The sequence below is a fragment of the Nocardioides sp. AX2bis genome, from assembly GCF_902506435.1.
GTDB lineage: Bacteria > Actinomycetota > Actinomycetes > Propionibacteriales > Nocardioidaceae > Nocardioides.
The window spans coordinates 2,728,234-2,785,904 of sequence record NZ_LR733215.1; the positions used below are offsets into that span (position 1 = coordinate 2,728,234).

The 57,671-nt window shown below is 74.3% G+C and carries 48 protein-coding genes (1 of these 48 running past the window's edge); 12 read left to right on the plus strand and 36 right to left on the minus strand.

Annotated elements, in window-relative coordinates; translation table 11 throughout:
- Both GV155_RS13040 and GV155_RS13045 read left to right on the plus strand, forming a co-directional pair.
- Positions 1 to 1,118: LCP family protein (locus GV155_RS13040; protein WP_160008565.1), on the plus strand; the 1,118-nt coding region annotated here is incomplete at its 5' end.
- Positions 1,115 to 2,008, plus strand: coding sequence for a crotonase/enoyl-CoA hydratase family protein (locus GV155_RS13045; RefSeq protein ID WP_160008567.1), 894 nt, complete (start codon positions 1,115 to 1,117; stop codon positions 2,006 to 2,008). The genes GV155_RS13040 and GV155_RS13045, both read left to right, overlap by 4 nt.
- A 149-nt stretch (positions 2,009 to 2,157) precedes the next feature.
- On the opposite strand, the gene GV155_RS13050 is transcribed toward GV155_RS13045, so the two are convergent.
- The 8 genes from GV155_RS13050 to gatC all read right to left on the minus strand — a co-directional run bounded on the left by GV155_RS13050 (position 2,158) and on the right by gatC (position 11,372).
- Entirely contained in the window at positions 2,158 to 2,976 is an 819-nt protein-coding gene (locus tag GV155_RS13050; RefSeq protein WP_236554309.1) for an ECF transporter S component, read from the minus strand.
- Positions 2,973 to 4,586, minus strand: a complete 1,614-nt coding sequence (locus tag GV155_RS13055; RefSeq protein WP_160008569.1) for an ABC transporter ATP-binding protein — start codon at positions 4,584 to 4,586, stop codon at positions 2,973 to 2,975. The genes GV155_RS13050 and GV155_RS13055 overlap by 4 nt, the downstream gene beginning before the upstream one ends.
- Entirely contained in the window at positions 4,583 to 5,758 is a 1,176-nt protein-coding gene (locus GV155_RS13060) for an energy-coupling factor transporter transmembrane component T (RefSeq protein ID WP_160008571.1), read from the minus strand. The genes GV155_RS13055 and GV155_RS13060 overlap by 4 nt, the downstream gene beginning before the upstream one ends.
- Positions 5,755 to 6,765 carry a hypothetical protein gene (locus tag GV155_RS13065; protein WP_160008573.1) on the minus strand — a complete coding sequence of 337 codons (1,011 nt, stop codon included), beginning with the start codon at positions 6,763 to 6,765 and terminating at the stop codon, positions 5,755 to 5,757. The genes GV155_RS13060 and GV155_RS13065 overlap by 4 nt, the downstream gene beginning before the upstream one ends.
- Positions 6,762 to 7,802: a hypothetical protein gene (locus GV155_RS13070; RefSeq protein WP_160008575.1), complete on the minus strand. Its 1,041-nt coding sequence runs from the start codon at positions 7,800 to 7,802 to the stop codon at positions 6,762 to 6,764. The genes GV155_RS13065 and GV155_RS13070 overlap by 4 nt, the downstream gene beginning before the upstream one ends.
- 230 nt (positions 7,803 to 8,032) lie before the next feature.
- A complete protein-coding gene (gene gatB / locus GV155_RS13075) occupies positions 8,033 to 9,541 on the minus strand; it encodes an Asp-tRNA(Asn)/Glu-tRNA(Gln) amidotransferase subunit GatB (RefSeq protein ID WP_236554310.1) in 1,509 nt (502 codons plus the stop codon).
- Complete coding sequence (gatA, locus tag GV155_RS13080) at positions 9,538 to 11,070, minus strand: Asp-tRNA(Asn)/Glu-tRNA(Gln) amidotransferase subunit GatA (RefSeq protein ID WP_160008577.1); 1,533 nt, start codon at positions 11,068 to 11,070, stop codon at positions 9,538 to 9,540. Before gatA ends, gatB begins: the two co-directional genes overlap by 4 nt.
- On the minus strand, positions 11,067 to 11,372 hold the full coding sequence (gene gatC / locus GV155_RS13085; protein ID WP_160008579.1) for an Asp-tRNA(Asn)/Glu-tRNA(Gln) amidotransferase subunit GatC: 306 nt from the start codon (positions 11,370 to 11,372) through the stop codon (positions 11,067 to 11,069). Before gatC ends, gatA begins: the two co-directional genes overlap by 4 nt.
- Positions 11,373 to 11,470: 98 nt before the next feature.
- Between gatC and wrbA the strand changes: the two genes are divergently transcribed.
- From wrbA to GV155_RS13100, 3 genes are all read left to right on the plus strand, one after another.
- Positions 11,471 to 12,070 (plus strand): NAD(P)H:quinone oxidoreductase, encoded by a 600-nt coding sequence (wrbA, locus tag GV155_RS13090; protein WP_160008581.1) that lies wholly within the window; start codon positions 11,471 to 11,473, stop codon positions 12,068 to 12,070.
- 120 nt (positions 12,071 to 12,190) lie between these two features.
- Positions 12,191 to 12,712 (plus strand): SigE family RNA polymerase sigma factor, encoded by a 522-nt coding sequence (locus GV155_RS13095; protein ID WP_160008583.1) that lies wholly within the window; start codon positions 12,191 to 12,193, stop codon positions 12,710 to 12,712.
- On the plus strand, positions 12,705 to 13,868 hold the full coding sequence (locus tag GV155_RS13100) for a hypothetical protein (RefSeq protein WP_160008585.1): 1,164 nt from the start codon (positions 12,705 to 12,707) through the stop codon (positions 13,866 to 13,868). Before GV155_RS13095 ends, GV155_RS13100 begins: the two co-directional genes overlap by 8 nt.
- Here the strand turns inward: GV155_RS13100 and ligA are convergent.
- Positions 13,856 to 15,991 carry an NAD-dependent DNA ligase LigA gene (ligA, locus tag GV155_RS13105; RefSeq protein WP_160008587.1) on the minus strand — a complete coding sequence of 712 codons (2,136 nt, stop codon included), beginning with the start codon at positions 15,989 to 15,991 and terminating at the stop codon, positions 13,856 to 13,858. The genes GV155_RS13100 and ligA overlap by 13 nt on opposite strands.
- 85 nt (positions 15,992 to 16,076) lie before the next feature.
- Between ligA and GV155_RS13110 the strand changes: the two genes are divergently transcribed.
- Positions 16,077 to 16,709 (plus strand): alpha/beta hydrolase, encoded by a 633-nt coding sequence (locus GV155_RS13110; protein WP_236554311.1) that lies wholly within the window; start codon positions 16,077 to 16,079, stop codon positions 16,707 to 16,709.
- Between the two features lie 65 nt (positions 16,710 to 16,774).
- On the opposite strand, the gene betT is transcribed toward GV155_RS13110, so the two are convergent.
- The 5 genes from betT to GV155_RS13135 form a co-directional block, all read right to left on the minus strand.
- Complete coding sequence (gene betT / locus GV155_RS13115; RefSeq protein WP_160008591.1) at positions 16,775 to 18,838, minus strand: choline BCCT transporter BetT; 2,064 nt, start codon at positions 18,836 to 18,838, stop codon at positions 16,775 to 16,777.
- Between the two features lie 43 nt (positions 18,839 to 18,881).
- A complete protein-coding gene (betA, locus tag GV155_RS13120) occupies positions 18,882 to 20,615 on the minus strand; it encodes a choline dehydrogenase (protein WP_160008593.1) in 1,734 nt (577 codons plus the stop codon).
- The gene (locus GV155_RS13125; protein ID WP_160008595.1) at positions 20,612 to 22,120 is read right to left on the minus strand and encodes an aldehyde dehydrogenase family protein; all 1,509 of its coding nucleotides are present in this window, start codon (positions 22,118 to 22,120) and stop codon (positions 20,612 to 20,614) included. The genes betA and GV155_RS13125 overlap by 4 nt, the downstream gene beginning before the upstream one ends.
- Positions 22,121 to 22,177: 57 nt before the next feature.
- Positions 22,178 to 22,546, minus strand: coding sequence for a hypothetical protein (locus GV155_RS13130; protein WP_160008597.1), 369 nt, complete (start codon positions 22,544 to 22,546; stop codon positions 22,178 to 22,180).
- A gap of 230 nt (positions 22,547 to 22,776) precedes the next feature.
- Positions 22,777 to 23,322 carry a hypothetical protein gene (locus tag GV155_RS13135; RefSeq protein WP_160008599.1) on the minus strand — a complete coding sequence of 182 codons (546 nt, stop codon included), beginning with the start codon at positions 23,320 to 23,322 and terminating at the stop codon, positions 22,777 to 22,779.
- Between the two features lie 55 nt (positions 23,323 to 23,377).
- Between GV155_RS13135 and GV155_RS13140 the strand changes: the two genes are divergently transcribed.
- From GV155_RS13140 to GV155_RS21005, 3 genes are all read left to right on the plus strand, one after another.
- The gene (locus GV155_RS13140; RefSeq protein WP_160008601.1) at positions 23,378 to 24,427 is read left to right on the plus strand and encodes an aldo/keto reductase; all 1,050 of its coding nucleotides are present in this window, start codon (positions 23,378 to 23,380) and stop codon (positions 24,425 to 24,427) included.
- A 250-nt stretch (positions 24,428 to 24,677) separates the two neighbouring features.
- The gene (locus GV155_RS13145) at positions 24,678 to 25,688 is read left to right on the plus strand and encodes an HNH endonuclease signature motif containing protein (RefSeq protein WP_160008603.1); all 1,011 of its coding nucleotides are present in this window, start codon (positions 24,678 to 24,680) and stop codon (positions 25,686 to 25,688) included.
- Between the two features lie 270 nt (positions 25,689 to 25,958).
- Positions 25,959 to 26,984 carry a DUF4349 domain-containing protein gene (locus GV155_RS21005; protein WP_160008605.1) on the plus strand — a complete coding sequence of 342 codons (1,026 nt, stop codon included), beginning with the start codon at positions 25,959 to 25,961 and terminating at the stop codon, positions 26,982 to 26,984.
- Here the strand turns inward: GV155_RS21005 and GV155_RS13155 are convergent.
- From GV155_RS13155 to GV155_RS13210, 12 genes are all read right to left on the minus strand, one after another.
- Positions 26,974 to 27,978, minus strand: a complete 1,005-nt coding sequence (locus GV155_RS13155) for a methionine synthase (protein WP_160008607.1) — start codon at positions 27,976 to 27,978, stop codon at positions 26,974 to 26,976. The two genes, GV155_RS21005 and GV155_RS13155, sit on opposite strands and share 11 nt — an antisense overlap.
- Complete coding sequence (mnmA, locus tag GV155_RS13160; protein ID WP_201300322.1) at positions 27,975 to 29,105, minus strand: tRNA 2-thiouridine(34) synthase MnmA; 1,131 nt, start codon at positions 29,103 to 29,105, stop codon at positions 27,975 to 27,977. The genes GV155_RS13155 and mnmA overlap by 4 nt, the downstream gene beginning before the upstream one ends.
- A gap of 23 nt (positions 29,106 to 29,128) precedes the next feature.
- The gene (locus GV155_RS13165; RefSeq protein ID WP_160008609.1) at positions 29,129 to 30,331 is read right to left on the minus strand and encodes a cysteine desulfurase family protein; all 1,203 of its coding nucleotides are present in this window, start codon (positions 30,329 to 30,331) and stop codon (positions 29,129 to 29,131) included.
- A 46-nt stretch (positions 30,332 to 30,377) separates the two neighbouring features.
- Positions 30,378 to 31,382, minus strand: a complete 1,005-nt coding sequence (locus tag GV155_RS13170) for an endonuclease/exonuclease/phosphatase family protein (protein WP_160008611.1) — start codon at positions 31,380 to 31,382, stop codon at positions 30,378 to 30,380.
- Positions 31,383 to 31,467: 85 nt separating this feature from the next.
- The gene (gene proB, locus GV155_RS13175) at positions 31,468 to 32,598 is read right to left on the minus strand and encodes a glutamate 5-kinase (protein ID WP_160008613.1); all 1,131 of its coding nucleotides are present in this window, start codon (positions 32,596 to 32,598) and stop codon (positions 31,468 to 31,470) included.
- On the minus strand, positions 32,595 to 34,136 hold the full coding sequence (obgE, locus tag GV155_RS13180) for a GTPase ObgE (RefSeq protein ID WP_160008615.1): 1,542 nt from the start codon (positions 34,134 to 34,136) through the stop codon (positions 32,595 to 32,597). Before obgE ends, proB begins: the two co-directional genes overlap by 4 nt.
- A 112-nt stretch (positions 34,137 to 34,248) precedes the next feature.
- Complete coding sequence (gene rpmA / locus GV155_RS13185) at positions 34,249 to 34,503, minus strand: 50S ribosomal protein L27 (protein WP_160008617.1); 255 nt, start codon at positions 34,501 to 34,503, stop codon at positions 34,249 to 34,251.
- Between the two features lie 43 nt (positions 34,504 to 34,546).
- Positions 34,547 to 34,849, minus strand: a complete 303-nt coding sequence (gene rplU, locus GV155_RS13190) for a 50S ribosomal protein L21 (RefSeq protein WP_160008619.1) — start codon at positions 34,847 to 34,849, stop codon at positions 34,547 to 34,549.
- A 186-nt stretch (positions 34,850 to 35,035) separates the two neighbouring features.
- Positions 35,036 to 38,470 carry an Rne/Rng family ribonuclease gene (locus tag GV155_RS13195; protein ID WP_160008621.1) on the minus strand — a complete coding sequence of 1,145 codons (3,435 nt, stop codon included), beginning with the start codon at positions 38,468 to 38,470 and terminating at the stop codon, positions 35,036 to 35,038.
- 351 nt (positions 38,471 to 38,821) lie between these two features.
- Positions 38,822 to 39,577, minus strand: coding sequence for a TIGR03936 family radical SAM-associated protein (locus GV155_RS13200; RefSeq protein ID WP_236554312.1), 756 nt, complete (start codon positions 39,575 to 39,577; stop codon positions 38,822 to 38,824).
- Positions 39,574 to 40,725, minus strand: a complete 1,152-nt coding sequence (locus tag GV155_RS13205; protein ID WP_160008623.1) for a winged helix DNA-binding domain-containing protein — start codon at positions 40,723 to 40,725, stop codon at positions 39,574 to 39,576. Before GV155_RS13205 ends, GV155_RS13200 begins: the two co-directional genes overlap by 4 nt.
- 8 nt (positions 40,726 to 40,733) lie before the next feature.
- The gene (locus GV155_RS13210; protein WP_160008625.1) at positions 40,734 to 42,692 is read right to left on the minus strand and encodes a TIGR03960 family B12-binding radical SAM protein; all 1,959 of its coding nucleotides are present in this window, start codon (positions 42,690 to 42,692) and stop codon (positions 40,734 to 40,736) included.
- Positions 42,693 to 42,848: 156 nt separating this feature from the next.
- Between GV155_RS13210 and GV155_RS13215 the strand changes: the two genes are divergently transcribed.
- Together GV155_RS13215 and GV155_RS13220 are read left to right on the plus strand one after the other, a co-directional pair.
- Positions 42,849 to 44,792 carry an adenylyl cyclase gene (locus GV155_RS13215; RefSeq protein WP_160008627.1) on the plus strand — a complete coding sequence of 648 codons (1,944 nt, stop codon included), beginning with the start codon at positions 42,849 to 42,851 and terminating at the stop codon, positions 44,790 to 44,792.
- Positions 44,793 to 44,823: 31 nt separating this feature from the next.
- Positions 44,824 to 46,044: an alpha/beta fold hydrolase gene (locus GV155_RS13220; protein ID WP_160008629.1), complete on the plus strand. Its 1,221-nt coding sequence runs from the start codon at positions 44,824 to 44,826 to the stop codon at positions 46,042 to 46,044.
- 2 nt (positions 46,045 to 46,046) lie between these two features.
- On the opposite strand, the gene rodA is transcribed toward GV155_RS13220, so the two are convergent.
- From rodA to GV155_RS13270, 10 genes are all read right to left on the minus strand, one after another.
- A complete protein-coding gene (gene rodA, locus GV155_RS13225) occupies positions 46,047 to 47,222 on the minus strand; it encodes a rod shape-determining protein RodA (protein ID WP_160008631.1) in 1,176 nt (391 codons plus the stop codon).
- On the minus strand, positions 47,219 to 49,336 hold the full coding sequence (mrdA, locus tag GV155_RS13230) for a penicillin-binding protein 2 (RefSeq protein WP_160008633.1): 2,118 nt from the start codon (positions 49,334 to 49,336) through the stop codon (positions 47,219 to 47,221). Before mrdA ends, rodA begins: the two co-directional genes overlap by 4 nt.
- The gene (gene mreD, locus GV155_RS13235) at positions 49,333 to 49,854 is read right to left on the minus strand and encodes a rod shape-determining protein MreD (protein WP_160008635.1); all 522 of its coding nucleotides are present in this window, start codon (positions 49,852 to 49,854) and stop codon (positions 49,333 to 49,335) included. Before mreD ends, mrdA begins: the two co-directional genes overlap by 4 nt.
- On the minus strand, positions 49,851 to 50,828 hold the full coding sequence (gene mreC / locus GV155_RS13240; protein ID WP_160008637.1) for a rod shape-determining protein MreC: 978 nt from the start codon (positions 50,826 to 50,828) through the stop codon (positions 49,851 to 49,853). Before mreC ends, mreD begins: the two co-directional genes overlap by 4 nt.
- A complete protein-coding gene (locus tag GV155_RS13245; RefSeq protein ID WP_160008639.1) occupies positions 50,828 to 51,856 on the minus strand; it encodes a rod shape-determining protein in 1,029 nt (342 codons plus the stop codon). Before GV155_RS13245 ends, mreC begins: the two co-directional genes overlap by 1 nt.
- 142 nt (positions 51,857 to 51,998) lie before the next feature.
- Complete coding sequence (gene ndk / locus GV155_RS13250; protein ID WP_160008641.1) at positions 51,999 to 52,406, minus strand: nucleoside-diphosphate kinase; 408 nt, start codon at positions 52,404 to 52,406, stop codon at positions 51,999 to 52,001.
- Between the two features lie 10 nt (positions 52,407 to 52,416).
- Complete coding sequence (locus GV155_RS13255) at positions 52,417 to 53,115, minus strand: pyridoxamine 5'-phosphate oxidase family protein (protein WP_160008643.1); 699 nt, start codon at positions 53,113 to 53,115, stop codon at positions 52,417 to 52,419.
- Positions 53,116 to 53,197: 82 nt separating this feature from the next.
- Positions 53,198 to 53,620: a DUF4233 domain-containing protein gene (locus GV155_RS13260; protein ID WP_236554313.1), complete on the minus strand. Its 423-nt coding sequence runs from the start codon at positions 53,618 to 53,620 to the stop codon at positions 53,198 to 53,200.
- Positions 53,617 to 55,005: a bifunctional folylpolyglutamate synthase/dihydrofolate synthase gene (locus tag GV155_RS13265; protein WP_160008645.1), complete on the minus strand. Its 1,389-nt coding sequence runs from the start codon at positions 55,003 to 55,005 to the stop codon at positions 53,617 to 53,619. Before GV155_RS13265 ends, GV155_RS13260 begins: the two co-directional genes overlap by 4 nt.
- 49 nt (positions 55,006 to 55,054) lie before the next feature.
- Positions 55,055 to 55,948, minus strand: a complete 894-nt coding sequence (locus GV155_RS13270; RefSeq protein WP_160008647.1) for a GNAT family N-acetyltransferase — start codon at positions 55,946 to 55,948, stop codon at positions 55,055 to 55,057.
- A 64-nt stretch (positions 55,949 to 56,012) separates the two neighbouring features.
- Here GV155_RS13270 and valS point away from each other — a divergent pair, with 64 nt between their 5' ends.
- Positions 56,013 to 57,671, plus strand: the 5' portion of a protein-coding gene (gene valS / locus GV155_RS13275; RefSeq protein WP_160008649.1) for a valine--tRNA ligase. The gene runs 969 nt beyond the window's last position; only the first 1,659 of its 2,628 coding nucleotides appear in the window; it begins with the start codon at positions 56,013 to 56,015; its stop codon lies off the right edge, out of view.

Genomic DNA, 57,671 nt, shown 5'->3' on the forward strand with positions numbered 1-57,671 from the left:
CCCGCCAGCCGCGCCAGCAGCCGCCGCCCCCGCCCGGGAACGACGACCGCACGCAGGTGATGGGGGCGCAGCAGCGCCCGTACCAGGCGCCGCGGCGCCCGGAGCCGGCGCCGGTGCGACCCGCTCCCCCGCCGTCCGGGTCGTCCCCGCGACGGTCGCGCTCGGGACGCCGCTGGCGCCCCCGCGTCCGGCACCTGCTGCTCCTGCTCGTGGCCTGGCTGGTCTTCCTGGTCGGGGTCCCGATCTATGCGTGGTCGCAGGTCGAGGAGGTGCCGTTCACCCCCGACGGGGACCGCCCCGACGACCAGCCCGGCACCACCTACCTCCTGGTCGGCAGCGACTCCCGCGGCGACCTCAGCGAGGAGGAGCGCAGGGCGCTCGGCACCGGCGACGCCGCCGGCCAGCGCACCGACACCATCCTGCTGCTGCACACCGGCTCCGGCCCGAACCTGCTGATGTCGATCCCCCGCGACTCCGTGGTGGACGTCCCCGGCTACGGCACCACCAAGATCAACGCCGCCTTCGCCTTCGGCGGCGCGCCCCTGCTGACGCAGACCATCGAGAACGAGACCGGGATCCGGGTCGACGAGTACGTCGAGATCGGCTTCGGCGGGTTCGTCGACGTCGTCGACGCCGTCGGCGGGGTGGAGATCTGCCCCCGCGAGGCCATGCAGGACCCGCTGGCCAAGCTGGACGTGGAGAAGGGCTGCCAGGAGGCCGACGGCGCGACCGCGCTCGGCTACGCCCGCTCCCGCAAGATCTCGGCGCTCGGCGACATCGACCGGGCCCGCCGCCAGCGCGAGGTGATCTCCGCGATCGGCGCGGAGGCGGTCTCGCCGTGGACCGTGGTCAACCCGTGGCGCTACTGGCGGCTGAACAACGCCGGCGCCGACGCCGTCGCGGTCGGCGAGGGCATGGGCCCGGTCCGCGCGGCGATGTGGGCCAGCGCGATGACCAACGTCAACGGCGACTCCGGCCTGACCTGCGGCGTCCCGATCGCCAACCTGAACGTCGACTGGGACCCCGAGCGGGCCCCGCAGATGTTCCAGGCCATCATCGAGGACGACACCGAGAGCATCACCCCCGAGCTCTGCAGCCCGACCGGAGGACTCCAGTGACCAGCCCGACCACCGCAGCCACCACCTACGAGACGTTGAGCGTGAGCGTCGACGACGACGGGGTCGCCACCCTGACCCTCGACCGTCCCGACGCGATGAACTCCTTCACCGTCACCATGGCCCGCGAGCTGCTGCACTTCTTCACCGTCGACGCCCACGACGACGCCGTCCGCGCCGTCGTGGTGACGGGTGCCGGCCGGGCGTTCTGCGCCGGGATGGACCTGTCGGCCGAGGGCAACGTCTTCGGGCTCGACGAGTCGCTCGACCCGACCCCGGAGGACCTGCGCGCGCACCTGACCGACGAGCCGTACCAGGACGGCGTGCGCGACACCGGCGGCAAGGTGACGCTGGCGATCCACGCGCTGCCCAAGCCGGTGATCGCGGCGATCAACGGCGCCGCCGTCGGGATCGGCGCCACGATGACGCTGGCGATGGACCTGCGACTGGCGTCCACCAAGGCCCGGATCGGCTTCGTCTTCGGCCGCCTGGGCATCGTGCCCGAGGCCGCGTCGAGCTGGTTCCTGCCCCGCATCGTCGGCATCAGCCAGGCCCTCGAGTGGGTCTACTCCGCCGACGTGCTCACCGCGCAGCAGGCCCACGAGGGCCGGCTGCTCCGCTCGCTGCACGAGCCCGAGGACCTGCTCGGCGCCGCCCAGGAGCTGGCCCGCTCCTTCGTGAAGGACCGCTCCCCCGTCGCGCTGGGCCTGGCCAAGCAGCTGATGTACCGCAACAGCGCCGCCGCCGACCCGCTCGAGGCGCACCTGTCGGACTCGTTGGCGATGTTCCACGCCTCGATCACCGACGGCAAGGAGGGGGTGGCCGCCTTCCGTGAGAAGCGCACCCCCCGCTTCACCGGCCGGGCCTCCGACCTGCCGCGCGTCTTCGACTGACCACCGGGCCGGCTCCCGACGACGGAAGAACGTACACAAGCCTCACCGTCGCGGTCGGGCTCTGGATCACTGCAGGTCAGGAGGGTGCGGTGCGGTGCGCCCGTCCCGAAACGGACTGACTGTACGTTCTTCCGTCGCGACGGCCCGCGTCACGGAGGTCCGGCGACGGTCCCGACCACCGTGGCGCGGCGCGCGGTGCGCCGCAGCGTGGCCAGCACGGCCGGCCCGAGCAGCGCGATCGCCACCGCGTTGGTGATCGCCCGACCGGTGTCGAAGCTGCCGGTCGAGGTGATCAGCGTGTAGCGCAGGAACGTCACCAGGTTCTCCCCCAGCGGCGCACCGGGCACGTAGGTCAGGTCGCCGGAGACGCCGGGCACGCCGATGCCGAGCACGAACGGCCAGTCCGAGAGGTTCAGCAGCAGACCGTAGGCGTAGGCCGCCAGCACGCCGTAGGCCGCCAGCATCACGATCTCGCCGCGACCGCGGACCCGCTGCGGCAGCAGGCCGGCGCCCATCCCGACCCAGGCGGAGACGAGCATCTGGAAGGGCAGCCACGGGCCGACCCCGGCGGTCATCAGGGCGGAGGCGAACAGCGCGGTGCACCCCAGCGCGAAGCCGAAGCCGGGTCCGAGCACCCGGCCGGCGAGGATCAGCAGGAAGAAGACCAGCTCGATCCCGCCGGTCCCCGCCGAGACGCCGCGCAGCACCGCGACCAGGGCGCTGAGCACCCCGAGCACCGCCAGCACCCGCGGGTCGAGGCCACCCTCGGAGATCTCGGCGAGCACGACCACGAGCACCAGCGGCACGAGGGCCAGGAAGAGGAACGGCGGGTCGACGCGGTCGCCCGCCGCGGGCTGGAGCAGCAGCGGCCAGCCGAGCATCATCAACCCACCGACCGAGGCCAGCGCGAGCACGGCGGCGGTACGACGGGTGACCGGGACCGCGGCCGGGCGGGCCGGGGCGCTCACGACCGGGCCCCGATCGCGGCGGCGACCTCGTCGACGCGCAGCCACGGGGCACCGAGCACCTTGGTGACCTGGGGCGCGAAGGCCGGGGACTCCGCGACGACCCGGCGTACCGGGCCCGAGGAGACCACCTCGCCCTCCGACATCACCACGACCCGGTCCGCGCAGAGCGCGACGAACTCGACGTCGTGCGTGGCCACGAGAGCCGTCCGCCCGTGGCCGGCGAGACGGCGCAGCAGCACGGCCAGGCGGGCCTTGGCGGCGTAGTCCAGGCCGCGGGTGGGCTCGTCGAGCAGCAGCACCGGCGGGGTGGCGCTGAGCACCACGGCCAGGGACAGCGCCATCCGCTGGCCCTCGGACAGGTCGCGTGGGTGCTGCTCGTCGGGGATGCCCGGGGCCAGCTGGTCGAGGACCTCGCGCGCGCCGGGACCTGCGGTCGCGCACTCGGCCGCGACCGTCTCGAGGTAGAGCAGGTCGGCGGGGTTCTGCGGCAGCAGCCCCACCAGCGCGCGCCGCCGCTCGGCGTCGGCGTCCGCGGTGTCGGTGCCCTCGACGCGGACCTTCCCGGCGCGGCGGTCGCCGGAGCCCTGGAGCGTCCACATCAGGGAGGACTTGCCGCAGCCGTTGCGGCCCATCAGGGCGGTCACCACCCCGGCCGACAGGCTCAGGTCCAGGTCGCGCACCGCGACGGTCGGTCCGTGCACGACGGTCACGCCGGTCGCGGTCAGGACGTCGTGGCCGGTGGGCGGCGAGTCGTCGTACGCCGGGGGGTCGCCCAGGGCGAGGCCGCGGGCGCGGCGCCGCGCGTCGCGGACGTCGAGCGGGAGCGGGGACCAGCCGGCCAGCCGGCCCAGCTCGACGATCGGCGGGACGACCGGGGAGCCGGCGAGCACCTCGGCGGTCTCCCCCACCCGGACCCGGCCGTCGCCGGTCATCAGGCACGTCCGGTCGGCGAACGGCACGACCCGCTCGAGGCGGTGCTCGGCGAGCAGCACCGAGACGCCGAGGTCGCGCACCAGCCGGGTCAGGGTGGCCAGCACCTCCTCGGCCGCGGTCGGGTCGAGGGCCGAGGTCGGCTCGTCCAGGACCAGCAGCCGGGGGTGCATCGTCAGCACCGAGCCCAGCGCCACCCGCTGCTGCTGCCCGCCGGACAGCGTGCGCAGGTCGCGGGAACGGAGGTCGGCCACGCCGAGCAGGTCGAGGGTCTCCTCGACCCGGCGCCGCATCGTGGTGGGCGGCAGGCCGAGCTGCTCCATGCCGTACGCCAGCTCCTCCTCGACCGTGTCGGTGACGAACCCGGCCGCGGGGTCCTGGCCGACGTAGCCGATGGCGTGCGCCCGCTCGCGCGGGGGCGTGCGGACGATGCTGGTGCCGTCGAGCAGGACGTCGCCCTCGAGGCGGCCTCCGGAGAAGCGCGGGACCAGGCCGGTGACCACGCCGAGCAGGGTGGACTTGCCGACCCCGGTCGGCCCGGAGACGAGGACCAGCTCGCCCTCCTCGACGCTCAGGTCGACGCCGTCCAGGACCGGCGCCGGCGCGGACCGGAGGGGTCCGTCGTGGTCGGACGGGTCGGCGGGGTCGTAGCGCAGCGCGACGCCGCGGAGCTCGATCACGCGGCCACCGCCGGTTCGCGGCGTCGCAGCGCGACGGGGTCGGGCCGGGCGGCCAGGACCGGCGGGGGCGCGGCGAGCGCGGCCAGCAGGCCGACGAGCGGGCCGACGAGCGCCAGCAGGGTGACCGGCGGGACGGCGGAGAGGTCGGGGTAGGCCACTGCCACCTGGGGCGCGAGGAGGAACCGGCCATCCATCTCGATCCCCCGGGCGAGGGCGACGCCGGCCACGGCCACCGTCGCCCCGCTGACCGCGACGACGAGCTCGGGCCACCGCCACCGGTCGGCCCGGTAGCGGGTGCGCTCGACGCGGCGTCCGGCGCTGACCAGGCCGCCGGCGGCGAGCAGCAGCCCGCCGAGCAGGAACCCGCGCCCGATGTCTCGCGACACGGCCCCGGTCTGGTCGAGCAGCGCGTACGTCCCGACGCAGACACCGAGCAGGCCGGCGAGCATCAGCGCACCGGTGGTGCGGCGCTGGCCCGGCGTGGCCGAGCCGGCGCGGCCGTACCCCCGGGTGTCCATGCCGGCGGCCAGGGCCAGGGACCGCTCGAAGGCGTCCTCGAGGACCGGGACCACGATCCGTCGCAGGCCGCGCACGCGACCACGGCTCCCGGGGTCGCCGGCGCGCAGCGCCTGGGCGGCGCGGACCCGGCGCACGCTGTCGGCCAGCTGCGGCAGGACGCTGACCGCGACCACGAGGGCGGTGCCGATCTCGTAGAGCGCGGGCGGGACCGAGCGGAGCAGCCGCTTGGGGTTGGCGAGCGCGTTGGCCGCGCCGACGCAGACGAGGATCGCGGCCAGCCGCATCCCGTCGTACAGCCCGCCGAGCAGCGACTCGAGGGTCACCGGGCCGAGGAAGGTGATGGCGAGGACCGGTTCGGGCAGCGGCAGGGAGAACGACGGCAGGTCGAGCACGACGGTGCCCGGGTACCCGCTGCCGACGAGCACCCGGAAGACCACCCGGACCACCACGACGACCAGCCCGAGCCACAGGTAGAGCCGGAAGGACCGGCTCCACGGCTGGTCACCGCGGCGGGCCAGGACGGTCAGCGTCGCGGTGCCGACGAGCAGGAGCAGGAGGTACGGGTTGGTGGTGAGCGACGCCGCCACCGCGAGACCGATCGCCCACAGCCACCAGGCCACGGGGTGCAGGTCGCGGGGCAGGCGCGCGCTCACGGGCGGCCCGGGGCTCCCCGGAACCGTCGGACGCCGGCCACGGCGCCACCGACCAGCAGGAGCCCCGCCACCAGCGCCGGGGCGACCCAGACGGGCAGGCCGTCGGCGGCCGCGCTCTGGGAGGCCTGGGGGTCGACCGGGTCGTCGACCAGGGTGGTCTCCTGCTCGGTCTCCGGCTCGGCCGCCGGGGTCGGCGACGTGTCGCGACGGTCCCGCGCGTCCTTCCGGTCATCGTCGGGCTCGGTCTTCCGGTCGGCACGGTCGCGGTCGAGCCCGCCGCCCGGCGCCGCCCGTCGACGGTCACCGCGGTCGTCCTGCGCCCCGGGAGCGGCCGAGGCCGTGGGGGTCGGCGTCGGGGTCACCGCGGTCGCGCTCGAGGACGGCGTGGCCGTGGGGGTGGACGGTGCGGGGCGAGGCGGTGTGGCGCCTCCGCCCGCGGATCCCGAGCCGCTCGAGGTTCCGCCGCCGCCGCCCGTGGTGCCGCCGCCCGAGGTGCCGCCGCCCGAGCCGCTGCTGGCGGCCTTGACGGGCGGGGCCACCGACGGCGGGGTCCTGTCGCCGTCGTTGAAGCGGAACGCCACCGAGCCGCCGGCGGGGACCGTGAGGCTCCCGACGCCGACGCTGCTGTACCGCCACGTGCCGGACGTGCCGTCGGACCACCACAGGCCCCAGTAGGCGTCCGCCGGTGAGGTGTTCACGCACGGGTCGCTGGCGGGGGCACCTCCCACCCGGCAGACGAACCCGGGATCCCGCTGGGCGTACGTCAGGCCTACCCCGGTGTCGGCGAAGTTGTCGGTCGCCCTCCCACCGTCACCGTCGCACCCGGTCGTCGTACCGCCGCCAAGACCGGCCCGGTCGACGACCACGGTCACCCCCGGGCCGCCGCCGCACGTGGCGGCGGCGGCAGGACCGGCGGTCAGCACCGACGCGGCCGTCACGGGGACGGCGAGGCCGGCCACGGCGAGGGCGAGCGCGGCCGCGGAACGGGCGAGGCGGGCGACGCTCACGCCCGGCAGGCCTTCACACGCAGGTACTCCAGCCCGGGGGCGGCCTGGGCGGTCGCGCGGCGGAACTGGTCACGGGTCTGCGGGGTCACGCCGGCATCGGCCGCGGCCCGGTCGTAGGCGATCGCGCCGTTGCCGAGCTGGAGCCCTCGGACCCAGGACGCGGCCTTCGCCGCCGGGCGGCAGCGCCCGGCCTCGCCGAGCGCCCAGGCGGCGAGCCCGGTGCTGTTGGCGTTCGGGACCGCGGTCGGACCGCTGCCGGCGAAGCTGCCGTTGCGGCGCTGCTGGTCGGCCACCCAGGCCAGGCCGGAGGCAGTGGCGCGCTTCACGGCGCGGGTGGGGTCGTCGACCTCCTGCAGGTTCAGCAGGGCGAGCGCGGTGACGTCGAGATCGGCCTCGCCGCCCGCGGCGTCGCAGCCCTGGTCCGCCGCGCCCGGGGCGGAGAAGTCGAGGCGGAAGAACCCCTCGGCGCACTGCTGCTGCAGCAGGAAGGAGGTCGCGGCCCCGGCCTCGCTCGACCCGGTCTCGGTGAGCCCACGCACGGCGAAGGCCTGGCCGATGGTGTTGGCGTAGTCCTCAGCACCCGAGTCCGACAGACGGCCGGCGTCGGTGACCCGGGCCTCCAGACGCTCGACCAGGTCGACGCCGCCGAAGCTGCGCGGACGCGCCTTCGGCGCCTCGGTCGCGAAGGCCAGCGCCTTGGCCACGGACCCGGCGTAGACGTCGTCGCTCCCGAAGTCGACCCCGGTCGTCCAGCTGTCGACGTTCGCCTGCAGGCCCTTGCGGATCTGCTGGACCTTGCGGTCCTTCCCGCCGACCTCGATCAGCGCGAAGCCCGCGTCGGCGGTGAGCCCGTAGTCGTTGAACCCGCCGAAGTCCGGGTTGTACATCACCCCGCCCTTGAGCTGACCGCCCAGCCAGCCCGCGGCGTCGTCGGCCGGGGCCGCGGAGGCGGTGGGGGCGGAGGTGAGGACGCCGGTGACGGCGAGGGCGCCGGTGGCCAGGGTGATCCCGGCGCGACGCAGGAGGGTGCGAGACATGTGCGGTGGTTCCTTCCCGCTGCACAGCGGGAGGTCGCACGCGGGCCGGTGCCGCGGGTCGATCCCCGCTGCTTTCCACGACAGCGATGTGATCAGGACGCGTCGTGGCAGGCGTTCCGGCTCGCCCCACGAAGGGGCCTACGGTTGCGGGTCAGCGCCGGAGTTCGACCGGCTTTCCCCGCCACGGGCGTGCAAGGTTGGTGCGGTGCGCACTCTACATCCGCGCGCGCCTACGCCAGCTTCTCGAGGACCAGCTCGCGCACCCTGGCCGCGTCGGCCTGGCCCCGCATCTCCTTCATGACCGCGCCGATCAGCGCACCGGCGGCGGCGTGCTTGCCGGCCCGGATCTTGTCGGCCACGTCGGGGTTGGCCTCGATCGCGGCGTCGACGGCGGCCGAGAGCGCGCCCTCGTCGGAGACCACGGCCAGGCCGCGGGCGGCCACGACCTCGTCGGGGGTGCCCTCACCGGCCACGAGGCCGTCGATCACCTGGCGGGCCAGCTTGTCGTTGAGGGTGCCCTCGTCGACCAGCGCCTGCACGCGCGCGACGTCGGCGGGGGCGACGCCGAGCGCGGCGATGTCCTTGCCCGAGTCGTTGGCGGCGCGCGCCAGCTCGCCCAGCCACCACTTGCGCGCGGCCTGCGGCGACGCGCCGGCGGCGACGGTCTCCTCGACCACCCCCAGGGCACCGGCGTTTTCGGTGTCGCGCATCTCGAGCTCGCTGAAGCCCCAGACCTCCCGCAGGCGCGCCCGGCGTACGGCCGGCGGCTCGGGCAGCGTGGCGCGCAGCTCCTCCACCCACTCGCGCGACGGCGCGACGGGCACCAGGTCGGGCTCGGGGAAGTAGCGGTAGTCCTCGGCGTCGGACTTCTCGCGGCCCGAGGTGGTGACCCCGGTGTCCTCGTGCCAGTGCCGGGTCTCCTGGAGGATCGACCCACCGGCGCCCAGGACGGCCGCGTGGCGCTGCATCTCGTAGCGCACGGCCCGCTCGACCGAGCGCAGCGAGTTCACGTTCTTGGTCTCGGTACGGGTGCCGAGCCCGCCCTCGTCCTTGGGCGCCAGCGACAGGTTGACGTCGCAGCGCAGCGAGCCCTGCTCCATCCGCACGTCGGAGACGCCGAGGCCCAGCAGGATCTCGCGCAGCGCGGCGACGTAGGCCTTCGCGACGTGCGGGGCGCGGGAGCGGGTGCCCATCACCGGCCGCGTGACGATCTCGATCAACGGGATGCCGGCGCGGTTGTAGTCGACCAGCGAGTGGTCGGCGCCGTGGATGCGACCGGTGGCACCGCCGACGTGCAGCGACTTCCCGGTGTCCTCCTCCATGTGGGCGCGCTCGATCTCGACCCGGACCGTCTCGGTGCCGCCGTCCTCGGTCGGCACGGCCACGTCGAGGTAGCCGTCGAAGCAGATCGGCTCGTCGTACTGGCTGGTCTGGAAGTTCTTCGGCATGTCGGGGTAGAAGTAGTTCTTCCGCGCGAAGCGGCACCACTCGGCGATGTCACAGTTCAGCGCCAGGCCGATCCGGATCGCCGACTCCACCGCGGTCGCGTTGACCACCGGCATCGCCCCGGGCAGGCCCAGGCAGGTCGGGCAGACCTGCGTGTTCGGCTCGGCACCGAACTCCGTGGCGCACCCGCAGAACATCTTCGAGGCGGTGTTCAGCTCGACGTGCACCTCGAGCCCGAGGGCGGGGTCGTACGCCGCGAGGACGTCGTCCCAGGCGACCAGGGTGTCGCTCACAGCGATCCTCCAGGGGTGGTCAGGGCGGGGGCGCGGTCCAGGAGCGGGCCGCCCCACTGCTGCGTCAGCAGGGCCTCGGCGGCGGCGCCGACGCGGTAGCAGCGGTCGTCGGCCAGCGCCGGGGCGAGGACCTGGAAGCCGGCGGGCAGCCCGTCCTCGTCGGCCAGGCCGCTGGGCACCGAGATGCCCGGGAGCCCGGCCAGGTTGGCCGGGATCGTCGCGAGGTCGTTGAGGTACATCGCGATCGGGTCGTCCAGCTTCTCGCCCAGCTTGAACGCCGTGGTGGGCGCGGTCGGCGAGACCAGCACGTCGACCTGCTCGAAGGCGGCGGCGAAGTCGCGGCTGATCAGGGTGCGCACCTTCTGGGCCTGGCCGTAGTAGGCGTCGTAGTAGCCGCTGGACAGGGCATAGGTGCCGATCATGATCCGGCGCTTCACCTCGTCGCCGAAGCCGGCGTCGCGCGAGGCGCGCATGACCTGCTCGGCCGACGGGGAGTCGACGCCCTCGGGCAGCACCCGCAGGCCGTAGCGCATGGCGTCGAACTTGGCCAGGTTGCTGGAGGCCTCGGCCGGCAGGATCAGGTAGTAGGCGGCCAGCGCGTGCTCGAAGCTCGGGCAGGAGACCTCGACCACCTCGGCGCCGGCCCCGACGAGCAGGTCGACGGTCTCGGTGAAGCGGGCCAGGACACCGGCCTGGTAGCCCTCGCCGCCGAGCTCCCGGATGACGCCCACGCGGACGCCGGTCAGGTCGCCCTGGGCGCCCTGGCGGGCCGCGTCGAGCAGACCGGTGAGCGGCTGCACGACCGAGGTCGAGTCGCGGGGGTCGTGGCCGCCGACGACCTCGTGCAGCATCGCGGCGTCCTCGACGGTGCGGGTCACCGGACCGACCTGGTCCAGGGAGTTGGCCAGCGCGACCAGCCCGTAGCGGCTGACCGCGCCGTACGTCGGCTTCATCCCGACGGTGCCGGTCACGGCGCCGGGCTGGCGGATCGAGCCGCCGGTGTCGGTGCCGAGGGCCAGCGGGGCCTGGAAGGACGCCACGGCGGCGGCCGACCCGCCGCCGGAGCCGCCGGGGATCCGGTCGAGGTCCCACGGGTTGTGGGTGGGGCCGTAGGCGGAGTGCTCGGTGGAGGAGCCCATCGCGAACTCGTCCATGTTGGTCTTGCCCAGGATCGGCAGGCCCGCGGCGCGCAGCCGGGTCACCACGGTCGCGTCGTACGGCGGGCGCCAGCCCTCCAGGATCCGCGAGCCGCAGGTGGTGGGCAGGCCCTGCGTGGCCAGCACGTCCTTGACCGCGACGGGCACGCCGTCCAGGGGCGAGGCCGGCTGCCCGGCGGCGCGCCGGTCGTCGGAGGCGGCGGCCTGGGCGAGCGCGCCCTCGGCGTCGACGTGGAGGTAGGCGCGCACGCTGCCGTCGACCGCGGCGGTGCGGTCGAGCGCGGCCTGCGTCAGCGCGACCGAGGTGGTCTCGCCGGCGGCCAGGGCGGCGGCGAGCGCGGCGGCGCTGCTGCGGGTGGCGTCGGTGCTCACTGCTCGTCCCCCAGGATCCGCGGCACCGAGAAGCGCTGCTGCTCGGTCTCGGGCGCGCCCCCGAGGGCCTGCTCCGGGGTCAGGCCGGGCTCGACGACGTCGGCACGGAAGACGTTGGTCAGGGGCAGCGGGTGCGAGGTCGGCGGCACGTCGTCGCCGGCGACCCCGGCGATGGAGGCCACCGACTCCAGGATCACGGACAGCTGGGGGGCGAGGTGGTCCAGCTCGGCGTCGTCGAGGTCGATCCGGGCGAGGTCGGCGAGGTGGCGCACCTCCTCGCGGGTGATCCGGGCGTCAGGCATGCCGGTCATCCTAGGACCGCGCCGCCGCTCGTTCCTCAGGGGCCGGTGCGTACAGTCAGTTGAAAGTTCAAGTTCATACCCCATCAGGAGGACGTCCCATGACGAAGGTCGCCATCATCTACTACTCCGGCTACGGCGCGGTCCACGCGATGGCGCAGCGCGCCGCGCACGCCGCCGAGCAGGCCGGGGCCGAGGTGCGGCTGCGCCACGTCGCCGAGACCGCCCCCCGCGAGGCCGTCGAGTCCCAGGACGCCTGGAAGGCCCACGTCGACGAGGTCGCCGACCAGCCGACCGCCACGCCGGACGACATCGACTGGGCCGACGTGGTCCTGATGGGCTCGGGCACGCGCTACGGCCACGTCACCAGCCAGCTGCAGTCCTACATCGACACCCTCGGCCCCCTGTGGGGCGCCGGCAAGCTGGCCGACAAGGTCTACTCGGCCTTCACCGCCAGCCAGACCCTGCACGGCGGCCAGGAGTCCACGCTCCAGGCGATGCACACCACGTTCGCCCACTTCGGCGGGATCATCGTGCCCCCGGGCTACACCGACCCGATCAAGTTCGGCGCCACCGACGGCAACCCGTACGGCGTCGGCAAGGTCACCGGGGCCGGCAGCGACTTGACCGACGACGACCACGCGAGCATCGACCACCTGGTCACCCGCTGCATCTCGGTGTCCTCGAAGCTCACCGCCTGAGCCGAGCACCCGCAGCACCGCGACCCGCCACCGTCCCCCGGTGGCGGGTCGTGCTGCGTCCTGCCCAACCGAACCGGGGGTCCGCCGCATCTGGGAGGGTGACCGACCGAGGAGGTCCGGATGCCCCGATCCCCCAGCGACGACGAGTTCACCGCCCTGGTGCACGCCTCGTGGCCCTCGCTCTACCGCACCGCCTACCTCCTGGTGGGCGACCGCGGGGAGGCCGAGGACCTCGTCCAGACCGCGCTCGCCAAGACCTACGCCTCGTGGTCCTCGGTGCGCGACGTCGCAGCCGCACCGGGGTACGCCCGCACCACCCTGGTCAACACCGCGACGTCGTGGTTCCGGCGCCGGTCGTGGAACGCCGAGTCGCCGCGCGACGTCCTGCCCGAGCGGGCCGGTCCCGTCGGCGACCCCGACGCCCGCCCCCTGCTGGTCGCGGCCCTGGCCACGCTCGCCCCGCGGCAGCGCGCGGTCGTCGTCCTGCGGTACTACGAGGACCTCTCCGTCGCCGAGACCGCCCGCCTCCTGGGCATCGGCGACGGCACCGTCAAGAGCCAGACCTCCGACGCTCTCGCCCGCCTGCGCACGCAGCTCGGCGACGCCGTCGTCCCCTCCTCCCTGGGAGCCACCCGTGACTGACCGCCTGCAGCAGATGCTCCGCGACGAGGCCGACGGCCTCACCGTCCCCCCGGCCCCCGCCGGGGCCGTGCTGGAGGCCGGTCGACGACGCCGACGACGCCGCACCGGCGCCGCCGCAGCCGCCGCGGGTGCCCTCACGGTCGCCGTCGCGGGTGCTGCCGTGGGGCTCGGCCATCTCGACCGGGGCGGGCCCTCCCCCGACACCGCCTCCGACCCGGCAGCCGGCTCCGGTGCGGTCTTCTCCGTCGGTCGCACGGTGTACCTCGACGACGGTGCGGCGTCCGCGCGGGTCGACGACACGGTCGTGAAGTCGCTCTACTACACCTCCGCGGGAGTCCTGGTACGTCACGGGGACGACCCCGCCAGCGACGGCGGCGGGCCCCAGCGCTTCTCCCTCGTCCGGCCCGACGGCTCGGTCAGCCCCGTCTCGGTCGAGACCGAGGAGACCGCGCACGCCACCGACCCCGCCCAGCCCTACCTGGCCTGGGCCGAGGCCACGCCCGACGGTGCCGAGGTCGTCGTGCACGACGTCGACACCGACGTCGAGGTCGCCCGCGTGCCGGTCCCCGGCCGCTTCAGCTGGTCGCCGCCGCCCGTGTCACTGGACGGGGACACCGTCTACGTCGGCGGCGGCCGCACCACCTGGGCCGTCGACTGGCGCTCCGGCGAGGTGGTCGACAGCGGCCTGGACACCCTCTTCCCCCAGGTGGCCGGCGGTCGCACGGTCACCACGGACCGCGAGGGCAGCAGCGTCGTGGACGCGGCCACCGGTCGGGTGCTGCTCGCGGTGCCCACGGAGGACGGCGTCTTCGTCGACGTCCAGCTCTCGCCCGACGGCCGGTACGCCCTGCTCGTCTCGGAGCCGGACGTCATGACGACCCTGGGGTCCGCTGCGGGCGAGGTCTCCGTCGTCGACGTCGGCACCGGCGCGACGGTCGGCCTCCCTCCCGAGATCGGGCAGGGCCTGCCCGGCTGGACCCCGGAGGGCGAGCCGTTCGTCGTCACCGGGGACACGCTGGTCGCCTGCTCGCCGGTGGACGGCACGTGCGCGGAGACCGCCCTGGAGATCGAGGACCTGCCCGACCCCGAGGGCGGGACCCCGGCCCGGGACTACAGCCAGGAGCTGCGTCTCGGCGGTCGGACCTACGAGTCCTGAGCCTCCGGGTCCGGCTCCGGGTCAGGCTCGACGGCCGGCGGCGGGCCGTCGGCCAGCAGCGCGGTGAACCCGGCCTCGTCGAGGACGGGGACGCCGAGCTGCTCGGCCTTCTCCGCCTTGGTGCCGGCGTTCTCCCCCACCACGACGAAGTCGGTCTTCTTCGAGACCGACCCCGAGGCCTTCCCGCCGCGGGACAGGATCGCCTCCTTGGCCGAGTCGCGGCTGTAGCCCTCGAGCGAGCCGGTCACCACGACGGTGAGGCCCTCGAGGGTCCGCGGGACGGACTCGTCGCGCTCGTCGGCCATCGAGACCCCCGCACGGGTCCACCGGTCGACGATCGAGGCGTGCCAGTCGACGCGGAACCACTCCGTGACGGCCTCGGCGATCGTCGGCCCGACGCCGTCGGCGTCCGCGAGCTGCTCCTCGGTGGCCGCGCGGATGGCCTCCATCGAGCCGAGCTCGGTGGCCAGCGCGCGGGCGGCGGTGGGGCCGACGTGGCGGATCGAGAGCGCCACGAGCACCCGCCAGAGCGGGACCTCGCGGGAGGCGGCGAGCCCGGCAAGCAGCGAGCGCCCGTTGGCCGACAGGACCCGGCCGCGCTCGTCGGCGTCCTCCCCCTTCTTCGCCGCGCGGGTGAAGAGCTCGGTGCGCAGCAGCTTGTCCTCGTCGAGGTCGAAGACGTCGCCCTCGTCGGTGATCACGCCCGCGGTGAGCAGGGCGTACGCCGCCTCCGAGCCCAGCCCCTCGATGTCGAAGGCGCCCCGCCCGGCCACGTGGAAGACCCGCTCGAGCGCCTGGGCCGGGCAGGCCCGGTGGTTGGGGCAGCGCAGGTCCTTGTCGCCCTCCTTCTGCTGGGCCAGCGGGGTGCCGCAGGAGGGGCACTCGGTCGGCATCTCCCACGCCGGGAGTCCCTCGGGCCGCAGCGCGAGGACCGGCCCGACGATCTCGGGGATGACGTCACCGGCCTTGCGCAGGACGACGGTGTCGCCGGGGCGCACGTCCTTGCGGCGCACCTCGTGGGCGTTGTGCAGCGTGGCCATCTCGACCGTCGAGCCCGCGACCCGGGTGGGCACCATCCGCCCGAACGGCGTCACCCGGCCGGTGCGCCCGGTGTTGACCTCGATCGCCAGCAGCTCGGCGTTGACCTCCTCGGGCGGGTACTTGAAGGCGATCGCCCACCGCGGGGCGCGGCTGGTCGAGCCGAGCCGGCGCTGCAGCGCGTAGTCGTCGACCTTGACCACGACGCCGTCGATCTCGTGCTCGACGTCGTGGCGGTGCTCGCCGTAGTGCTCGACGAACTCGTGCACCTCGGCCAGGCTGTCCAGCACCCGGACCCGGTCGGAGACCGGCAGGCCCCAGGCGGCCAGGGCGTCGTACGCCCCCGACTGCGACCCCGGCTCGAAGCCCTCGCGGGCGCCGATGCCGTGGCAGACCATCCCCAGCGCGCGGGTGGCGGTGACCCGCGGGTCCTTCTGCCGCAGCGAGCCCGCGGCGGCGTTGCGCGGGTTGGCGAAGACCGGCTTGCCGGCCTCGGTCATCGTCTCGTTCAGCCGCTCGAAAGCCGCGGTCGGCAGGAACACCTCGCCGCGCACCTCCACCAGGTCGGGCACCGGGTGCTCCTCGGTGCCGCTCAGCCGGGTGGGGACGCCGGCGATGGTGCGGACGTTGGGCGTGACGTCCTCCCCGGTGCGCCCGTCGCCGCGGGTCAGCGCCCGGGTCAGCCGGCCGCGCTCGTAGAGCAGGTTGATCGCGAGACCGTCGACCTTGAGCTCGACCAGCAGCTGCGGGTCCACCACGCCGTCGCGGGCGAGCCGGGCGTGCCAGGAGGCCAGCTCCTCGTCGGAGAAGGCGTTGTCGAGGCTCTCCATCCGGCGCAGGTGGTCGACCGCGGTGAACTCGGTCGAGACCGCGCCGCCGACCTTCTGCGTCGGGGAGTCCGGCGTCCGCAGCTCGGGGTGCGCCTCCTCGAGCTCCTCCAGGCGCCGCATCCGGCGGTCGAAGTCGGCGTCGTCGAGCGTGGGGTCGTCCAGGACGTAGTAGCGCCAGCGCGCGTCCTCGACGTCCTCGACCAGCTGACGGTGCTCGTCGCGGGCCTCGGTGGGCGCCGGCTCGGGCGTGCTCATGGGCTCATCCTGCCGGGTCCCGCCGACAGCCCGCTCGCCCGTGCGGGCGACGGCGCCCCACCGCCGGCCGGACACACTGGCAGGCGTGCCCGCTCCCTCGCTGACGCGTCTCGACCCGACCACTCCCCCGCGCGCCGTCGTCCTGCTGCTGCACGGCGGCAAGCCCCACGGCCGCGACGAGGTCGGGGCGCGCAGCGCGTCCTGGCGCCGGATGGCCGCGCTCCAACGGGCGGTCACGCCCCGCCTGCACGGGGCCGGCGCCGCCTCGTGGCTGCTGCGCTACCGCGAGCGCGGCTGGAACGGCACCGGCGCCTCGGCCACGCAGGACGCCCGCTGGGCGCTGGACCAGGTGCGGGACGAGCTCGGCGACGTGCCGGTCGTCCTCCTCGGGCACTCGATGGGTGCACGTACCGCCGTGCACGTCGCCGACCACGATTCGGTCGATGGCGTGGTGGCCCTGGCGCCGTGGTGGGACCGCTCCGACCCCGTCTCCACCCTCCGCGGCCGCCACCTGCGCGCCGCCCACGGCCGCGCGGACCGGATCACCTCGGCCCGGATGACGCGCGACTACGTGCGTCGCGCCGGCCCGGTCGCCTCCTCGACGGGCTTCGAGGACATGGGCCGGGTCGGCCACTACATGCTGCGTCGTGTCGAGCGCTGGGAGGAGGTCGCGACGGCCTCCTGCCTGGCCCTGCTCGGCGACCGGACGACCGGCTGAGCGCTCTTCGCCACGCAGCGGCCGGGTGGGCGTGTCCCGGACTGGAAGGCGTGTCGCCGGCCCGATCAGGTCCCGGCGCCGTCGTGCAGGCGCAGGAACTCCAAGTGACGCTCGTACTGGTCCAGCACGTCGTCGATCAGCTGGGTCCGGCTGTAGCCCATCACGTCGTAGCCCTGGCCGCCGTCGCGCAGGTGCACCTCGAGGCGGGAGTAGCGCTCGTCGCCGCGGGGCGCCCACCCGCCGTACGCCGGGATCGGCTGGTCGCGGTGCTGGACCCGGTAGACGAAGGGCAGCTCGGCGCCGACGTCGGTGACCAGCTCGGTCCCGGGGTGGCCGTCCTCGTCGGGGCGGTCCACCACGTCGACGCCCACGCCCTGGCTGCGCAGCTCGTCGGCGACCTCCGCCAGCGCGGGGGCGACCACCGAGGCGAGGTAGTCGTCGGCCTTGGCGCGGTCCGGGAAGGTCATCACCCGACGAACCCGGGCCTGCCACGGCACGTGGCTGGGCCGGCCGGTGGGTTCGGCGGACCCGCTGCGGCCGGACAGCATGCCCGGCAGCATCCCGGTCCTGCTCTCGGCGACCTGGCCCTCGACCGACAGCGCCCGGTAGAGGCCCCACATCACCGGGACCAGCACCAGCGCGAACGGCAGCCCCACGATGATCGTGGCGTACTGCAGGGCGAAGATGTTGCCGGCCGCCAGGATCGCCAGCGTCAGCGCGCCGGTCGCGGCCGCCCAGAAGATCCGCAGCCAGGCCGCACCGTCGTCGGCGGTGGTCCGCAGCGTCGAGGACAGGTTGGCCATCACCAGCGCGCCCGAGTCGGCGGAGGTGACGTAGAAAAGCAGGCCGACGAGGATCGCCAGGGTCGCGACCACCGGGAAGGCGGGGTACTCCTGCAGCAGGGCCCACAGTCCCTCCGAGGGGTCGACGCCCTCCTCGATGACCGTCTGGAACGACGCGTTGCCTCCGCGGATCTGGTCGAGGGCCGCGTTGCCGAAGATGCTCACCCACATCACGATGTAGGTGAAGGGGATGATCAGGGCGCCGAGCACGAACTGCCGGATGGTGCGCCCGCGCGAGATCCGCGCCAGGAACAGCCCGACGAAGGCCGACCACGCCACCCACCACGCCCAGAAGAACAGCGTCCAGAGCCCCATCCAGCTGCTGTTGTCCTCGAAGGCGAAGGTCTGGTTGGTCATCTCCGGGAAGAGCCGGGCGTAGTCGCCGACGTTGAGCACCAGCGCGTCCAGCAGGTACGCCGTCCGCCCGGTCACCAGGATGAACAGGGCCAGGCCGATGGCCAGGAGCACGTTGACCTGGGAGATCACCTTGATCCCCTTCTCGACGCCGGTGGTGGCCGAGACGGCGGCGATCACGACCGCCAGGACGATCAGCGCCGCCTGCGTGGCCAGTCCCTGCGGGAGGCCGAAGACGATGTTCAGCCCGACGTTGAGGCTGACCACGCCGATGCCGAGCGAGGTCGCGACGCCGAAGATCGTGCCGAGCACGGCGGCGATGTCGGTGGCGTGGCCGATCGGGCCATCGACCTTCTTGCCGATCAACGGGTACAGCGCGGAGCGGACCGCCAGGGGAAGGTTCATCCGGTAGGCGAAGTAGCCCAGGGCCATCCCCATCAGCGTGTACATGCCCCAGCCGGACAGGCCGTAGTGGAACAGCGTCCACACGGTGCCCTCGCGCGCGGCCTGGACCGTGCCGCCCTCGATCGAGGGCGGGTCGAGGTACTGCACCGCCGGCTCGTAGACGGAGTAGAAGATCAGGTCGGTGCCGATGCCGGCCGCGAACAGCATCGCGGCCCACGCCCCGGTGGAGAACTCTGGTCGCGAGTGGTCGGGACCGAGCCGGATCGAGCCGTACTTGGAGAACGCCAGGTAGACCACGAACACCAGCACCGAGGTGGTCAGCGCGATGTAGAACCAGCCGAAGCCGCTGGAGACCCGGCCGACCAGCGACTCCAACGTGTCGAACGCGTGCTCGGGAGCGGCCACGCACCAGATCGTCACCGCCAGGGTGATCAGCGCCGCCGGGACGAACACCGGCAGGTTGAGCCGGGAGGCGGGCTCCTCGGGGACCGGCCCGGCCACCCCGGGTCGTGAGTCGAGATCGGTCATCGCTGTTCTCCTCTTCACCTCGCCGGCCCCGCGGGGCCGGCGCTCAGTGGACCTGGACGGTGCCGGGCCGCGCGTCGTTGCGCGGGTCCCCCTGCGGGTACAGCGGCATGCCGGTTCCGTGACGGTAGAACGGCACGTCCTCGGGCGCCAGTGGCGTGTTCCCGGCGATGAGGTCCGCGGCCTTCTCGGCGAGCATCATCACCGGGGCGTAGATGTTGCCGTTGGTGACGTAGGGCATCACCGAGGCGTCCACGACGCGCAGCCCCTCCACGCCGTGCACCCGCATGGTCGAGGGGTCGACGACGGAGTCCGGGTCGGTGCCCATCCGCGCGGTGCAGGAGGGGTGCAGCGCGGTCTCGGCGTCCGCCGCCACCCAGTCCAGGATCTCCTGGTCGGTGCTGACCCCGGGGCCGGGCGAGATCTCCCCGGCCGAGAACGGCGCGAACGCCGGCTGCTCGAGGATGGTCCTCGCCGCGCGGACCATCTCGATCCACTCACGCCGGTCGTTCTCGGTCGAGAGGTAGTTGAACTGCAGCGCCGGGTGCTCGAAGGGGTCGGTGCTGCGGATCTTCAGGCTGCCCCGCACGTCGGAGTACATCGGGCCGATGTGCACCTGGTAGCCGTGCTCGGCGGCCGGCTGCGACCCGTCGTACCGGATCGCGATGGGCAGGAAGTGGAACATCAGGTTCGGGTAGTCCACCCGGTCGTTGCTGCGCAGGAACCCGCCGGCCTCGAAGTGGTTCGAGGCCCCCACGCCCCGGCGGCCGAAGAGCCACTCGGCGCCGATCCGGGGCTTGTGACGGTGCTTGAGCCACGGGGCGATCGACACCGGCTGCTTCGCGGCGTGCTGGATGTAGACCTCCAAGTGGTCCTGCATGTTCGCGCCGACGCCGGGCAGGTCGGCAATCACGTCGATGTCGAGGCGCTTGAGCAGCTCGGGGTCGCCGATCCCGGCCAGCTGCAGCAGCTGCGGGGAGTTGATCGCACCACCGCAGAGGATGACCTCGCCGGCCTCGACGCTGCGCCGCGCGCCGCGCCGCCCCACGCCGCGCACGTAGTCGACCCCGGTGACGCGGGGGCCCCCGGCCTCGCGGGCGACCCTCAGGCCGGTGACCTGCGCGAGCGTGTGGACGTCGAGGTTGGGCCGGCTCATCACCGGGTGCAGGTAGGCCTGGCTGGCCGAGAGGCGCCGACCGCGACTGACGTTGCGGTCGAAGGGCGCGAAGCCCTCCTGGCGGTAGCCGTTGACGTCGTCGGTCAACGGGTGGCCGGCCTGCTGGACGGCCTCGAAGAAGGCCCCGAAGAGCGGCGACGACGCCGGCCCCCGCTCGAGCACCAGCGGCCCGGCACCGCCGCGCCACGCGTCGGCGCCCGCGGTGGTGGTCTCCATCCGCTTGAAGTACGGCAGGCAGTGGGCGTAGTCCCAGTGCTCCATCCCGGCGTCGGCGCCCCAGCGCTCGTAGTCGAGCGGGTTGCCGCGCTGGAAGATCATCCCGTTGATGCTGGAGGAGCCGCCGAGGATCTTCCCGCGGGCGTGGTAGACCGTCCGGCCGCCCATGTGCGGCTCGGGCTCGGAGGTGTACTTCCAGTCGTAGAGCCGGTTCCCGATCGGGTACGGCAGCGCGGCCGGCATGTGGATGAACGGGTCGAGCTTGGTGTCGGTGCGGCCGGCCTCCAGCACGAGCACCCGGGTGCCGGGGTCGGACGAGAGGCGGTTGCCCAGCGCGGAGCCGGCCGAGCCGCCCCCCACGATCACGTAGTCGTAGCGCTCGCTCATGACGCGTCTCCCTCGCTCGGTCCGAACCAGCCCTGGGGGACGGGGCGGGTGTTGTGCCACACGTGCTTGGTCTCGCGGTACTCGTCCAGGCCGGCCAGCCCGAGCTCGCGACCGACGCCGCTCTGCTTGTAGCCGCCCCACTCGGCCTGGGGCACGTACGGGTGGTAGTCGTTGATCCAGATCGTGCCGTGGCGCAGCCGCGCCGCGACCCGCTCGGCGCGCCCGGCGTCGCGGGTCCAGACCGCGCCCGCCAGGCCGAAGATGGTGTCGTTGGCGATCGAGACCGCGGCGTCCTCGAGACCGTCCGCGTCCGCGCCGGTGAAGGTCTCGACGGTCAGCACGGGTCCGAACGACTCGTCCTGCACGCAGCTCATGTCGGCCGCGCAGCCGTCGAGGATCGTGGGCCGGTAGAACCAGCCCCGGTCGTACGCCTCCCCCTCGGGCCGCGACCCACCGGCCCGGAGGACCGCGCCCTCGGCGAGGCCGGCCGCGACGTAGGCCTCCACCTTCGCGCGGTGCGCCTCGGAGATGAGCGGGCCGGTCTCGGCGTCGTCGTCGAAGGGACCGCCGAGCCGGATCTGCTCGGTGCGCGCGACCAGGGCCTCGACGAACTCGTCGTGGATCGAGTCCTCCACGACCAGCCGGGCGCCGGCGGAGCAGACCTGGCCGGAGTCGAGGAAGACCGCGGTCAGCGCCATGTCCAGCGCGGTCTCGAGGTCGGCGTCGGCGAAGACGATGTTGGGGTTCTTGCCGCCGAGCTCGAGGGCGACCTTCTTGACGGTCTCCGCGGCCGAGGCCATCACGCGACGCCCGGTGACCAGGCCGCCGGTGAAGGAGACGAGGTCGACCTCGGGGGCCGTGGTGAGCGTCGGCCCGACCCGATCGCCGGCACCGAGCACGAGGTTGGCGACGCCGTCGGGCAGCCCGACGTCGGTCAGCGCGCGCATCAGCCAGATCGCGGTCGACGGCGTGAGCTCGCTGGGCTTGAGCACGAAGGTGTTGCCCGCGGCCAGCGCCGGGGCGACCTTCCAGGAGGTCTGCAGCAGCGGGAAGTTCCACGGGGTGATCAGCGAGCACACGCCGACCGGCTCGTGGACGACCTTGCTCACGACGTCGGGCATGCCGGTGTCGACCACGCGGCCGGCGTCGGCCTGCGCCAGCCCGGCGTAGTGGCGGAAGACGCCGACGATGTCGTCGACGTCGAGGCGCGACTCCAGCATCCGCTTGCCGGTGTCGAGCGACTCCAGCCGGGCGACCTCCTCCTTGTCGGCCACGAGCCGGTCGGCCAGGCGGTGCAGCAGGGCGGCCCGCTCGGGCGCGGGCGTACGCGGCCAGGGACCGTTGTCGAAGGCGCTGCGCGCGGCCACGACGGCCGCGACCGCGTCCTCGGCGGTGGCCTCGGAGACCTCCGCGACGACCTGGGTGGTGTCCGCGGGGCAGCGGACCTGGCGCGTGGAGCCGTCGGAGGCGTCGCGCCACCGACCGGCGATGAAGAGCTCGGGCACCCCCTGACGCAACCGCACCGGAGCGGTCAGGTCAAACCGGGTCCCCGCGACGGTGACCTAGGTCTCGGACCGTTCCGCGACCCGGCGCGGGGTGAGCGGGGCGAACCGCTCGCGGTCGGCCATCACCGCGGTCAGCCCGACCCAGCTCGTCTGCGCGACGACGGCGTCGTACCCGACCGGCACGTCCCACCCGGCCAACCGGACGAGCACGGTGTCGGGGCCGCGACGCAGCAGCACCTCGACCCGGCCGGAGGGGCCGGGGACCCACCGCACGACGTACCTGCCCGCGCCGAGGAACGGGTCCGCGCAACGGGCCGGCGGCACCACGTCGCAGGAGTCCCCCTCCGGCCGCCCCGGCACCGGGCCGCGGGTCACCACGAGGTCGACGACGGTGTACGGGGCTCGCGCCTGCGGGTCGAGCGTCACCCGCGCCGACACCGTCCGTGGGGACCACCCGGGGCGCCCGGCGACCAGGGGCGAGGGAGTCGACCCACGCACGCGGGGAGCCGGCCCGCCGGAGGTCCTGACCGAGCGGGCCCAGACGTCCGCCAGCACCGCGGGGTCGGCGCGGACCCGCTCGAGACCCCGGGGGTCGGGGACCCCGCCCTCCCAGGTCGTGAGCCGGTCGCCGAGCGCCGCCGCCTCCGCGGTGGTGGTCAGCCGGAGCCGGGGGTCCTCGGCCAGCGCGGTGAGGTCCTCGACGGAGAACGGCAGGTCCGCCCGCGGGGGTCCCGCGTGATCGGAGGCCCCGCGAGGGCGACGGTGGTGGACCCGTCGTCACGCACCATCGACACGGCGACGTACCCCGGGTCCTCCTCGGGCGTCAGCAGGTCCCAGGTCAGCCGGACCACGCCCCCGTCGGTCGGCGTCACCGTGCACCCGCTCTCGTCCACTCGACCCCGGCAGGTGCGGGCCCCCGGTTCGGGGCTGACCACCACCCGCACGACCGACCCCGCGCCGGACCCGTCGGCGGGGAGGCCCAGCTCGGCGCCGACCTCCCCGGGCGGGTCGCCGAGTCGGGCAGCGGTCGAGCGCGCCGAGGCCGGGACCACCCGGAGGTGCTCGGCGGCCACCGCGGCGACCGCGCGCTGGGTCAGCGGCACGCCCCCCGTCGGCTCCCGGTCCGCGGCCCCGCCCCGGCAGGAGGCCAGCAGCACGAGCAGCACGGCGACGGCGGCGGTTCGGGAACGGCTGACGTGCATCGTGACCCCCAGGACTGGTGCCGTCCATGCTGCCAGCCGGGTTACCGTCGCATCCATGGACTACAGGAGCCTCGGACCCACCGGCATGATGGTCAGCCCCCTCTGCCTCGGCGCGATGATGTTCGGCGCGTGGGGCGAGCCGGACCACGACGAGTCGACCCGGATCATCCACCGCGCGCTCGACGCCGGGGTGAACTTCGTCGACACCGCCGACATCTACTCCCGCGGCGAGTCCGAGGAGATCGTCGGCAAGGCGCTCGAGGGCCGCCGCGACGAGGTCGTGCTGGCCACCAAGTTCCACGGGCCGATGGACGTGGACATGGGCGAGACCGGCAACCCGTTGAACCGCGGCAACTCCCGGCGCTGGATCGTCCAGGAGGTCGAGGCGAGCCTGCGTCGGCTGCGCACCGACTGGATCGACCTCTACCAGGTGCACCGCCCCGAGCGGGAGACCGACGTCGAGGAGACCCTGGCCGCGCTGACCGACCTCCAGCGGCAGGGCAAGATCCGTGCGTTCGGCTGCTCGACCTTCCCGGCCGCCGACGTGGTCGAGGCGCAGTGGATCTCCCAGCGTCGCGGTCTGGGGCGCTTCGTGACCGAGCAGCCGCCGTACTCGATCCTGGCCCGCGGGATCGAGGCCGACCTGCTGCCCACCACCGAGCGGTACGGCATGGGCGTCATCCCGTGGAGCCCGCTGAACGGCGGCTGGCTGACCGGTCGCTTCCGCACGGGACAGGACGCCCCCGACAACCACCGCTCGCGGATGCGTTCGTCCCAGTACGACCTCGCGCGGCCCGAGAACCAGGCCAAGCTCGAGGCGGCCGAGGCGCTGGCGGTCCTGGCCGAGGAGACCGGTGTGACCCTGGTGCACCTCGCGCTGGCCTTCGTGATGCAGCACCCGGGCGTCACCGCCCCGATCATCGGGCCGCGCACGATGGAGCAGCTCGAGACCCAGCTCGGCGCGGTCGACGTCACGCTGTCGACCGACGTGCTCGACCGGATCGACGAGATCGTCCCGCCGGGCGTGAACCTCGCCCGCGACGACGCCGGGTACGCGCCGCCGTCGCTCCAGGACCCCTTCCTGCGTCGACGCCGCACCGCCTGAGGCAGCGTCGCCGGGGGCGAGGCGCCAGCGCCGCCCCCGGAGGTCGCAGGAGCCAGCGCAGCCCCCCGGAGGTCGCAGGAGTCAGCGCAGCCCCCCGGCGGTCGAGGAGCGAGCGAAGCGAGCGTCACGAGACCCTTACTGCGAGTGTTACTGAACGTTTGATCGAATGTGCCTTTCCTGGTTGTGCAGAACCGCCTCTGACCTGTGGAAACACCCCAGGACTGTCGGCGGCCAGTGCTTGGATTGATCCATGGCCACCATCAAGGACACCACCACCGGGCACCCCGTCCCGTGCAGTGTCCGCGCACTGTCGGCCTCGGTGACGGCCTTGGCCGAGCGGCCGCTTTTCGCGTTGGACGTCGCCACCACCCGCGACACCATCCAGGCGCTGGCGGTCCTGGAATCGAAGGTCGCCTCCCTCAAGCTCGCCGTCCTCGCCCACGCCGACGAGGTCCAGGTCGGCTCCGACACCGGGTGCACCTCGACCGGGGTGTGGGCCGCGAACGCCACGAGGTCCCGCAAGAACGTGTGTGCGGCCCAAGTGAAGCTCGCGACCGCGTTGGAGTCGCGGTGGACCAAGGTCCGCGACGCGTTGGCCTCAGGGGCGATGAACGCCGACCAGGTCCGCGTTGTCGTGAACGCGTTGGAGGACCTCCCCGAGGACCTCGACGCAGCCCTGCTCATCCAGGCCGAGGAGATCAACTGCACCCCCGATGAGTCCGGGGAGAAGCGCGACTGGGTCAAGGGTCGGCCGGGTCCGCAGAAGCTCGGTGAGGCGTTCTGTGAGCTGATCGAGAACTACCCCCGACAGAACGCACCCAAGCTCGGCCGCACCGACGGGACCTTCATCGCCACCACCACCTTCGACCTCCTGACAACCGCGCTCGGGACCGCCACGTTGGACGACGGCACACCGATGACCGCCGCCCAAGCCATGCGGCTGGCCTGTGAGGCGCGGATCATCCCCGTGGTCCTCGGCGGAAACGGTGAGGTCCTCCACCAAGGCAAGGCCCGACGCAAGTACACCGCCGCGCAGACCTACGCCATGCACGCCCGCGACAAGTCCTGCACCGCCAAAGGCTGCGACTGGCCACCCGGGCTCTGCCACGCCCACCACGACACCATGTTCGCCAAAGGTGGGAAGACCGATATCGAGGACGGACGGCTGCTCTGTCCGCACCACCACGCCCGCGCCCACGACCCCGCCTACGAGATGACGATCCATCCCGACGACAAGGTCACCTTCCACCGAAGGACATAGGCCGACCCGTTCTGCGTACGGGGTCTCGTGACGCTCGCTTCGCTCGCTCCTCGACCACCGGGTGCTGCGCGCCCTCGACCACCGGGGTCGCTCCCTCCTCGACCACCGGCCGGATCGGCGCGCCCACGATCACCGGGTGCCGCGCGCCCTCGACCACCAGGGCACCGCCCTGTCCGGAATCGTCACCTCGAGGCGCCGCGAGCGTCATCTCGGCTGTCCGCGAGCGTCACCTCGGCGGAACCGGGTGGGGGGTCCGGCCGTCCGAGCCGCATGACCACCTCCGTCACCACCGCCGTCACCACCTCCGCCACCGTCACCGCGAAGCGGCTGCCGTCCCTGGGCCTGGCCCTCCTCCTCGCGGCCGGGCTCGGGCTCGCCGGGTGCTCGTCGGGAGGCTCGGAGTCCTCCTCCGCCGGGGCCGACAGCGCCGACAGCGCCGCCAGCCTCGGCAGCGCCGACACCGAGGTCGGCGAGGAGCAGGCGGCCGGCACCCGCCCGGACGCCCTCCAGGACGGCTCCCTGTCGTTCAGCGCGGACTCCGCGAGCCGGGTCGCCGCGCCCGGGAAGGCGGTCGACACCTCCCCCGCTACCGAACCCGGAGCCGAGCCCGCGATCATCCAGACCGGCACCCTGACGGTCGAGAGCGACGACGTCGCCGGGGCCCGGTTCGACCTGGACAAGCTCCTCGACACCTACGGCGGGTCGGTCGCGGACGAGAAGACCACCGCGAGCGACGAGGGCGACGTCCGGCTGTCGCGGGTCGAGCTGCGGGTGCCCAGCGCGGAGTTCGACGCCGCGATGACCGGCATCGGGGAGCTGGGGAAGGTGACCGAGTCGACCCGCAAGGCCCAGGACGTCACCGGCGAGGTGATCGACACCGAGGCGCGGATCCGGGCGCAGGAGCAGAGCCTCCAGCGGATCGAGGTGCTCTTCGGCCAGGCCCAGGACATCGGCGACATCGTCTCGATCGAGGCCCAGCTGAGCCGGCGCCAGGCCGAGCTCGACTCCCTGAAGGGCCAGCTGGCCTACCTGCAGGACCAGACCACTTTGTCCACGATCACCGTCTACCTCGAGCAGTCCGAGCCGGCGGCCGTGCCGCCGGCGCCCGAGGAGGACGACCTCGCGTTCGTCGGCGGCCTGAAGGACGGGTGGGAGGCCCTGGGCTCGCTCGGCGCCGGCCTGGCCGTGGTGGTCGGCGCGCTGCTGCCGTTCGCCCTGGTCGCCGTGCTCCTCGGCGTGCCAGCGGCCCTCGTCGGCCGGCGCCTGCTCGCGCGGCGCCCGACCCCTACGGCGTGAGGTTGCGCGCGGTCGCCGCGGCGAGCCGCAGCGCGTCCCGCGCCCACCCCGCCGACGCGCCCGCCAGGCCGCAGGTCGGGGAGATGCCGAGCTGGTCCCCGACGACCTCCGGGTCGAGCCCGAGCATCTCCAGCCACCGCTCGACCCGGGCGGTGACGTCCTTGTCGGAGGGCCGGGCGACGGGATCGGTCGAGGGCAGCACACCGAGCACGACCGACTCCCCCGCCTCGAGCGCCTCGCCGAGCTGGTCGTGGTCCTCGGCGGCGAGCTGGTCGAGGTCGACGACGAGGCCCCGGGCTCCCGCGCCGCGGAGCAGGTCGAGGGGGGTACGCGGGGCGCACGCGTGGACCCACGGCTCGCCCCCGGCTCCCGCGACCGCCTCGAGCACGGCGGCCAGGGTGTCGGAGGCCTCGGGCGGATGGACGCTGCGGTGACGGTGCAGGCCCGACGCGGTGGGCACCTGCCCGCCGAGCACCGACGGCAGCGCCGGCTCGTCGACCTGCACGACGAGCCGCTCGACGCCGGGCAGCCGACGCCGTACGTCGGCGACGTGGTCGACGAGGCCCTCGGCCAGCGCCTGCGCCAGCTCGCGCCGGGCTCCGTGGTCCCCGAGGACGGCCCCGCCGCGCGGGCGCTCGACCGTGGCGGCGAGGGTCCACGGACCGGTCACCTGGATCTTGAAGGACCCCGTCAGACCCTGCGCCTGCTCCTCGAGGCTGTCGAGGTCCTGACCGACCAGGCTGCGGGCACGACGCTGGTCGACCCCGGACGCACCCTGCCCGGTGAGCCGCCAGCCCGCCGGCTGCAGGTCGGCGCCCAGCTCGGCCACCAGCGCCAGCGCCCGGCCGGTCATCGCCGCGGCGGCGCCGCGGCCCGGCACCTCGGGGAGGTGCGGCAGCTGGCCGACCAGCTCACCCAGCACCAGGCCGACGGCGTGGTCGAAGGAACGCTGGTCCTCGCCCGGCATGGAGCCGACCGCAGTCGCACGGGTCATCGCTGCTGCTCCTGCCGGGGTGACGCACCGGCACCGGCGCCGGTGCGGTCGATGGTGGCGCTGCCGACCACGCGGGTGCCGTCGTACACGACCGCGGTCTGGCCGGGCGCGATGCCGTAGGCCGGCTCCAGCAGCTCGACCTCGACCCGCTCGCCGTCCGGGTGGACCCGGACGACCGCGGGCAGCTCGGCACCGTGGGCGCGCAGCTGCACGGTGCCGCGCAGCAGGCCCGGCGACGCACCGCACCAGCGGGGATGCGTGCAGGTGAGCCGGTCCACCGCCAGCCGCTCGTGCGGGCCGACCGTCACCGTGCCCGAGACCGGCTCGATGTCGAGCACGAACCGGGGGCGGCCGTCCGGGGCCGGCCGCCCGATCCGCAGGCCCTTGCGCTGCCCGACGGTGAACCCGTAGGTGCCCTCGTGGCGGCCGAGCACCTCGCCGGTCGCGTCGTCGACGATGTCGCCGCCCTCGTTCGGGGCGCGGTCGCCGAGCTTCTCGCGCAGCCAGCCGGCGTTGTCGCCGTCGGCGACGAAGCAGATGTCGTGGGAGTCGGGCTTGTCGGCGACCAGCAGCCCGCGCTCGGCGGCCTCGGCCCGCACCTGCGACTTGGGCGTGTCCCCGAGCGGGAAGAGCGAGTGCGCGAGCTGGCGCTGGTCGAGCACCCCGAGGACGTACGACTGGTCCTTGCCGTCGTCCTCGGCCCGGTGCATCTCCACGGTGCCGTCACCGGCCCGGCGCAGCCGCGCGTAGTGCCCGGTGGCGACGGCGTCGAACCCCAGCGCGAGCGAGCGCTCGAGGACGGCCTCGAACTTGATCTTCTCGTTGCACCGCAGGCACGGGTTGGGCGTGCGGCCGGCGGCGTACTCGTCCATGAAGTCCTCGACGACGTCGGCGTGGAAGCGCTCCGAGAGGTCCCAGACGTAGAACGGGATCCCGATCACGTCGGCGGCCCGCCGCGCGTCGTTGGCGTCCTCGACCGTGCAGCAGCCGCGCGCCCCGGAGCGGTACGACGCGGGGTTGCGCGACAGCGCGAGGTGGATGCCGGTGACCTCGTGGCCGGCCTCGACCGCACGCGCCGCCGCGACCGCGGAGTCGACCCCGCCGGACATGGCGGCCACGACCCGCAGCGGCCCCGGGCCGCCGGGGGCGGTCACCGGCGCGCCGCGCGGGCCCGCTCGACGCACGGGCCGATCGCGGCGACGAGCGCGTCGACGTCGGCCTCGGTCGAGGTGCGGCCGAGCGAGAACCGCAGCGAGCTGCGCGCGACCTGCTCGTCCCGGCCCATCGCGAGCAGCACGTGGGAGGGCTGCGGGACCCCGGCCGAGCAGGCCGAGCCGGTGGAGCACTCGATGCCGCGGGCGTCGAGCAGCATCAGCAGGGAGTCCCCCTCGCAGCCGGGGAAGGACAGGTGGGCGATGCCGGGCAGGCCGGCGCCGGGGTCGTCGAGGGGCGCGCCGTTCAGGACCGCCTCGGGCACGACCCGCTGCACGCCACGCACCAGTCGCTCGCGCAGCGCCGACATCCGGGCCGCGTGGTCGGCCTGGCCGGCCACGGCCAGCTCGACGGCGGTGGCCAGGGCGCTGATCGCGGGCGGGTCGAGGGTGCCGGAGCGCACGTCGCGCTCCTGCCCACCGCCGTGGACCAGCGAGGTGAGGTCCAGCTCGCGGCGCACCAGCAGGGCGCCCACGCCGTACGGTCCCCCGACCTTGTGACCGGTCAGCGTCAGCGCGTCGACGCCGGAGGCGGCGAAGTCGACCGGGACCGCGCCGACGGCCTGGACGGCGTCGGTGTGCACGGGCACGCCGTGCTCGGCGGCGAGGGCGACGACGTCGTCGAGGGGCTGGAGGGTGCCGACCTCGTTGTTGCCCCACATCACCGACACCGCCGCGACGGAGCCGGGGTCGCGCTCGAGACAGGCCCGCAGGGCGTCCACGTCGAGGCGCCCCCGGTCGTCGACCGCGACGTGGTCGACGACCGCGCCCTGGTCGGTGGCCAACCAGTCGAGCGGGTCGAGCACGGCGTGGTGCTCGACGGCGGTCGTGAGCAGGCGGACGCGGTGGGGGTCGGCCGCACGTCGGGCCCAGGCCAGGCCCTTCAGCGAGAGGTTGTCGGACTCGGTGCCGCCGGAGGTGAAGACCACCTCGCCGGGGCGGCAGCCGAGCGAGCCGGCCAGCGACTCGCGGGCCTCCTCGACGACCCGGCGGGCCCGGCGACCGGAGGCGTGCAGGGAGCTGGCGTTGCCGACCTCGCGCAACCGCGCGACCAGCGTCCCGACCGCGGCCTCGACCATCGGCGTGGTCGCGGCGTGGTCGAGGTAGACGCTGGCCTCGGGGCGCAGGAGGGCTTCGGACATCGCACCGACCAGCGTACGCGCGCCCCCCGGCACCGGACCGGGCGCCTCAGCCCTGGTCCACCGAGGGCACCACGGTGGCCACGATCGCCAGGTGGTCGGTGCCGGGCACCGCGACCGTGCCCGTGCTCGTGACGGTCCAGCCCGGCGCCAGCAGGAGGTGGTCGATGGGCGCCGTGGGCGGCAGCAGGCCGAGGACCGGGAAGTACCCGTTGACCGGCCAGGTGGCGGTGAGCCCGGTGTTGAGCAGCTCGGCGCCGTCGCGGTAGCCCTCGGCGAGCAGGGCGCGGACGGGCGCGTGGTCCAGGGTCGCGTTGAGGTCGCCCACGACCACGTCGGGACGCTCGGAGACGACGACGTCGAGCAGCACGGCGTGGTCCTCGGCCCAGTCGTCGGGGTCCAGCGGGGCGGCCGGGTGGGCGGCCAGCACGTCCAGGCCGCCGGTGCGGACCAGCAGGTTGTCGAACCGCGTGCCCGCCACGGGCTCGGCGCGCTGGAACGGCTCGGCCGAGAACACCATCGTGCCCTCGTAGGTCTCCCCCGTCCGCCCGGTGCGGTGCGGCAGCAGGGCGTCGAGCCCGGCGTCCTCCATGGCGGCCAGCGTGCGCGGGGTGACCTCGCTGGCCACCAGCACGTCGACGTCCCGCTCGGCGACCTCGCGGACCACCGCGGCCCCGTCGCCCCGCCCGAAGTACAGGTTGGTGCTGAGGACCACCACCTCGTCCCCCGGCCCGGCGGCGGGCGACGGGTCGCGTCCCTCCCCGGTGTAGGACGGCAGCAGCCAGCTCACGTGCAGGCCCGCCGCAGCGAGGACCAGGACCGCGACCACACCCGGCACCAGACGGCGCCGGCCGCGCCGGGCGAGCAGGACGCCGAGCACCACCACCGCCAGCGCGTAGGGCACCAGGGCGAACGGCGTGAACGCCTGCGCCTGCACCAGCAGCCCCGCCGACGGGTCCGTCAGCCGGAGCACCGTCAGCGCACCGGCCGGGACCAGGAGGAGCACCAGCACCACGGTCAGCGCCGCACGGACCACGGCGGGGGGCGTCGGCATGACTGCGAACGTACCGACCCGGTGGCCACCGCCGACCGCCCCGCGGCGTCGCCCCGGCGACGCCGCGGTGAACGGCCAGGACCTCCTACAGCAGGACGAGGTCGTCGCGGTGGACGACCTCGCGGTCGTAGGCCGGACCGAGCTCGGCCACGAGGTCCGGGGTCGAGCGGCCGAGCAGCGCCGGGAGCTCGTCGGCGTCGAAGCCGACCCGCCCGCGGGCCAGGACCGCTCCGGCCGGGTCGACGAGGTCGACGGGGTCACCGGCCGCGAAGGACCCCTCGACGCCGGTCACGCCGGCCGCGAGCAGGGAGGTGTGCCGCTGGGTGACGGCACGGACGGCGCCGTCGTCGAGCACGAGGCGGCCCTGGGGCTCGGTGGCGTGCGCGAGCCACAGCAGCCGGGTCGGTCGGCGCTTGCCGGTGGCCCGGAACAGGGTGCCGACGTCGGCGCCCCCGAGGGCCTCGGCTGCCTGCGGGGCGGCGCTGAGCACCACCGGGATCCCGGCGCCGGTCGCGATCATGGCGGCGTCGACCTTGGTCCGCATCCCGCCGGTGCCGACCCCGGCGTCGCCGGGGGCACCGAGCCGCACCCCGGTCAGGTCCTCGACGGAGTCCACGACCGGCAGCCGCCGCGAGCCGGCCTCGGCGGGCGGGCCGTCGTACAGGCCGTCGACGTCGCTGAGCAGCACCAGCAGGTCGGCGTGCACGAGGTGCGCGACCAGGGCGGCGAGCCGGTCGTTGTCGCCGAAGCGGATCTCGCTGGTGGCCACGGTGTCGTTCTCGTTGACGATCGGCAGCACCCCGAGCTCGAGCAGCCGCGCGAAGGTCTGGTGGGCGTTGCGGTAGTGCGTGCGCCGTACGACGTCGTCGGCGGTCAGCAGGACCTGTCCTGCGGTCACGCCGTGGGTGGCGAGCTCCTCGGTGTAGCGGTGCACCAGCAGCCCCTGGCCGACCGAGGCGGCGGCCTGCTGGGAGGGCAGGTCGCTGGGGCGCCGACGCAGGCCGAGCGGCGCGAGCCCGGCGGCGATCGCGCCCGAGGAGACCAGGACGACCTCGACCCCGCGGTCGCGGGCCGCGGCGACGACGTCGACCAGCGCACGGACCCGGTCGGGGTCGATGCCGCCGGCGGCGGTGGTCAGCGAGGACGAGCCGACCTTGACCACGACGCGGCGCGCCGCGACGACCTCGGGCCGGGCGCCCGACGGCGCCGTGCTCATCGTCGCTCGGAGCCGCCCGGGCCCGACGGGTCGGCGGGGGCGGCGTCGGGGTCCGCGTCGGAGCCGATCTCGTAGGAGGTCGGGCCCCGGTCGTAGCGGCGGGCGACGTCGGCGCGGGTCTCGTTCTCGCCGCGGTCGGGCATCGCCTCGTCGATGGCCCGGCGACGGCGGGCGGCCGGCCGGTCCTCGGTGAGGCGGACGTCCTCGCCACGGCGGGAGAGGATCTCGCCGCCGGCGTCCATGCCCGGGCGGAAGTCGAAGACCACCGCGTCCTCGGGGTCGCCGATCAGCACGGCGTCGCCCTCGACCGCGCCCAGTGCCACCAGCTTGCGCTCGACGCCCAGCCGGTCCAGCCGGTCGGCCAGGAAGCCCACGGCCTCGTCGTTGGAGAAGTCGGTCTGACGCACCCAGCGCTCGGGCTTGGTGCCGCGCACGCGCCAGCCGGCGCCGGTGGCGCGCACCGTGAAGTCCTCCTCGCGCACGGCCTGCGGCCGCAGCACGATCCGCTCGGCGACCACGGCCTCGCGCTCGGCGCGCGCGGCCTGGACGATCTCGGCCATCGCGAAGCCCAGCTCGCGCAGGCCCTCCCCCGACGCCGCGGAGACCGGGAACACCCGTAGCCCGCGGGCGGTCAGGTCGGCCAGGACCATGTCGGCGATCTCGCGACCGTCGGGCACGTCGACCTTGTTCAGCGCCACCAGCCGGGGGCGGTCCTCGAGGCCGCCGTAGCGGGCCAGCTCGTTCTCGATGATGTCGAGGTCCTCGACCGGGGCCCGGTCGGGCTCGAAGGTGGCCGTGTCGACGACGTGCACCAGCGCCGCGCAGCGCTCGACGTGGCGCAGGAAGTCGTGGCCGAGGCCGCGGCCCTCGCTGGCGCCCTCGATCAGGCCGGGCACGTCGGCCACGGTGAAGGTGGTGTCACCGGCGGTCACCATGCCGAGGTTGGGCACCAGGGTGGTGAACGGGTAGTCCGCGATCTTGGGCCGGGCCCGCGACATGGCCGCGATCAGGCTCGACTTGCCCGCGCTGGGGAAGCCGACCAGGCCGATGTCCGCGACGACCTTGAGCTCCAGGACGACCTCGAGCTCGTCCCCGGGCTCGCCGAGCAGCGCGAAGCCGGGCGCCTTGCGCTTGGTCGAGGCCAGGGCCGCGTTGCCGAGCCCGCCGGCCCCGCCGGTGGCCACCACGAGCTCGGCGCCGGGGCCGACCATGTCGGCGATCGGGGTGCCGTCGGCCCGGGTGACGACGGTGCCGTCCGGGACGGGCAGCACGAGGTCGCCGCCGTGGCCGCCGTTGCGGTGGGCGCCGGCGCCGTGGCCGCCGTGGTCGGCGGTGCGCCGCGGGCTGTGGTGGTACTCGACCAGCGTGGTGACACCGGCGTCGACGCGCAGGATCACCGAGCCGCCGGGCCCGCCGTTGCCCCCGTCGGGGCCGCCGAGGGGCTTGAACTTCTCACGGTGCACGGACGCCACGCCGTTGCCGCCGCGACCGGCGCTGACGAACAGCCGCACGCGGTCGACGAAGGTGGGGACGGCCATGGGATTCCTCTCGGGGGTGCTGCTCGGTGAAATGCGCGAAGGCGCCCCGGTCAGGAGCGCCTTCGAGGTCCGGCCGGGGCCGGGGTCCCGGGGGCTGTGCCCCCGGGGCGGGTCACTGACCCGCGAGGATGTTGACGACGCGGCGGCCGCGCTTGCGGCCGAACTCGACCGAACCGGGGATGAGGGCGAACAGGGTGTCGTCCTTGCCGCGGCCGACACCGGCACCCGGGTGGAAGTGGGTGCCGCGCTGGCGCACGATGATCTCGCCGGCGCCGACGACCTGGCCGCCGAAGCGCTTCACACCGAGGTACTGGGAGTTGGAGTCGCGACCGTTCTTGGTGGACGCGGCGCCCTTCTTGTGAGCCATGAGTTACATCCTTCGTGTTCTGCGCTGAGAGCCCGGCGGCGTCTCAGAGGGAGATGTCGGTGACCTTGACCTGGGTGTACTTCTGGCGGTGACCCTGGCGCTTCTTGTAGCCGGTCTTGTTCTTGAACTTCTGGATGATGATCTTGGGGCCCTTGGTGGCGCCGAGGACCTCGACGGTCACCGCGGCCTTGTCCAGGCCGGCCGAGGTCACCGACTCACCGTCGACCACCAGCAGCACCGGCAGGGACGCGGTCTGACCGACCGGGGTGGCGATCTTGTCGATCGAGATGACGTCGCCCACGGCGACCTTCTGCTGGATTGCGCCAGCTCGCACGATCGCGTACACCGCGGATCTCCTTCGTCGGTTCAGAACACTCAGTCCAGGTCTGCGGCACGCCGGCACGTCCTCCGGGAGTGCGAGGAGCGGGATGCCATGCAGCGGTGGCGCACACCTGGTGCGCCGAGGGTCCATAGTACGGACCCCGCGGCGCCCAGCGCAAAACGTCGCCCTCGGGCGACCCCGGGCGCCCCGTCAGGAACGGCCGGGCTCGGCCTCGGCCGTCCCGGGCTCGACCCGCCCGGAGTCCGGCGGGGTGCCCCCGATCCCACCGCTCGCCGCGGCCTCGTCGAGCGAGGGGACGGTGCCGCCGCGTCGTCGCGAGCCGCGGGTACGGGTGACCACCCGCGGGCCGGCCGGGGCCGGCTCGTCGGCGGTCGGCGCGGGCTGCACCGGCTGCTCGGGCTGCTCGGGGGCTGCGGGGGCGGTGATCACCACGGGCTCGGCGCCCTGCTCGGGTCCACCGGCGGGCCGGCTGGCGCTACGCCGACGCGACCGCGTCACCACCCGTGCCGGCTCGGGCTCGGTCTCGACCACCGGCTCCACGACGGGCTCGGCAGCGGGCTCGGCAGCGGGCTCGGCGGCGGGCTCGGCGACGGGCTCGGCGACGGGCTCGGCGACGGGCTCCGGGGCAGCCTCGGTCACGGGGCTGTCCTGGGGTGTCACCTCCCCCGGCGCCATGGCCGGGTCGGAGGCGGAGGGCTGCTGCTCGGCCGGGGCGTCGTCGGCCGCGGCCTTCTCGGCGGCGCGGGCCATCGCGGCCACGTCGGCCGGCGAGGGCGCGCGACCGTTCTGCTCGCCGTCACGACCACCGTCACGGCCACCGCCGCGGTTGCGGCCGCCACCGTTCGAGCCGCCGTTCCCACCGCCGTTGCCGCCACCGCTGTTGCCGCCGCCGCTGCCGCCGCTGTCACCACGGCCACGCTTGGGACGTCGGCCGTCGTCGTCCTGGCGCGGGGGCTCGACCGGCTCGCCGTGGATGACCAGGCCGCGGCCCTGGCAGTGCTCACAGCTGTGGCTGAACGCCTCGAGCAGACCGGTGCCGATCTTCTTGCGCGTCATCTGCACCAGGCCGAGCGAGGTGACCTCGGCGACCTGGTGGCGGGTGCGGTCGCGGCCCAGGCACTCCACGAGCCGGCGCAGCACCAGGTCTCGGTTGGACTCCAGGACCATGTCGATGAAGTCGACGACGATGATGCCGCCGATGTCGCGCAGGCGGAGCTGCCGGACGATCTCCTCGGCGGCCTCGAGGTTGTTCTTGGTGACCGTCTCCTCCAGGTTGCCGCCGGAGCCGGTGAACTTGCCGGTGTTGACGTCGACGACGGTCATCGCCTCGGTGCGGTCGATGACCAGGGAGCCGCCGGAGGGCAGCCACACCTTGCGGTCGACGCCCTTGGCGATCTGCTCGTCGATCCGGTAGGTCGTGAACACGTCGGTCTCGGACTCGTGGCGCTCGAGGCGCTCGGCGAGGTCGGGGGCGATGTGGCCGACGTACTCCGAGACCGTCTGCCAGGCCTCCTCGCCCTGGACGACGAGACGGGCGAAGTCCTCGGTGAAGAGGTCACGCACGACCTTCAGCATCAGGTCGGGCTCGCCGTAGAGCACCTGCGGGGAGTTGCCCTTGGCGACCTTGGCCTCGATGTCCTCCCAGCGGGCCTTGAGGCGCTCGACGTCGCGGGTCAGCTCGTCCTCGCTCGCACCCTCCGCGGCGGTCCGGACGATGACGCCGGCGCTCTCCGGGACGATCTGCTTGAGCAGCGCCTTCAGCCGGTTGCGCTCGGTGTCGGCCAGCTTGCGCGAGATGCCGTTGGTGGTGCCGTCGGGCACGTAGACCAGGAACCGGCCGGCCAGGCTGACCTGGCTGGTGAGGCGGGCACCCTTGTGGCCGACCGGGTCCTTGGTGACCTGCACCAGGATGGTCTGCCCCGAGGACAGCACCGACTCGATCTTGCGGGCCGTGCCCTCCTTGTGGCCCAGCGCCTGCCAGTTGACCTCACCGGCGTAGAGCACGGCGTTGCGGCCCTTGCCGATGTCGACGAAGGCGGCCTCCATCGACGGCAGCACGTTCTGGACGCGGCCGAGGTAGACGTTGCCGATCATCGAGGTCTGCGACTCGCGGGCCACGTAGTGCTCGACGAGCACCTTGTCCTCGAGCACCCCGATCTGGGTGAGGTCGCTGCGCTGGCGGATGACCATGGTGCGGTCCACCGACTCGCGGCGGGCCAGGAACTCGGCCTCGCTCACGATCGGCGCGCGGCGACGCCCGGCCTCGCGGCCCTCGCGTCGGCGCTGCTTCTTGGCCTCGAGGCGGGTCGAGCCGCTGACCGCGGTGATCTCGTCCTCGGCCGAGCGCGGCTTGCGCACCCGGGTGACGGTGTTCGCGTCGTCGCCCTTGTCGTCCCCACCGTCGCCCTCGCGACGGCGGCGGCGCCGGCGGCGCGAGGAGCCGCTGCGGCCGCCCTCGCCGTCACCGCGGTCGGTGCCCTCGGTCGCGTCGGCGTCCTCGGGGTCCGTGGACTCGCCGGCGGGGTCGCCGGCGGTGTCGTCACCGGTCTGCTCCTGGTCCTGCCGACCGCCCTGACCGCCCTGGCCGCCCCGGCCGCCCTGGCTGCCACGGCCGCCGCGGCTGCGTCGGCGCCCCTGGCGCTGCCGGCCGTCCTGGCCGTCCTGGCCGTCCTGGTCGTCGTCCTGCTCGTCGCTGCCGGCGGCGTCCGTTTCGCCGTCGCCGCTCGTGGCGGTGGTCTCGTCCTCCGCTGCCGCGCCGGACCGCTCGGCCTGCTCGCCGGCCTCGTCCCCGTCGCCGGAGCCGCCGGAACCGCCCTTGCGGCGGCGGCGTCCGCCGCGCCGACGACGGCGACGGCCGTTGCCGGCGCCGCTCTCGCCCTCGGCGTCGTCGGTGTCGTCCTCGGCCTCGTCGTCCTCGGCGTCGACACCGGCCTGCTCGGCCTCCTCGACGGGCAGCACGGCCTCGACCTCGGCCTCGACGGCCTCCTCGACGACCTCGGCGGGCACCTCGACGGGGGCCTCGGCGACCGGGGCCTCCTCGACTGCGGCGTCCTCGGCCGGGGCGACCGGGGCGGCGGCGACCTTGCGGGTCGTGCGCTTGCGGGTCGTCTTCGTCACGACGGGGGCCTGGAACAGCGGGACCGCGCTGGCGGCCGGCGCGGGCTCGGCGGGGGCCTGCTCGGCGGGGGCCTGCTCGGCGGTGTCGGTGGGCAGGGCCGAGTCGGCGGCAGCGGCCACCTCCACCACGGGCTCCACCACAGGCTCGACGGCGGGCTCCAGCGGCAGCTCGTCCGCCGCGTCCGCGACGGGCGCCGCGGCGCTCTTCCGGGTCCGGGTGGTCTTCTTGACCGCGGCCTTCTTGGCCGTGGTCTTCTTCGCCGCGGTCTTGCGGGCCGCGGTCTTCTTCGCCGGGGCGGGCGTCCCGGCCGCGTCAGCCTCGCCCTCCGCCGGGGTTTCCGCGGGGGTGTCCGCCGGGGCCTCCACCGGCGTGTCGACCGGCGTGTCGACCGAGGTGGCGGCGACCTTGCGGGTCGTGCGCTTGCGGGTGGTCTTCTTCACCGCGGGGGCCGGAGGGGCCTCGCCCGTGTCGTCCGAGGACGTGGTGGGGGTCTGGTCGTCAGCCATGTGGTGCTCCTGGCCCGGGCGCTCGCGCGTTCCTGGGCGGGTCGTGCCCGGTTCCCGCGGTGCGGGGGCCGTGGCGTCAAGTCTTCCGGGGCGGCGACACCCTCCGCTGTGCGTCGCTGGGCGCCCGCCATCGCCTGCCGCGGTCGCTGGCCCGTGAGTGGTCGCTCTCACCGATCACCCGGTCCGCGTCGCGGTCTGGCGACGACCTGCACCCACCGTGCCGCCCCCTGCGGGGCCGGCGAGAACGTCGTCGGGCCGGGCCCTCGCGGTCTCCCGCTACGGCCCGTCCTGTGGGGAGTATCGCACAGAGGCCGGGCCGGCCGGGCATCACGCGCCCGGTCGGGGCCAGGCTCAGCCCGGGGCCGGGGCCGCGCTCAGGGGGTCCTCGAGCCCGTCCTCGGCCGGGGTCAGGGGTCCCTGGGCCAGCCGGGTCAGGAGCACCCGGTCCGGCAGGGGCAGCGAGGAGCAGGACCGGATCCCGGTCAGCACGTCGTCGGGTCGCACCGACGGCACCGTGTGCCGCAGCAGCAGGTCCAGCGTGCTGCCCGGCCTCCCCGCGGCGTCGACCTCGGCGTCCTCGACCTCCAGGTGGAGCACCGCCGTACGGCAGTCGAAGGTGCGCAGGCCCTTCTTGGTCATCCGCTCGACCGGCACCGACTCCAGGGCGAGGAAGTCCGTCACCCCGGCGCGTGCCGTGGTGACCGGCAGGTCGGTCTCGACCCTCCAGCGACTGGCCTGGAGCAGCTCGGTCAGGCCGCCCGTCCGCGCGGTGGCGACGTCGGCGACCTCCACCACGTCGAGGCCGGGCGGCAGGGAGCCGGCGAGGGTGCGGGCGACGTCGGCCGGGTCGAGCACCTGCGCGAGCCCGATCTCGAGGTACTCCGCCTCGCTGGCCGACCCCGTCGGGGACGCACCGGCGTACGAGATGCGCGGGTGCGGGTTGAAGCCCGAGGAGTAGGCCATCGGGACCCGGGCCCGCACGAGCGCGCGCTCGAAGGCGCGGCTGAAGTCGCGGTGGCTGGTGAACCTCATCCGGCCGCGCTTGGCGTACCGGACGCGGAGCCGTTGGACCGGGGGTGCCTGCTGCTCGGGCTGGGCGCGGCTCACGCGCGGGTCCCGAGGTCGTCTCGTGCTGCCTTCATCGCCGGTGAAGGGTAGACCGTCCCGACCCGCTCCCCCGACAACCAGGTCGTCAGTCGCGCGGCCTCGACCGCCAGGGCGCGTCGTCCGGGCGCCGGTACGTCGGTCAGCAGCCTCGGGACGACGACGCCGTCGGGGTCCTGCACCCAGGTGCCGACCACGCGGCCGTCCCACCAGGCCGTGGTGCCGGCGTTGCCGTTGCGGTCGAAGAGCTGCGGACCGAGGTCGCCGAGGTAGAAGGAGCGCTCCTTCCAGCCCATCACGGTCGGGTCGAGCACCGGCAGCAGCGCCGCCCACGGGGCGACCTCGGGCTCGGGGTCCTCGTCCTCGGCCAGCACCCAGGCGGGGCGGCCGTCCTCGAGGCGGACCTCGACGGCACCCAGCGCGGCGAGCGCGGTGCGGACGATCCCCTGGGTCGCGCCCAGCCACCAGACCAGGTCCGTGGTGGTGCCGGGGCCGAACCGGTCCAGCCAGCGCCGGACCAGCTCGGCCCACCCGTCCTCGGGGGCCGCGGCCGCCGGGACGTCGTCGAGCCAGTGCTCGACGGCCGTCCACCGGGGCCGGGAGACCCGCCAGTGGCTGGTGTTGGTGCCGCGGACGACGTCGGCGGTGAGGCCGAGGTGGGTCAGCACCCGGGAGTGCAGGCCGTCGGGTCCGGGCAGGACCGGGCGGACCTCCGCGGCGGTCAGTCCCTGCGGGTGGGCGCGCAGGTGCTCCAGCACCCGGACGCGGGCGTCGTCGAGCCAGGCCCCGCCGTCGGCGGCGACCCCGCTCGCGACGACCTCCTTGGCCAGCCGCGCCCCCTCGGCGGCGGCGACCCGGGCCGACGCGCTGCCCCAGGCCGCGGGGAGGACGTCGCGGGGGAAGACGAACAGGGTGCGCCGCATCGCCAGCTGCTTGACCACGCTCCGCTCGTCGTGGAGCGCCCGCTCGACGTCGTCGCGACCGAGGTCGGCGCGGGCGACCACCGACAGGTGGACGGTCGCGGGCTCGGTGGCGTGCAGGACCGCCACGGCGCGGACGGCCTGCTCGACCGAGCCGACCCGGCGCTCGGGGGCGACGGCGTGCCGCCGGCCGAGGCGGTGCCGACGCTCGCGGTCGGGGACGGTGCGCACCGCCCGGGTCAGACCACCGCGAGCGGCAGCAGCCGCTGCCCGGTCGGCCCGATCTGGATGTCGGTGCCCATCTCGGGGCACACCCCGCAGTCGTAGCAGGGCGTCCAGCGGCAGTCCTCGACCTCGCCGGCCGGGCCGTCGGGGTCCTCGCCGGCGGCCAGGGCGTCCTCCCAGTCCGACCAGAGCCAGTCCTTGTCCAGGCCCGAGTCGAGGTGGTCCCAGGGCAGGACCTCGTCCTGCTCGCGGCCGCGGGTGGTGTACCAGTCGAGGTCGACGCCGGTGCCGGCCAGGCCGACCTCGGCGGCGGCGGCCCACCGGTCGTAGGAGAAGTGCTCGCTCCAGCCGTCGAACCTGCCGCCGGCGCGCCAGGACTCCTCGATCACCTTGCCCACGCGGCGGTCGCCGCGGGACAGCAGTCCCTCGACGATGCCGGGGCGGCCGTCGTGGTAGCGGAACCCGATCGCCCGGGCGTACTTCTTGTCGGCGCGGACGTCCTCGCGCAGCTTGCGCAGCCGCTCGTCGGTCGTCTCGTGGTCGAGCTGCTGGGCCCACTGGAACGGGGTGTGCGGCTTGGGCACGAACCCGCCGATCGACACGGTGCAGCGGATGTCGTTGCGTCCCGAGACCTCGCGCCCGGTGGCGATCACGCGCTTGGCGAGCTCGGCGATCTCGAGGACGTCCTCGTCGGTCTCGGTGGGCAGCCCGCACATGAAGTAGAGCTTCACCTGGCGCCAGCCGTGGGAGTAGGCCGTCGCGACGGTGTCGATCAGGTCGTCGACCGAGACCATCTTGTTGATGACCTTGCGCATCCGCTCCGAGCCGCCCTCGGGGGCGAAGGTCAGCCCCGAGCGTCGGCCGTTGCGGGAGAACTCGTTGGCGAGCGTGATGTTGAAGGCGTCGACGCGGGTGCTCGGCAGCGACAGCGAGACGTTGGTGCCCTCGTAGCGGTCGGCGAGGTCGGTGGCCATCTCGCCGATCTCGGTGTGGTCGGCCGAGCTCAGCGAGAGCAGGCCGACCTCCTCGAAGCCGGAGGCCCGGATGCCGTTCTCGACCATCGCCCCGATGGTGCTGATGGAGCGCTCGCGCACCGGGCGCGTGATCATCCCGGCCTGGCAGAAGCGGCAGCCGCGGGTGCAGCCGCGGAAGATCTCGACCGAGAACCGCTCGTGCACGGTCTCGGCCAGCGGGACCAGCGGCTTGGCCGGGTAGGGCCAGGCGTCGAGGTCCATCAGGGTGTGCTTGGTGACGCGGTACGGGATGCCCGGCCGGTTCGGCACGACCGCCTCGATGGCACCGTCCTCGCCGTAGGTGACGTCGTAGAAGCGCGGGACGTAGACGCTGCCGAGCATCGCCAGGCGACGCAGCAGCTCCTCGCGGCCGCCCGGGCGGCCCTCGCCCTTCCACTCCCGGATCACGTCGGAGATCAGCAGCACGGCCTGCTCGCCGTCGCCGAGGACGGCGGCGTCGATGAAGTCGGCGACCGGCTCGGGGTTGAAGGCGGCGTGCCCGCCGCCGAGCACGATCGGCTCGTCCTCGCCGCGGTCGACCGCGTGCAGGGCGATCCCGGCCAGGTCGAGGGCGTTGAGCATGTTGGTGTAGCCCAGCTCGGTGGCGAAGCTGATCCCGAGGACGTCGAAGTCGCGCACCGCGCGGTGGCCGTCGACGGTGAACTGCGGGATCTGCTCCTCGCGCATGACGGCCTCCATGTCGGGCCACACCGCGTAGGTGCGCTCGGCGAGGATCCAGTCGCGCTCGTTGAGCACCTCGTAGAGGATCTGCACGCCCTGGTTGGGCAGGCCGACCTCGTAGGCGTCGGGGTACATCAGCGACCAGCGGACGGTCTCCTCGCCCTCCGGGGCGCAGTCCCAGTCCTTGACCGTCGAGTTCAGCTCGCCGCCGACGTACTGGATCGGCTTGGAGACCGACGACAGGCGGGGCTCGAGTCGGGGGAAGAGCGACGCAGTCATGCCGGACAGGGTACGGCGGGGCGGGGCGCCGGACGAACTCCGGCGCCGCGCGGGCCCCGCTGCCGGGACCAAGGCCTCGTGGCGTGACGCCCGTCACCTGGGACTACGGTAGGGCTCCCCCGGCGCACCCCGCCGCCGTCACTCTCGGAGGTCCGCATGACCCGCCCGCCCACGCATCCCTCGCGCCGCCGCGCCGCCCCGGTGGTGGCCGCCCTCGCCGCGGCGGCCACGGCCCTGGCCGGCCTGGTGAGCACCGGCCCGGCGGCCGGAGCCGCCCCGGCGACCGCGTCCGTCGCCGCCCCGGGCGGGACCCCCGCCGAGCGCGCGGGCCTGGGGCCCCGGGTGCTGGTCTTCGACCCGAGCATGCCGACCGCCGACATCCAGGCCGCCGCCGACCGCATCACGGCCCAGCAGGTCGACGACGAGATGGGCACCAACCGCTGGAGCATGCTGTTCCTGCCCGGCACCTACGGCACCGACGAGGAGCCGCTGCAGATCCAGGTCGGCTACTACACCGAGGTCGCCGGCCTGGGGGCCTCGCCGTCCGACGTCGTGATCAACGGCAAGGTCGAGGTCTACAACCGGTGCCGCCCCACCGACGACGGCGGCACCAGCTGCATCGCCCTGGACAATTTCTGGCGGACCCTGTCCAACCTGACCATCGACGTCAACGGCACCGGCCAGGACGGCTGCCGGCAGACGGCGAACTTCTGGGCGGCCTCGCAGGCGGCCTCGCTGCGCCGCGTCGACGTGGTCGGCGGCACCCTGTCGCTGATGGACTACTGCACCGCCGGTCCCCAGTTCGCCAGCGGCGGGTTCCTGGCCGACTCGCGGGTCGCGGGCGAGGTCGTCAACGGCTCGCAGCAGCAGTACCTGACGCGCAACTCCGAGATCGGCTCCTGGTCCAACGGCGTGTGGAACCAGGTCTTCTCCGGCGTCGTCGGCGCCCCGGACGACGCGACCTTCCCGGACCCGCCGTACACGACCCTGGACGAGACCCCGGTCAGCCGCGAGAAGCCCTACCTCGTCGCGCCGCCGCGCGGCGGGTACGCCGTGCGCGTGCCGGAGGCCGCCCGAGGCACCCGCGGGGCCAGCTGGACCGGGGAGACCACCGCGCCCGGTCGCACCATCCCGCTCTCCCGCTTCCACGTCGCCCGGCCCGGTGAGCCCGTGCAGCGCATCAACCGTGCGCTCGCCCGGGGCCAGCACCTGCTGCTGACACCCGGCCTCTACGACGTCGACCAGACCATCCGCGTCACGCGTCCCGGCACCGTCGTGCTCGGGATGGGTCACGCCACGCTGACCGCCGTCGACGGGGCCGTGCCGATGCGGGTGCGCGACCGCGCCGGCACCGTCGTGGCGGGCGTGACCATCGACGCCGGCGAGGAGCTCTCGCCGACGCTGCTCGCCGTGGGCAGGCAGGGCGCGGGCCGTGCCGGCTCCGGCGGACCGAACCAGTCCTCGGCGGCCGACCCGCTGACCCTCAGCGACGTCTACTTCCGCGTCGGCGGGCCCCACGTCGGCAAGGCCGACGTCTCGATGCGCATCGACGCCGACCACGTGCTGGTCGACCACACGTGGGTGTGGCGTGCCGACCACGGCGTGGAGGACTTCACCGCGGGCGTGCGCGGCGACACCGACCGGTGGAACACCAACACCGGTCGCACCGGGGTCGTGGTGACCGGTGACCGCGTCACCGCGACCGGGCTCTTCGTCGAGCACTACCAGCGGTTCAACACCGTCTGGCGCGGCGAGCGCGGCCGGGTCGTGCTCTACCAGAACGAGCTGCCCTACGACCCGCCGACGCAGGCGGACTGGACCCGCCCCGACGGGACCCTGGGCTGGGCCGGCTACAAGGTGGACGACGACGTCCGCCGCCACGAGCTCTGGGGAGGCGGGTCCTACGTCTTCAACCGCAACAACCCCGACATTGTCTCGGCGCGCGGCTTCGAGGTGCCGGTGACCCCCGGGGTGCGGATGCACCACCTGCTGACGGTGAACCTGGACGCCGGCACCATCCGCCACGTCGTCAACGACACCGGGGACCAGGTCGACGCGACCCGCTCCGGGCAGCCGAGCTACGTGCCCGAGTTCCCCTGACCGGCGTGGGTGACGTGGTTGCCTGGTCCCCATGGACCAGCGCGGCCTCGTCACCCACGACCACCGGATCACCGTCCCCCTCGACCACGACGACCCCGGCGGGGAGTCGATCGAGGTCTTCGCCCGTGAGGTCGCCGCCCCCGACGGCGGCGACCGGCCGTACCTGCTGTTCCTCCAGGGCGGGCCGGGCCAGGAGGCGCCGCGCGCGGTGCACGACCCGGCGACGCCGGGCTGGCTGCCCCGGGCGCTGGCCGACTACCGGGTGGTCATGCTCGACCAGCGAGGCACCGGCCTCTCCACGCCGTACGGCGGCCCCGGTCCGGACCCCGCCGCCGACGCCGCCCGGCTGACGCACCTGCGGGCCGACAGCATCGTGCGGGACGCCGAGTGCCTGCGCGAGCACCTCGGTGCCGCACGGTGGAGCGTGCTGGGGCAGTCCTTCGGCGGCTTCTGCGTCCTGCACTACCTCTCCACCGCGGCCGACAGCCTGGCCGAGGCGTTCGTGACCGGAGGCCTCAGCCCGGTCGGGCGGGCTCCGGCGGAGGTGTACGCCGCGACCTGGGCGGTGCAGCAGGATCTCGACGCGCGCTACCACCGGCAGTTCCCCGGCGACCGCGACCGCCTCGCACGCCTGCTCGACCGGTGCGACGCCGGCGAGGTGCTGACACCGGCCGGCCACCCGGTCAGCCGGCGCCTGCTGCGCACGGTCGGCAACGCACTGGGGATGGACGGCGGCGCCGAGAAGGTCCACCACCTCCTCGAGCGGGACCACCGCTCCCCCGCCTTCCGCCACGACCTCGCCGCGGCGTTCCCGTTCCAGGCCCGCAACCCGCTCTACGCCCTGGTCCACGAGTCGAGCTACGCCGACGGCCACCCCACGTCGTGGGCCGCGGACCGCACCGCGCCGGTGGAGGCGACCGCGCCGGACGCGCTGCTGCTGACCGGGGAGCACCTGTTCCCCTGGCACTTCACCGACGACGCGACGCTGGCGCCGTGGAAGGAGGTCGCCGACCTGCTCGCCGACCACCCCTGGCCGCGCCTCTACGACGCCGACGCCCTGCGGGCGGCCGAGGTCCCCGTGGCGGCGGCGGTCTACGCCGACGACCCGTTCGTGGTGCGCGGCTTCTCGGAGGAGACCGCGGCCCTGCTCCCGCGGGGGCGGACCTGGCTGACCAACGAGTACCTGCACAACGGGCTGCGCGACCCGCGCGTGCTGGACCGGCTGATCGACCTCGCCCGGGGCCGTGCCTGAGGTCAGGCGCGGACGAGGACCCGCGAGGGCGGGCGCAGCCGCGCCTGCCGGCCCGAGGCCGAGCGCAGGTGGATGTTCTGCAGCAGGCCGACGGCGAGCATGCCGGCGAACAGCGAGCTGCCGCCGTAGGAGACGAACGGCAGCGGGACGCCGGTGACCGGCATGATGCCCAGGCACATCCCGATGTTCTGGAAGGCCTGGAAGCCGAACCAGCAGGCGATCCCGGCCGCAGCGATCCGGCCGAAGAGGTCGTCGGCGTTGGCCGCGATCACCAGGGCCCGCCACAGCACGACCGCGAGCAGCAGGATCACCAGGCCGGCGCCGAACAGGCCGAGCTCCTCACCGGCGACGGTGAAGACGAAGTCGGTGTGCTGCTCGGGCACGAAGCCGGCCCGGGTCTGCGAGCCGTCGAAGAGGCCCTGGCCGAAGAGCCCGCCGTTGCCGACCGCGATCCGGGCCTGCTCGACGTTGTAGCCGGCGCCCTGCGGGTCGAGGTCGGGGTTGGTGAAGGCCAGGAACCGGTCGACCTGGTAGTCGGCCAGCAGCCCGAGCGCCACCCCGGCCGCCGCCGCGGTCACGCCACCGCCGGCCAGCAGGGCCAGCCAGCGCCGCGGGGCACCGGAGACCGCGAGCACCCCGAAGACGGTCGCGGTCAGCACGAGCATCGTGCCGAGGTCGGGCTGGGCCAGGATCAGCACGGCCGGGACGCCGGCCACGGCCAGCATCAGCGCGACGTCCCTGAGCCCGACCTGCGCGCGCCAGCGGCCCTCGGTGCGCTCGGCGACGACCAGCGCCATCCCGATCACCACCGCGAGCTTGGCGAACTCCGAGGGCTGCACGGACAGGCCGCCGAGCATCAGCCAGGAGCGCGAGCCGTTGATGGTCGTGCCCATCACCAGCACGAGGACCAGGCCGACCACGGAGGCGACGTAGACCAGCGGGGCGAGGATGCGTACCCAGCGGTGGTCGACGACGAGCACGACGGTGAGCAGGACCAGGCCGACGCCCAGGTTCACCACCTGCCGGGTGACGTAGCCGTCGCCGGCGGTGGCGTCCGACCCGCTGGTGGCCGACCAGACGAGCAGGCAGCCGAGCACCGACAGCGCGAGCACGCTGCCGAGCAGCAGCCAGTCGAGCCCGGGGACCCGCAGGCCGCGGGCGGGGGGGACGGAGCTCATCGGGTCTCCTCGCGGGCCGGCGGCAGGATCGACCCGTCGCGGGCGAAGGTGGGCAGCTGCTCGGGCGGGGTGGTCCCCGGGATGGCGGCCTCGTCGGGCTGCACCTCGCTGCCCTCGATGCCGTACAGCGACTCCCAGATCTTGCGGATGTAGGGGCCGGAGGTGCCCGAGCCGGTGCCGCCCTGGCTGACCATCATGACCACGACGTAGTCCTTGGAGTAGGAGGCGACCCACGAGGTCGACTGCTTGCCGTAAACCTCCGCGGAGCCGGTCTTGGACCGGATCGGGACCTCGGCGAGCGGGAAGCCACCCATCCGCCAGGCCATCGTGCCGACGCTGGTGACGTTCTTCAGCGCACCGTCGATGTAGTCCAGCGTGTCCTGGGGGACGTCGACCGTGCCGGCGACCTCGGGGGCGAAGCGGCGCAGCACGGTGCCGTCCTCGGCCACCACGGCCTTGGCCACCCGGGGCTCGTAGAGCGTGCCGCCGTTGGCCAGCGCGCCGTACGCCCGGGCCAGCTGGAGCGGCGTGACGATCGTGTCGCCCTGGCCGATCGCGAAGTTCACGGCGTCGCCGGCGCGGTAGGCGTAGCCCTCCACGCAGAACTCCCCGGCGAAGGTGTAGACGAAGTCGCTGGTCTCGGCGTCCTGCGGGGCGTCGGCGATCCCGCAGTAGTAGTCCTTCATCTGCTCGTAGTAGGCCAGCTTCCACTTCCGGTCCGCGATCCGGCCGGAGGCCTCGCCGGGCAGGTCGATGCCGGTCTCGGAGCCGAAGCCGAACTCCTTGGCCTCCTCGACCAGGGGGTCCGGGGCGTCGACGTCGTCGACGTCGGAGCCGAGCCGGGACCAGTAGTCGTAGCCGATCCGGTAGAAGAAGGTGTTGCAGGAGACCTCGAGCGCCTTGTCGAAGCCGATCGAGCCGTAGGCGCCGGACTCGTAGTTCTTGAACACCCGGTTGCCGACCGCGAAGCCAGACGAGCAGTCCAGCCGGGTGTCCTGGCTGTAGCCGTGCGTGAGCGCCCCGGCCGTCATGAACGGCTTCCAGGTGGAGCCCGGGGCGAACTGCCCCTGGGTGGCGCGCCCGAGCAGCGGGGTGCCGGCGTCCTCGGAGTAGAGCCGGGCCAGCTCGTCGTCGCTGATCCCGCCGACCCAGGTGCCGGGGTCGTAGGTGGGCTGGCTGGCCATCGCCACGACGCGGCCGGTGTCGGCCTCGAGCACGACCGCGGCGCCGGAGTCGGCGACGTAGTTGCGTCCGGTGACCTCGTCGAAGGTCGACCGGGCGGTCGTGATGGCCTCGTTGAGCTGGCGCTCGACGACCCCCTGCACCTTGGCGTCCAGGGAGGTGACCAGCGTGTCGCCGGGCTGGGAGGCCAGGGACTCGTCGTCGCCCAGGACGCGGCCCATGGAGTCCACGGCCACGCTGCGGTAGCCGGGCATGCCGCGCAGCCACCGGTCGTACTCCTGCTCGACGCCGGCCCGGCCGACCACCGAGGCGCCGTTGACCGAGCGGTCGCCGGAGGCCTCGGCCTCGTCGAGCTCGTCGGAGGTCACCGGGCTGAGGTAGCCCAGCAGGTGGGCGGCGTTCACGCCGTACGGCTCGGGGTAGGACCGCACGCTCTGCTGGTCGACCACGACGGCCGGGAAGTCCTCGTTCTGCTCCAGCAGCCGCAGCGCGACCTCGCGGTCGACGTCCTCGGCGACCGGCACCGGCTGGTACGGCGAGCCGTTCCAGCACCGGTCCGCGATGCTGCCGGCCTCGCCGCAGGTGACCAGGCGGTCCTCGAGACGGGCCGGGTCGGCGTCGAGCTCGGTCGAGAGCCGGTCGAGCAGCTGGTCGTCCTGCCTGCCCGAGAGCTTGTCGAGCACGGTGCGGTCGACCGCGACCGTCCAGGAGGTGCGGTTGGCCACCAGGGGCCGGCCCTGGTCGTCGACGATCAGGCCCCGCTCGGGCTGCACGACGATCTCGCGCACCGACTGGGCCGCGGCGCGCGCGGTGTACTCGTCGCCCGAGACGACCTGGAGGTAGTAGAGGCGCACGAAGAGCGTGGCGAACAACGAGAAGACCAGGGCCTGGACCACCACGAGCCGCAACCGGCTCCGGTGGGCCGGGCTCACCGCTGCCACGCCAGCCCCCGCGCCGGCTCGAGCCGGCGGAACATCGCCATCAGCGGCGGGAGGACCAGCGGCGTGAGCACCACGTCGAGCAGCAGCGCCAGCCCGACCACGCCGAGCACGGAGCCCACCGAGGTGATCGGGTCGCCGAGCAGCGCGCCGGTCAGCGCGAAGACGGTGGTGCCGAGCAGGGAGCAGACGGCGACGGTGGCGACCACCGCGCCGGCGCTGCCCCGCGCCTCGCGGTTGACCTGGCCGGCCACGAGACCGACCAGGACCAGGGCCAGCGCCCACCGCCCGGCCACGTGGTCGGCCGGCGGGGCCAGGTCGAGCAGGAGGCCGGCGGCCAGGCCGAGGACCATCGCGAACGACGCGCCCCGCACCAGGCCCGCCGCCACGACGACGAGCAGGACCAGGTTGGGCACGACGCCGTGCCAGGCGACCTGGGACAGCACGGAGACCTGCAGCAGGGCGGCGAGCAGCACCGCCGCGGCCGCGGCGAGCACGCGCACGGCGCTCACCGCAGGCTCCCGTCGGCCTCGACGAGGCCGCGGTCGGACTCGGTCCCGGACGGGACCACGACCCCGACGACGTCCAAGGACCCGACGTCGACGAAGGGCTCGACGACGACCCGCTTGGTGGACTCGCGCAGGCTCTCGTAGACCGCGGTCACGCGGCCGATCGGGATGCCGGCGGCGTACGGCGACCCGTCGCGGCTGCCCCAGGTGACGACCGTGTCGTCCTTGGCCGGGGTCTCGGCGGCGTCGACCAGCTCGAGGTCGAGGTCACCGCCCTCGCCGGCCTCGCCGCGACCGCGCAGGAAGCCCATCTCCATGCTCTCGCCGACACGGGCGCCCACGGTCGAGCCGGAGTCGACGACCAGCAGCACGGTGGCGGTCGTGCTCGTGACCCGCAGCACCCGACCGACGAGGCCGTCGTCGTTGACCACGGTCATGTCGGGCCCGAGGCCCGAGGAGGAACCGGCGTCGATGGTCACGGTGCCGGTGAAGGACTGCGAGGGGCCGAAGCCGACCACGCGGGCCGGCACCAGGGCCTGGCCCAGGTCGCGAGCCGACGAGGTCAGGCCCTCCAGCTCGGCGAGGCGGTTGCGGTCGTAGCCGGCGGTGCGGACCTGGGAGAGCAGCTCGGCGTTCTCGGCCTCCAGGGCGTCGACGTCGGCGCGCAGCGCGGAGTGGGAGCGGAACCACTGCGGCACCACGGCCGCGGGGCGGACCGCGGCGGCCACGGCGGACTCGGCCGGGCCGACCACCTCGCCGACCGCGCGCCGCACCGGCTCGACCGGCGAGGAGTCGCCGGCCTGGGTGTCGAGCACCATCAGGCTGGCGCAGGCCATCACCAGCGCCACCACCAGGGAGGTCGGCGGGCGCTGGCCGGAGCCGAGCGGCTGCTCGCCCCAGCGCCGGTCGCCCCTGGCACGGCCGAGCCCGCGGGTGCGGCCGGAGCCACGACGCGCGAACGGGGAGGTGCGGGCCATCAGCGACGCCTCGAGTCCGACACGAGCACCTGCGCGAGCGCCTCGAACTCCTCGACGCAGCGGCCCGCACCGAGGGCGACCGACGTCAGCGGGTCCTCCGCGACGTGGACCGGCATCCCGGTCTCGTGGCGCAGCCGCTCGTCGAGGCCGCGCAGCAGGGCGCCGCCGCCGGTGAGCACGATGCCGCGGTCCATGATGTCGCCGGCCAGCTCGGGCGGGGTCTGGTCGAGGGTGGCGCGCACCGCGTCGACGATGTCGTGGAGCGGCTCCTCGAGGGCCTGGCGGATCTCGGCGCTGGAGACGGTCACGGTGCGGGGCAGGCCGGTGACCATGTCGCGCCCGCGGATCTCGGCCTCGGGCTCGCTGGACATCGGGAAGGCGGAGCCGAGGGTCATCTTGACCTCCTCGGCGGTGCGCTCCCCCAGCATCAGGGAGTACTCCTTCTTCATCCAGGCCACGATCGCCTGGTCGAGGTCGTCCCCGGCGGTCCGGATCGACAGCGAGGTGACGATGCCGCCGAGGCTGATGACCGCGACCTCGGTGGTCCCGCCGCCGACGTCGACCACCATGTTGCCGGTGGCACGGTGCACGGGCAGGCCGGCGCCGATGGCGGCGGCCATCGGCTCCTCGACGATGTAGACCCGGCGGGCGCCGGCCTGGTAGCCGGCCTCCTTCACCGCGCGCTGCTCGACCGCGGTGATCCCGCTGGGCACGCAGATGACCATCCGCGGCTTGGCGAAGTAGCGGCGGCGGTGCACCTGGTGGATGAAGAAGCGCAGCATCTGCTCGGTGGCCTCGAAGTCGGCGATGACGCCGTCCTTCAGCGGCCGGATCGCGGTGATGTTGTCGGGCGTGCGCCCGATCATCCGCTTGGCCTCGTGGCCGACCGCGAGCACCTCGCCGGTCGTGTCGTTCATGGCCACCACGCTGGGCTCGTCGAGGACGACGCCCTTGCGGCGCACGTAGACGAGGGTGTTGGCCGTGCCGAGGTCGACCGCCATGTCGCGGCCGATCAGTGAAGAAGCCATCCGGGATTGCCTCGCAGCGGGGTCCGCGCGACCGGGGAAGTGAGCGCGCCGCGCGCACGGTCCCGACGCACCCGGGTGCGACCCTAGGTTCGCCCGGCCGCCGATCGGCGCAGGCTCGCCGCGCCGCGCGTGGCGGGAGGTCCTACAGGCCCGGGAACCAGATCGCGATCTCGCGCTCGGCGGACTCCGGCGAGTCCGAGCCGTGCACGAGGTTCTCGCGGTTCGACAGCGAGTGGTCGCCGCGGACGGTGCCCGGGGCGGCCTTGCGGCCGTCGGTGGCGCCGTTGATCGCGCGGACCACCTCGATCGCCTCGTCGCCCTCGAGCACCAGCGCCACCAGCGGGCCGCTGGTGACGAAGTCGCGCAGCGGCGGGTAGAAGTCGCGCTCGACGTGCTCGGCGTAGTGGCGGTCGGCCTGCGCGCCGTCGATGGTGCGCAGCTCGAGGGCCACCAGGCTCAGGCCCTTGGCCTCGAACCGCCCCAGCACCTCGCCCACGAGCCCGCGGCGGACGGTGTCGGGCTTGAGCAGGACCAGGGTGCGCTGGGTCATGGGGCGGAGCCTAGTGGTCGGCCGGCGCACCCAGGGCGACCGCCCGCCGTCGTACGTCCTCGGGCACCCGGTCGTGGGAGTCGGCGCCGTGCTCGGGCACCCCGGCCACCCGCCGCAGCGGGACCACCCCTCCCCAGGTGCCGGCGGCGACGTCCTCGGGGTCGTCGACCGGGCCCTCGGCGCGGACCTTGACCGACGCCTCGGCCAGCGGCACGGCCAGCACCGCGGTCGCCGCGAGCTCCTTGCGGGTGCTGGGGCGCAGCGTGGCCGCCCGCCCGGGCACCATGTGGTCCACGGTGAGGTCCAGGGCGTGCTGTTTCTCCCCCGCCTCGCCCACGACCCGGGCCGCGCCGATCACGACCGCGGACCGGTAGTTCATCGAGTGGTGGAACGCCGACCGCGCCGCGACCAGGCCGTCGACCTCGGTGAGCGTGACGCACACCGTCGTCCCCTCGGAGCGGCCGAGCCAGCGCGCGGCCACGGACCCGTGGACGTAGAGCGTGCCGCCGTCGTCGGGCCCGTCGAGGTCGACGGCGAAGGCCACCGGCAGCACCACGGGGTACGGCGCCCCGTCGGTGTCGACCACCACGCCCAGGTGCGCCACCAGCGCGTCGTCGAGCAGCGCGTGCAGCACCTCCCGGTCCGTGGCGGCGCGGGCGTGGCCACGGCGGACGGTCGTGCGGTCGGTCGGGGACAGCGGGGTGCTCATGCCACCGACGCTGCCACACGTTCGTGTGGCTCACCGGCCCGATCTGCCACACGGACGTACGGCAGCGCAGCGGCAGCGGGGCTCAGGCCTCGCCGGCGGCCCGGGCCCGGTCGAAGGCGTCGTACGCCTCGGCGCGCTCGCGCTCGATCTTGTCGCCGAGCAGCACCGCGCCCGCCCAGAGCGCGGCGAAGACCGGGCCGAGCAGGAACATCGCGGGGATGACCAGGCCGAGCGCGATCGCGACGACCTGGACCGCCCAGCCGAGGCCGTAGGCCCAGGGGCGCCGCAGCATCCCGGCCAGCAGCACGCAGACGAGGGCCAGCCCGAGCCCGACGGCGAGCGCCGGGCCGGTCGGCACCTCGGCGATGACGATCAGCACCGGCGTGGTGAGCCCGAGCGTGACCGCCTCGAGCGACAGCACGGCCGCGGCCATGCCGCGCTTGGGCGAGCGCTGGGGCCGCGTCGCGGGGGCGGTCGGGGGCACGGGCTCCTCGGCGGTGCTCATCGCTCGCGTCCTCCCCGGGCGCCGGGGGGCAGCAGCAGCGTGCGGGCCTCGCCCACCGTGACGACCGAGCCGGTGACCAGCACCGCCCCGGACCCGAGCGGGTCCCCGAAGGCCTCCCCGGCCTCGGCCAGCGCCGCGGCCTGGTCGAGGGCGTCGGCCAGGCGGGGTGCCACGGTCACCTTGTCCTCGTCGAAGACCGTGCGGGCCACCTCGGCCAGGGCGTCGGCCGACAGGGCACGGGAGGTGGAGTTCTGGGTGCAGATCACGTGGGCGAGGTGCGGCTCGAGCTCGGCGAGCAGCCCCTCGGCGTCCTTGTCGTCCATCAGCCCGACCACCCCGATCAGGGGGGCGAAGGTGAAGGAGTCGTCGATCGCCTGGGACAGCGCCCGGGCCCCGTGCGGGTTGTGGGCCGCGTCGAGCACGATCGTGGGGCTGCGGCGCACGACCTCGAGCCGGCCCGGCGAGGTCACCTCGGCGAAGGCGGCGGCGACCAGGTCGCCGTCGAGGGGCTGGTCCCCGGCGAACGCCTCGACCGCGGCCAGGGCGACCGCGGCGTTCTGGGCCTGGTGCGCGCCGTGCAGCGGCAGGAAGATCTCGTCGTAGCGGGCGCGCAGGCCCTGCAGCGAGACCATCTGTCCGCCGACCGCCGGCAGGGTCGAGACCACGCCGAACTCCAGGCCCTCGCGGGCCACGGTGGCGCCGACCTCGACCGCGCGAGCGAGCAGGACCGCGACCACGTCGGGCTCCTGGTCGGCCACGACCACGGTGGCGCCGGGCTTGATGATGCCGGCCTTCTCCTGGGCGATCGCGGCGGCGGAGTCGCCGAGGTAGCGGGCGTGGTCGACGGCGATCGGCAGCAGCACCGCCACCGTGCCGTCGGCGACGTTCGTGGCGTCCCACGAGCCGCCCATCCCGACCTCGATGACGGCGACGTCGACGGGGGCGTCGGCGAAGGCGGCGAAGGCCATCGCGACGACGGTCTCGAAGAACGACAGCGGGTGCGGCTCGGCGGCGTCGACGAGGTGGGTGAAGGGGGCGACGTCGTTGAAGGCGCGCACGAAGCCGTCGGCGTCCAGGGGCTCGCCGTCGATGCTGATCCGCTCGGTGATGTTCTCGACGTGCGGGCTGGTGAAGCGCCCGGTCCGCAGGTCGAGCTGGCGCAGGAGGGCGTCGACCATCCGGGCCGTCGAGGTCTTGCCGTTGGTGCCGGTCAGGTGGATCACCGGGTAGGCGCGCTGGGGCTCGCCCAGCAGCTCGGTGAACGCACGGATCCGGTCGAGCGAGGGCTCGAGCCGGGTCTCGGGCCACCGGGAGAGCAGGGCGTCCTCCACCTCGGCCAGGGTCTGGGCGAGGCGGGGGGCGTCGAGGTCGGGCACGTCTGTCATCACCGCCCAGTCTAGGCCGGTACGCCCCGCGGCCAGCACGCCCGCTGGCTCACTCCACGCGCAGCGCCGCGGTGTCGGCGTACGACTCGAACCCGAGCCCGGCGTAGAGCCGGTTCGAGACCGGGTTCGCCTGGTCGGTGAACAGGCACACCTGCGAGCCGCCGGCCCGCAGCGCTGCTGCGACCTGGTGCACGGCGTTGCCGGCGTACCCCCGCCCGCGCAGGACGGTGGGCGTCAGCACCGGGCCGATCCGGGCCACCCCGTCGGCGGGCGGGTTGGCCCCGACCAGGCAGACCGGGCGCCCCTCGTCCTCCCACCACCACTGGGTGCCGGCCCGCACCCGGGCCCGGAGGTCGTCGAGATCCGCCGGGTGCCCGGCGTCGGGGGCGCGCCCGGCGGCCAGGTCCACCTCGAGACCGAAGGACGACCACCACCGCGCCAGCTCGTCCAGCTCGTCCTCCCGCACCGGACGCAGCGCCCCGGTCGTCGGACGGGGAGCACGCGGCTCCCCCAGCACGTGCAGCCGCTGGTGCTCGGCGACCCGCGCCGTCCGACCGGTGAGCCGTGCCGTCTCCTCGGCGACCACCCGCGCGGTCGGCAGCGCTCCGTTCACCGCCGCCAGCTCCTCCCCGCGGTCGTGCAGGGCGCGGGCGAGCGAGACGGCGGCCTCGTCGGGCATCGCCAGCACCCAGGGGGCGTACGGCGGGTGCGGCATCGTCCGCATCGCCGCCGAGACCGGCTCGCCGTCCGGTCCGCGCACCGCCAGCCACCACCGCGGGACGCCGGGCGACGGGGGTGCGACCTCGCCGGCCGCGGCCCGGCGGGTCCACGACGACAGCACCGTGGTCAGGACCGGTTCGGCGGCCAGCAGCGCCGCGGTCTGCTCCAGGAACGAGACGGGGTCCTCGGTGAAGGTCAGGGTGTGCGGCTCGGCGGTGTCCACCGGTCGAGGCTAGGACGCGGACCTGCGGCGGCGCACCGGGTTTCCCGACCGTAGGCTGGTCGTCATGACCGACACCCAGCAGCAGGCCCCGGACCCGACGAGCACCGCGCGCGGTGCCGTCGTCGTACCGGACAAGCCGGCCCTGGAGGGCCTCGAGGAGACCTGGTCGGCGCGCTGGAAGGCCGACGACACCTACGCCTTCGACCGCACCCAGCCGCGCAGCAACGTCTTCTCGATCGACACCCCGCCGCCCACGGTGAGCGGGAGCCTGCACGTCGGGCACGTCTTCTCCTACACCCACACCGACCTGATCGCGCGCTACCAGCGGATGCAGGGCAAGTCGGTGTTCTACCCGATGGGCTGGGACGACAACGGCCTGCCCACCGAGCGCCGGGTGCAGAACTACTACGGCGTGCGCTGCGACCCGTCGTTGCCCTACGACGCCGACTTCACGCCTCCCGAGAAGCCCGACCCCAAGAAGCAGGTTCCGGTCAGCCGGCCGAACTTCGTCGAGCTGTGCGAGCGCCTCGTCGTCGAGGACGAGCAGGTCTTCGAGGCGCTGTGGCGCCGGCTCGGGCTGTCGGTGGACTGGAGCCAGCACTACACGACCATCGGGCCGAAGGCCCAGGTCGCCAGCCAGCGCGCGTTCCTGCGCAACTTCGCCCGCGGCGAGGCCTACCTCCAGGAGGCGCCGACGCTCTGGGACGTCACCTTCCAGACCGCCGTGGCCCAGGCCGAGCTGGAGGCCCGTGACTACCCGGGCGCCTACCACCGCGTGGCCTACCACCGTGCCGACGGCACCCCGGTCCACGTCGAGACCACCCGCCCCGAGCTGATCGTCAGCGCGGTGGCACTGATCGCGCACCCCGACGACGAGCGGTACGCCGACCTGGTCGGCACCACGGTGACCTCGCCGGTCTTCGGCGTCGAGATCCCGGTCCTGGCCCACCCGGCGGCGGAGATGGACAAGGGCGCCGGCATCGCGATGTGCTGCACCTTCGGCGACCTCACCGACGTCACCTGGTGGCGCGAGCTGCAGCTGCCCGTGCGCACCGTGATCGGTCGCGACGGCCGCTTCCTGCGCGAGACCCCCGCCTGGCTCGAGGGCGACGGCGCCGGGGCGTACGACGGGCTGGCCGGCAAGACCGTCTTCTCGGCCCGCGAGGAGACGGTGCGGCTGCTCCGCGAGGCCGGCGACCTCGACGGCGACCCGCGACCGACGCAGCGGATGGCGAACTTCTACGAGAAGGGCGACAAGCCGCTCGAGATCGTCGCCACCCGGCAGTGGTACGTCCGCAACGGCGGCCGCGACGTCGGCCTGCGCACCGAGATGCTCGAGCGTGGCGCCGAGATCACCTGGGTCCCCACCCACATGCGGCACCGCTTCGACAACTGGGTCGGCGGGCTCAACGGCGACTGGCTCATCTCGCGGCAGCGGTTCTTCGGGATCCCGTTCCCGGTCTGGTACCCCCTCGACGACGACGGCGAGCCCGACCACGCCCACCCGCTGATGCCGAGCGAGGCCGAGCTGCCGGTCGACCCCTCGACCGACGCCCCGCGCGGGTACGACGAGTCGACGCGCGGCAGGCCGGGCGGGTTCGTCGGCGACCCCGACGTGATGGACACCTGGGCCACCTCCTCGCTGACCCCGCAGATCGCCGGCGGCTGGGAGAGCGACCCCGACCTGTTCGAGCGGGTCTTCCCGATGGACCTGGCCACCCAG

Coding starts and splice junctions, on each gene's coding strand:
- GV155_RS13070 (WP_160008575.1), bottom strand. CDS start 7,802: ATGTCTCGCACCCTCCTGCGTCGCGCCGGGATCACCCTGGCCACCGGC.
- gatC (WP_160008579.1), bottom strand. CDS start 11,372: ATGCCTGACGCCCGGATCACCCGCGAGGAGGTGCGCCACCTCGCCGAC.
- wrbA (WP_160008581.1), top strand. CDS start 11,471: ATGACGAAGGTCGCCATCATCTACTACTCCGGCTACGGCGCGGTCCAC.
- GV155_RS13095 (WP_160008583.1), top strand. CDS start 12,191: ATGCCCCGATCCCCCAGCGACGACGAGTTCACCGCCCTGGTGCACGCC.
- ligA (WP_160008587.1), bottom strand. CDS start 15,991: ATGAGCACGCCCGAGCCGGCGCCCACCGAGGCCCGCGACGAGCACCGT.
- betT (WP_160008591.1), bottom strand. CDS start 18,838: ATGACCGATCTCGACTCACGACCCGGGGTGGCCGGGCCGGTCCCCGAG.
- betA (WP_160008593.1), bottom strand. CDS start 20,615: ATGAGCGAGCGCTACGACTACGTGATCGTGGGGGGCGGCTCGGCCGGC.
- GV155_RS13135 (WP_160008599.1), bottom strand. CDS start 23,322: ATGCACGTCAGCCGTTCCCGAACCGCCGCCGTCGCCGTGCTGCTCGTG.
- GV155_RS13140 (WP_160008601.1), top strand. CDS start 23,378: ATGGACTACAGGAGCCTCGGACCCACCGGCATGATGGTCAGCCCCCTC.
- GV155_RS13145 (WP_160008603.1), top strand. CDS start 24,678: ATGGCCACCATCAAGGACACCACCACCGGGCACCCCGTCCCGTGCAGT.
- GV155_RS21005 (WP_160008605.1), top strand. CDS start 25,959: ATGACCACCTCCGTCACCACCGCCGTCACCACCTCCGCCACCGTCACC.
- GV155_RS13155 (WP_160008607.1), bottom strand. CDS start 27,978: ATGACCCGTGCGACTGCGGTCGGCTCCATGCCGGGCGAGGACCAGCGT.
- GV155_RS13165 (WP_160008609.1), bottom strand. CDS start 30,331: ATGTCCGAAGCCCTCCTGCGCCCCGAGGCCAGCGTCTACCTCGACCAC.
- GV155_RS13170 (WP_160008611.1), bottom strand. CDS start 31,382: ATGCCGACGCCCCCCGCCGTGGTCCGTGCGGCGCTGACCGTGGTGCTG.
- proB (WP_160008613.1), bottom strand. CDS start 32,598: ATGAGCACGGCGCCGTCGGGCGCCCGGCCCGAGGTCGTCGCGGCGCGC.
- obgE (WP_160008615.1), bottom strand. CDS start 34,136: ATGGCCGTCCCCACCTTCGTCGACCGCGTGCGGCTGTTCGTCAGCGCC.
- rpmA (WP_160008617.1), bottom strand. CDS start 34,503: ATGGCTCACAAGAAGGGCGCCGCGTCCACCAAGAACGGTCGCGACTCC.
- GV155_RS13195 (WP_160008621.1), bottom strand. CDS start 38,470: ATGGCTGACGACCAGACCCCCACCACGTCCTCGGACGACACGGGCGAG.
- GV155_RS13210 (WP_160008625.1), bottom strand. CDS start 42,692: ATGACTGCGTCGCTCTTCCCCCGACTCGAGCCCCGCCTGTCGTCGGTC.
- GV155_RS13215 (WP_160008627.1), top strand. CDS start 42,849: ATGACCCGCCCGCCCACGCATCCCTCGCGCCGCCGCGCCGCCCCGGTG.
- GV155_RS13220 (WP_160008629.1), top strand. CDS start 44,824: ATGGACCAGCGCGGCCTCGTCACCCACGACCACCGGATCACCGTCCCC.
- rodA (WP_160008631.1), bottom strand. CDS start 47,222: ATGAGCTCCGTCCCCCCCGCCCGCGGCCTGCGGGTCCCCGGGCTCGAC.
- mreC (WP_160008637.1), bottom strand. CDS start 50,828: ATGGCCCGCACCTCCCCGTTCGCGCGTCGTGGCTCCGGCCGCACCCGC.
- GV155_RS13245 (WP_160008639.1), bottom strand. CDS start 51,856: ATGGCTTCTTCACTGATCGGCCGCGACATGGCGGTCGACCTCGGCACG.
- ndk (WP_160008641.1), bottom strand. CDS start 52,406: ATGACCCAGCGCACCCTGGTCCTGCTCAAGCCCGACACCGTCCGCCGC.
- GV155_RS13255 (WP_160008643.1), bottom strand. CDS start 53,115: ATGAGCACCCCGCTGTCCCCGACCGACCGCACGACCGTCCGCCGTGGC.
- GV155_RS13260 (WP_236554313.1), bottom strand. CDS start 53,620: ATGAGCACCGCCGAGGAGCCCGTGCCCCCGACCGCCCCCGCGACGCGG.
- GV155_RS13265 (WP_160008645.1), bottom strand. CDS start 55,005: ATGACAGACGTGCCCGACCTCGACGCCCCCCGCCTCGCCCAGACCCTG.